Origin of the sequence: Gilliamella sp. B3023 (assembly GCF_026536845.1) — a bacterium.
GTDB classification, from domain to species: domain Bacteria; phylum Pseudomonadota; class Gammaproteobacteria; order Enterobacterales; family Orbaceae; genus Gilliamella; species Gilliamella apicola_E.
Window position 1 is genome coordinate 1 of sequence record NZ_JAFNNH010000013.1, and the last position, 57,671, is coordinate 57,671.

Below are 57,671 nucleotides of genomic sequence, written 5' to 3' on the forward strand. Positions count from 1 at the left end.
CAGTTTATAGCCGAAGGTAATTTTTTAAAGCTTTATAATCAATCATTATATGTGGTTGAGCAATTATTGGGTTTTAACTTAAAGGCAACGGCAAAGTATATAAAAAAAATTGATGAAATTATTATTTGCGGTGGATTTCCTACCCGTTCTATTACTAAACGCTATCCTAATGCCAGCCCTAATTTAACGGGGTATGAGTTATTGGGTGATTATGATTTAAGTGGCTATGATTTATGGTACCAAAAGCATTGCCAAATACCGAAGCAAAAAACACCACAATCCCTTCTCACAACATCCCAAGAGGTAAAAGAACAGTTAAACGAATTTCGCGATATGAACAAACCGTTAACGGTTCAGCATCTATTATTTTTACAATCATGGCAGGCAAATAAATACCCAGCGATGGTAGATAGTGCGTTTATTCAGGAGTTGAAGAATTATTTTAGTGAATTGCATTAATAGCAGAGCACACTGTGCCTGATGGCGCTATCGGATAGGATTTATCAAATCCGCTGATAGAAAAAAGGCTATAAATAAGGTCAGCATTTTTCACGCAGAGCTTAATGTTAAAGGTAAATCATCCACCTCAACTAGGGTGGTTTTTTAGTTTTTATCGAAAAAAATTGAGGAGCGGGGTTTTTGGGGTTCTAAATTCTGCTTAAAAGCTATTAAATTAACAAAATCACTAATTTTAAGCATAAAGATAAAACTTTCAGGATCATTAATCATATTTTTAACGATGTGTAATGACAATATATTTAATTAAAACAGTAGTTAATCAATTACAATTTAGATCCTTTTTAGATCCTATTTACGAAAGTTAACGAAATTGAGCGAAAAAAAGTGTTGCATCGTGTTTTTCCAATCACTATACTTTTTACACGGTTTTAGCTACGAGGCTAAAATTTAATAGAAAAGTATAAAATTACAAATAAATCATAAAATTACTTGACAGGATTGTCGCAAATGTTTTATAATTTCCAACAGGCAACAGGCAACAGGCAACTTGGCCAACCTATAATTTAAATTCGTCTAAGTTCAACTCCCAGTTTAAATTTTTCACTGAAGCTTATTTTTCTACTCAATCAAGTGAAATTCTGCGAAATTTCTCGCGATCGCTTCCGCGATCCTCTTCTCGATCTTTTTTCCGGTCGTTTTTCGGATCCTCTTTCAGATCCTGTTTTCGATCCTTTTCCCAATTATCCCGGCAGATTGTTTTTTCCGTGGTTCTTTTTCTTCCTTTTTCGGGTCACGCATTGACATCACAGACAACTAGGAATGCGATACAGGGTACTGCACCTTATTTGACTTTCGACGGTGGTCGTACTCGTGTTGTTGATACTAACGGTCTGCTTGGGATTACACTATCTGATGGTACACAATTTATGCCTTCGACCAATCCTTCATCTTCTTCAGCACCAATCGTCTTGCCGGTTGCGGGGCAAAGTTTTGCTGATATTGGTATGTTGGTTCCTACTTATACTAATTCAGTCGCTTTAAGTTCGCTTATCGGTCCACCTTATAATTATTGGGGAGATGATGATGGCGATACTGACGTTACAGCTACTGGTAGTTTAAGTTTATCTATCGTTGATAAAAATAATCAACCCGTCACGCGTCATACTGTTCCAGATATTTGTAAGGCGCCTTATCAGGTTAAATTAGCTAGCACTGACGGCACATTGAGTACTCGTTATGGCGTTCCAAGTAGTCGTATTTTCAGCGCAAGTAATATCACTTATTATATCAATCCACAAGCAAGGGCTGTGGTTTGTTTTGCTAGGCCTAATTTAAGGTATTTAATGATTGAGAATGAATATCATTATTTTAATCACGTATCTGGTCCTGCTTCTATTTGGAACCCTGCTAAGGGCTTTTTACTTCAATCAATTACGCCGTCATCCTATGGTTTAAATTTTCCGACTACTGGTGCTCACAATTTGTATTTTGACTTAGACATTGCTGGTAGTAATCAGGCTTTATTTTGGGCTCCTGTTTCGCATGATGGCATCACTGCTACTATGACTAGTTCTACAGCGACAGGCGTACGCGTCACTTTAACTGGGCCGGTTTTAACTAAATTCGGACCGAATTCTAGCAATTTTGCTGTTGTGGGTCCTAATAAGCCGCCTACTTTGCCACAAACATTCGAGTTAGTCGGTCGCGATAATAGTGGTAAAGCTATCATTAAATATGGTTTTGTATTAAAGCAGTGGTTTTATCTTTCTAAACAAGCTACTACTTATGATAAAGCATCATCTATCTGTAGTGACCAGCGTTTACGTTTAGCTGCGGTTAAAGATTTAACTAATGCTTCTTGTAATGGGATAAATTCTCATAGTAAGTGTCAAGGTGCAGTTGGCGCAATACCCTCATCACCTAATAATTACTTTCAGCGTGTAATTGGCGCAGGATTCTTTAGTGAGTGGGGCTCAATGCACCAATATGACACCGGTTTTTACCTTAGTGACTACTGGACTAGTGATGGAACAATGCCTTCTTTAATAGGCCGTAAATCATCAATAACTCCTACTCATAACCGTAAATTTGTCGTTAATCCGAGAAATGGTTCGATAAATCTTTTTCCCATTGAGTATTCTAATCCCACGCTCTGTGTCTCGCCTTAGCCTTTTTTATTTCTTGAAAGAGGAAATAGGGGGGAGGAACTCTAGCGTTAAAAGTGTAGTTTATTTGTAGAGATAATGATGAAATGCGATTTTGTCGAGATGCTTGAACTACCTGATATGAGGATTAATTTCTAGACGTATTAAAGAAAAAAGTTGAGGAGCGGGGTTTTTATTGATCTGGCTATAATTAATCCAATCTTTTTATCAATAATAAAATAGCATGGTTAATAATTAGTTAATCGTTAATCTATAATGTGTTGAGACAAAATCCGCCCCTGATTGGGGCGGTTGAATTATTTACCGGTTAAGAATAGTTTAAGTGAAGGATTTTCTGTTTCGTTATGGAATCCGTAATCCAATTCAGTTAAATGTTTGGTAAAGGTGCTATGGCTGGCGTTGTCGATTTCAAAGGCGGCTAGCACGCGACCATAATCGGTGCCGTGGCTACGGTAATGGAACATTGAGATATTCCAATTGGTACCCAAGGTTTGTAGGAATTTGAGTAGTGCGCCTTGTGATTCAGGGAATTCAAAGCTGTAGACTTGTTCATTAATCGGTTGGCACGGTTTGCCACCAATCATGTAACGGACATGCAGTTTTGCCATTTCGTCATCAGTTAGATCAACAACTTGATAACCGGCTGCGGTCAGTTCTTGCATGATTTCGTCTTTTTCGTTGCTTTTGGCAATTTTAACGCCAACAAACACGCAAGCTGATTTGTCGTCATGATAGCGGTAGTTGAATTCGGTCACAGCACGACCACCGAGCAGCTGGCAGAATTTCAGGAAGCTGCCTTTTTGTTCTGGAATCGTGACCGCTAACAGGACTTCGCGTTTTTCGCCTAGCTCGCAACGTTCTGATACATAACGTAGATTGTGGAAGTTTAAGTTAGCGCCGGATAGAATATGGGCTAAGTTTTCGCCACAGATGTTGTTTTGTTCAACATATTTTTTCATTCCCGCTAACGCCACCGCGCCAGACGGTTCGGCAATGGCACGCACATCGTCAAATAGATCTTTAACTGCTGCACAAATTTCGTCACTATCGACAGTGATTATGTCGTCGATATATTGCTGGCAAAGTCTAAATGTTTCGTCGCCAATTCGTTTTACCGCGACGCCTTCAGCAAATAAGCCCACGCGATCAAGGTCAACCGGATGACCGGCAATGAGTGCTGCTTTTAGGCAGGCATCGTCTTCAGGTTCAACCGCAATGACTTTAATTGATGGCATGATTTGTTTGATTAATACGGCAATACCGGCTGCAAGCCCTCCGCCACCAACGGGGACAAAAATGCGGTCAAGTTTGGCATTTTGTTGCAGTAGTTCCATGGCGATACTGCCTTGCCCTGCTATGACAAGGGGATGGTCGAAAGGGGGAATAAATATACGGTTTTGTTCTTTGGCTAATTCCATTGCTTTGGCTTTGGCTTCATCAAAGTTGGCTCCATAAAGTAGCACTTCTCCACCAAATCCTTTTACCGCTTCGACTTTGATATCTGCTGTTGTTAATGGCATGACAATGAGGGAATTGATGCCTAATTTTGTAGCTGAAAACGCGACACCTTGCGCATGGTTGCCGGCTGATGCAGCAATTACGCCACATTTACGTTCTTCCGGCGTTAGGCTGGCAATCATGGCTTGGGCGCCCCGTATTTTGAAGCTGTGAACGAGTTGGCGATCTTCTCGCTTAACAAACACTTGGTTTTTTAGGCGAGAGGAGAGTTTTTCCATATGTTCTAGTGGTGTCACTTGAGCGACATCGTATACCGCACTACATAGCGTGGCTTTTAGATAATCAGCGCCAGTTAGTTTGTTATTATTCACGTTAACCACCTAATTTACTTTTATCACGCACCGCACCTTTGTCAGCACTGGTTGCTAAGCTTGCATAAGCTTTTAGTGCGTATGAGACATAACGGTTACGATTATGAGGTGTAAAGGCTTTATCACCGCGAGTAAGTTCAGCTACGCGACGACGTTCTAATTCATCTTCAGGTACGAGGATGTTTAATTTTCGATTTGGGATATCAATATCAACAATATCACCATCTCGAACTAAACCAATCACGCCACCGTTGGCGGCTTCTGGCGATATGTGACCAATGGATAAGCCTGATGAACCACCAGAGAATCGACCATCGGTAATTAATGCACAAGCTTTGCCAAGACCCATTGATTTTAGGTAGCTGGTTGGGTAGAGCATCTCTTGCATCCCTGGTCCACCTTTTGGTCCTTCATAGATGATGACGACTACATCACCTTCAACGACTCGTCCACCTAAGATTGCATCAACCGCATCTTCTTGGCTTTCATAGACTTTTGCTGGGCCACGGAAGACTAAGTTTTCAGCAGCAACACTTGCCGTTTTTACGATTGCGCCATCTTCGGCTACGTTACCGTATAGGGTTGCTAGTCCGCCATCTTGGCTGTAGGCATGTGCTTTGTCGCGGATACAGCCGTTTTGGCGATCGTCATCAAGCGTATCCCAGTAACAATCCTGTGAAAAAGCTTTGGTAGTGCGAATACCTGCTGGGCCACTGCGATACATTTTTTTGACTTCTTCGTCAGTGGTTTGGGTGATGTCGTATTTTGCAAACGTTTCTTGTAAGTTTAGACCAAGCACGTTGTGGACATTGCGGTTAAGTAATCCGGCTTTGTCCAGCTCTGATAATATGGAGACAACCCCACCAGCGCGATGCACATCTTCCATATGATAGATAGCTGTACTTGGCGCTACTTTACATAGGTGAGGGACTTTGCGTGATAGTCGGTCAATGTCTGACATGGTGAAGTCGATTTCACCTTCTTGTGCAGTGGCAAGTAAGTGCAATACGGTATTGGTTGAACCCCCCATGGCAATATCGAGCGACATGGCATTTTCGTAGGCCGCTTTGGTGGCTATTGATCGCGGTAAGTACGAATCATCATCCTGTTCGTAATAACTTTTGGTGATTTCAACAATGCGTTTAGCGGCATTTAAGAAGAGTTTTTCACGTTGTTTGTGTGTCGCAACCAGTGAACCATTACCCGGCAATGATAAACCTAATGCTTCGGTTAAGCAGTTCATTGAGTTAGCAGTAAACATGCCTGAGCATGATCCGCAAGTTGGACAAGCCGATTGTTCAATTGCTTCACTATCAGCATCACTAACATTTGGATTGGCACTTTGGATCATGGCATCAACTAAGTCGAGTTTGATGATTTTGTCAGATAGTTTGGTTTTACCCGCTTCCATCGGTCCGCCTGATACAAATATAGTTGGGATGTTTAGACGTAGTGACGCCATTAACATGCCGGGGGTGATTTTGTCACAGTTTGATATGCAGATCATGGCATCGGCGCAATGGGCGTTAACCATGTATTCAACGGAATCGGCAATCAGTTCTCGTGAGGGTAGTGAGTAAAGCATACCGCCATGCCCCATGGCGATACCGTCATCGACAGCAATTGTGTTAAATTCTTTGGCAATGCCACCACACGCTTCAATTTCTTTTGCTACCAGTTGACCAATATCTTTTAAGTGAACATGACCCGGTACAAATTGTGTGAATGAGTTAACCACCGCGATAATGGGTTTACCAAAGTCTTCATTTTTTACGCCTGTTGCACGCCATAAAGCGCGGGCGCCCGCCATGTTGCGACCTTCAACCGAGGTTGCTGAACGATATCTAGGCATTTGTTGCTCCCAATTTTTTTTATGCAAGCGACCGATTTCTTTCGGTACGTATTTCTATGATTAATAAATCGTTAAATAATGACGACACCGCAGTTTTTGCTGCGGTGTATTTATTTTATTTAATTGGATCTAACCAACCGTATTTGTCTTCAGTTTTGCCATTGAATAATCCGAAGAAGGTTTGTTGGATTTTCTTCGTGATTGGGCCACAACGACCAATACCAACTTGGATTCGGTCAACACTACGTACTGGTGTGATTTCGGCAGCGGTACCGGTCATAAATACTTCATCAGCTAGATAGAGTGATTCACGTGATAGAGTTTGTTCACGTACTTCAATGCCTAGATCATGTGCAAGTTTGATGATTGCATCACGGGTGATACCTGGTAGTGCTGATGATGATAGTAATGGGGTAAATAATATGCCATCTTTGACGATAAATAAGTTTTCGCCAGAACCTTCAGAAAGCTGACCGTTTACGTCTAATGCGATGCCTTCTTGGAAGCCATTAGCTCGCGCTTCTGATCCGATAAGAAGTGATGATAAGTAGTTACCACCCGCTTTAGCTGCTGCTGGGATAGTGTTTGGTGCAAAACGGTTCCATGATGATACCATTGCGTCAATACCTTGTTCTAACGCATCTTCACCAAGGTAGGCTCCCCATGGGAATGCTGCAATCATAACATCAGTTTTGTAACCAGCAGGAGGAATGACGCCCATACCCACATCACCAATAAAGACTAATGGGCGAATGTATGCACTTTTTAGGTTATTTTTTTTGATGACTTGGCGAGTTGCTTCCATGATCTCTTCAAGAGAATAAGGGACAGGAAAACGATAAATTTTGGCTGAGTTGAGTAAGCGTTGTGCGTGTTCTTTATGGCGAAAAATTGCTGGGCCGTTGTGAGTTTCATAACAACGAACACCTTCAAATACTGAAGTTCCATAGTGTAGGGCGTGTGACATTACGTGTATTTTTGCATCAGCCCATGGAACCATTTCGCCATTTAGCCAAATATAATCAGATTTTGCTGTAGTACCCATTTTTTGTTTTCCTCTTAAATTTACTTTTATTAAGCATGTATTTTGCTTTTATTAATTTGTGCATTATACATAACTTTGTTTAACTGCTATAGTTTATTAATTTAATTTGTCTTTTTTACAAAAGAATCTATTTGTTCTTTACTACGCTACCGTTATCACATCCTCCAATTTGGTAATTTGGTTTTGCAGTGACGATAGCGTTCGTTCGGTTGTTAATGTCAGTGTCAAGGTGAATAATTGATTGTCAATTGATTGCATTTGCATCTGTTCGATATGGCCTCCACGGTGGCGAACAACGCGTAAAATGCGTTCAAGTGAACCCAATTTATCATTGGCAGTTATGGTAAATTGATGTGTCGCTTTTTGATTCATCACTTACTCCTTGTTACTTTTATCTAACATGTTTTCGTTTGCCGCGCCCGGTGGTACCAGTGGCCATACGTTTTCTAGCTCATCGATACATACGTGCAGTAGATAAGCACCTTTCGAATTGAATAAGTTATCGAGTGCGCCTTCGATTTCCGATTTTTTGCTGATGGTTTGCCCTGGTATATCAAAGGCTTTGGCTAGCATTAAAAAGTCGGGGTTATCTGATAAGTTGGTTTCGCTATATCTTTCATTAAAAAATAGCTCTTGCCATTGCCTTACCATGCCTAGGCGTTGGTTATCAATAAGAACGATTTTAACGGGTAATTTTTTGCGTTTGATCGTTGTTAATTCTTGTACATTCATCATGAATGAGCCGTCACCCGATACGCAAATTACCATGTCGTTTGGTCTAGACATTTGTGCGCCAACTGCCGCTGGTAATCCAAAGCCCATAGTGCCAAGCCCACTTGAGGTAATAAAGTTTTGTGGGTGGGTAAAGGACATGTGTTGCGCTGTCCACATTTGGTGCTGACCTACGTCGGTGGTGATGACGGTGTTAGCTGGTTTGCGCTCAGAAATGCGTTTGAGCAGTGCTGGCGCATAAATGGCGTCACCCGGATGATCATAACGTGTTGGATGCTGGGCTTTCAGTTGTTTTATTTTGTTATGCCAGTCATCAATTGAGACCGTTTGGTTAAGCATCGGTAATACGTGTTTAATATCACCTTGTAAACCTAAATGGGTTTGGCGTAGTTTGTTGATTTCGGACTGATCAATATCGACATGGATCACTTTTGCATGTTTAGCAAATTCGTTAAGTTTGCCAGTAACGCGGTCGTCAAATCTAACCCCTAAAGCGATCAGTAAGTCACACTCTTGTACGGCTAAGTTAGCCGCTTTAGCGCCGTGCATCCCGATAAGTCCTAAGTAATAAGGATTGTTAAGGTCAGCAACGCCAAGCCCTTTTAAGGTCGATACGCTAGGGATTTGGGTTAGCGTCATAAATTCGCGTAGTTCATTGATAGCACCAGAAAGCCCAACACCGCCACCAATATAGAGCATCGGTTTTTTGGCTTGGCAGATCATTTGTTTGGCTTGTTTTATCTCGTCAGGTGAGATTGGATAGAGTTGAGCATTATCAGAAGGCGTTTTTATGGATGTTGGCGTTAAATAGGTTTGGTAATCATGGTCGGCAAGCTGGATATCTTTCGGGATGTCAATTAATATTGGTCCCGGCCTGCCCGAATTGGCTAAGTTGAAGGCCTCTTGTAAGGTATTTGGCAATTGGGTGGCATCATCTATTAAATAACTATGTTTGGTGCATGCTAAAGATAATCCTAAAACGTCAACTTCTTGGAAGGCATCAGTGCCTATAAGTGTCGTTGGAACTTGGCCGGTTAGTGCGATAATTGGTACAGAATCAATTAATGCATCCGCAAGGCCGGTAATTATATTGGTTGCACCGGGGCCTGATGTGGCAATGCAAACGCCAATTTTGCCAGTGGCACGGGCATAACCAATGGCTGCCATGGCTGCGCCTTGTTCGTGACGGCAAAGTACGTGTTCAATTCCGCCATCATAAAGCGCATCGTATAGAGGCATAATTTGACCACCAGGATATCCAAAAACGGTAGTAATGCCTTTTTCTTTTAAGGTTTTTACAATCCACTGTGTTCCTAACATTCATTCCTCACTTTTTGCTTAGCCATTTGTTCAAAAAAAAACCCCCGCTTTTTTGTGGCGGGGGTTTTGAAATATGATGACCATATATTTAACTCAAAAGACGCCCCCGCGTTGGAATAATGACCACGCTAATGTTAATGAGGACGACGACGATGAGTGAAAAGTTCATTTGTAATTATTTCGTTAATTTTTTAAAAATATTTATCCAAAATACTCGTTTTAAAAAAAAGTGCAACAATTTTTTTGTTGTTTTTTTTAAAAGCATCATCAATTCATTTATATGTTCGTTAAAAAAAGTTGAGGAGCGGGGTTTTTGATGATTTAAATAGGATTGTTTTGGCTTTTTAATGAAGGTTGGTGTATAACTATTCTTCATCTTCCCTAAATTGCTTTGAGCATTTTTTAACTCTTTATTCATAATTACTATTTATTACGTTATGTGAGATATCATTATGAAAATATTTAAATTGCTAGCGTTTTTTGTAGTGAGTTTTTTGCTGTTAAGTTGTGATAATGCTAAAAAAAATACCCCAGTTGAAAATGATTCCCTTGCAGCAATACAAAATTCGATGATTGAGCCTATGAAAAAAGCCTTACCCATTGAGGTTGATGAGTTAACGACTTTGGTTGGCGTTGAGAAGGATAAGGATCGTAATATCATCAATTATCAATATGATGTTAAAAATACGCCAGAGCATACGATGTTGTTACCCAGTACGCTTGATACGATTCGCCAAGCACTTTTTACTGCTTATTGTGAAAATACGGAGGATATGCAACAATTGAAAACAGCGTTCCCGGATGGGGCATACTATCATTATTTTATTGATAATAAAGAGATTGTTGTGGTTGAATTAACGCCAGCCGATTGTCAGACAAAAGGTAGTCGGCAATAGCTTCTATTGGTTATGGATGAGTAAAGAATGATAAAAATTATTTTTTTATTGCTGCAATTATGTTTTGAGTATTCACAGTATAGCAATGATGGGATTGTTAAGCTTGTGGACACTATTGGTACTGAAAAAACCCAAAGATTAATACAACTCATCGATGAATATCCTGATAAAAAGGACCTAGATTTCGATAATAAGATTGATGAGTCCGATTATTATAGAGAGGCAGCCATCAGCGTAGTTAAAAAAATCTTACCCATTACTTTAGATGAATACACAACTTTATCCGATGTTAACGCTGAAGGTAATGTTGTCGTTTATCAATATGAAATTAATGGGATCACTCCAGACGAATTTCTTTTACCCGATAATAGGGAATTGGTTAAAAAGGCAATTGTTGAATCTTATTGTTCCGATTCACCTCAAATACGTAAAATGAAGAAATATTTTAATGAGGGGGCTAAATATACGTATTACATTGATGGTAAAAGAATTCTTATTGTGGATGTTACGACTGATTGTTCTTTCAAAAAATAGCTATCATTAATTCTGCATTACTAGCTTAATGTATATTTATTTGTTACACTGTGTTTGGTGTTTAATTTTTCACCCATAATGGTTTTAGCATTTGTTGTTTTTGTCCTCGCTAAACCATCCAAGTAAGTTATTTTTCTCGTTATCAATGATTTTTATTTTTCACAGTATAATTAATTGAATTAATTAAGTATTTTAAAGATATAAAATATACTCGACAATAGGATTTTGTGATTATTAATTGATTCTATTATGTTAAATTTGAATTTAAATGCATGTTTAACTTAGGAGAATATTATATGAGTAAGCATAATCCAAAATATTTTCATGATAAATTTCCTAAACAAAAACAAAATCCTCCTGGTTTGCAATATGAGATGAAACCAGTTCCTGATTGTGGTGAGGAAAGTTATCAAGGTCATCAACGTTTAGAAGGTCTAAAAATGTTGGTGACCGGTGGTGATTCAGGTATTGGACGCGCAGCAGCTATTGCGTATGCAAGAGAAGGAGCTGATGTTGCAATTAATTATTTACCAGCAGAACAAAAAGATGCCGAAGATGTGGCTAAAATCATTGAGTCTGCGGGTCGAAAGGCTGTGCTTATCCCTGGTGATTTAAGCGATGAGTCATTTTGTAAAAAATTAGTTGAAGAAGCGCATAAAAAATTAGGTGGACTTGATAATTTAACCTTGGTAGCTGGTAAGCAAACTGCGGTAGAAGATATTATGCATTTGTCTACTGAGCAAATCAAAAAAACGTTTGAAATTAATGTGTTTTCACTATTTTGGGTAACTAAAGCGGCATTAGGTTATTTAAAATCTGGCTCGACAATTATTACCACTTCTTCTGTACAAGCTTATCAACCAAGTGGCAATTTGTTGGATTATGCTTCAACCAAGACAGCGATTATTGCATTTACTCGTGGCTTATCTGCTCAATTAGGTAGTAAAGGTATTCGGGTAAATAGTGTGGCGCCAGGTCCGGTTTGGACACCGTTACAAATTTGTGGTGGCCAGCCAAGCGAGGCGATTCCTGAATTTGGTAAACAGACTCCATTACAACGTGCAGGACAACCGGTTGAACTTGCGGGTGTTTATGTGCATTTGGCATCGGAAGAGTCAAGCTATACCACTGGTGAAGTTTATGGTGTTACTGGCGGTATGCATATCAATTAATTTGAGGTAAACATGATTTAGAAAGGGCTTTTTAAGCCCTTTTTTTATATATCGCTATTCTAATGCTTTGCCTTTGGTTTCTGGTATTAAGAATATAAAGGCGGCAGCGGATAATAAGTAAGCGCCTGATAGTAGTGCTAATGCATAACTGATTGAGTAGATGGTTGCTAAGTAAGCAATCAGTACTTGCGATACGCCAGCAATCCCACGACCGACGTTAAAAATAATGTTTTCAGCACTTGAGCGCGCATCAGTCGTGTAGTGTTCAGCTAGTAATGCACCATATCCACCCATCATGCCGTTCACAAAAAAGCCAATCACTGAGCCAAATAGAATTAAAATGGCAACCTCTTTTTGTTGGAAGTAGAACCAGATTGATACGGCGGAAATCAATAAAAATACGATATATGAAGGTCGGCGTCCAAATTTGTCACATAACCAACCAAAAATTAAGATCCCTAATGACATGCCGATAGTTGTTGAGATAGTCCAAAACATGGTGTTTTTGAAAGGTAAGTGATATTCAGAAGCGATCATGTTTGGCATCCAAACCATTATGCCATAAAAGCCAAAATTTTGTACTGCACAGGCAATGGTTAATCCGATAGTTGTTGCGGTGATTCTCGGATTTTTAAATAGTTTGCCTATGGCAATTTTGTTTTTATTTTGGTCTTTTAGATTTTGCCAGATTTCAGGCTCTTTAAGTCCTTTACGCGTCCAAGCAACAAATAGCGCTGGTAATACTCCCATCGCAAATGCCCAGCGCCATCCGTGTGCTTCACCAATAAAATTGACAGTTAGTGTTGCAAGGATGATACCGGCTTGGAAGCCTAGTGCGACAATTGAGGTTGCCCTTGAGCGCTTGTGCTTTGGCCAGCTTTCCGAAACTAGCGTCATGCCGATACCAAATTCACCACCTAGACCCAGTCCACTTAGAAAACGAAAAATGAGGAAACATTCATAATTAGGTGAGATAGCACAAAGACCGGTGAATAATGAGAAGATTAGGATTGTCCATGAAAATACTCTGACTCGTCCATATTTATCAGCAAGAATTCCAAAAAAGATTCCGCCTAATACGGCCCCTAGTAATGTGCCTGACGTCAAGGTGCCAAGGTCAGCTTTAGTTAGGTTGAAGGTGACGGCAATTAGGCTAAAACAGACACCTAAAATCATCATATCTAAGCCATCTAATGCATAACCTACTGTTGATGCAAATAGGGTTCGTTTTTGATAGGGGGTAGTTTGTTCACTTTCAGCGTGCTCGGCCTGGTTTACGTTAGTGTTCATGTTTACCTCAAGTTATTTATAATGGATAAGCATTTATTATTAAATGAAGGCGGGAATTTAAAACGGGGGCAAGTATATACTTAAAAATGATAAAAATCCAAATGAAAAGCCGAAATTCGTGGGTTTTATTCTGTTTATTTCTATTTTGGCGAAATTATTCGACTAATTCTGATAAATATCTAATTTTTGAGACAAATTAGCCGATAATTTCACCATTTTGTGGTTTTTTCGATGACTTTTTTAGTCAATAGTTTTTGAGCGAAATTTATTCTTCGTCAAAATACCAGTAACCAAGATTAACAAATTTCAACATGACATTTAGGGTTTGTTCATCTTGTAATTGTTCGTAGTAAAGTACATCGGTTTCACATAATAGGTCGATGGTTTCCATGGGTAGTGGTATTTTTTTACCGTTGATATAAGCCGTATCCTCTATTTTTACAATACGTATACTTGGTACACGATAGAGTTCAGCGCCAGATTTTAGGATTTCTTCAAATTCATCTAGCTCATATGAGGGATCAACTGGGATGATGTTGAGATCATGCATAGGAATAGTGATGTGTTTACCAAACCAGTCATTGAATAAGTCTGGGTTTTTGATAAGGTCGATCATTTGTCCTTGTAGTTTTTTTAATTCATATGGTTGGATTCGATAAGGATCATTTGGTAATTTTAAGTCTGGGTCTTGATAGAAGATGCCATTGGGTAAGTTATCAATCACATAATCAGCAAAACCACTGAGTAGTTCTTGTGATGTTTGAGTTCTAAATCCTACGGAGTAGCTGAGCGATTCTCCAATTGATACCCCATTATGTGGAAAGCCAATTGGAATATATAAAATATCACCCGCAGTGATTTCTTCATCAATAATTGGCTCATAATCTTCTACATGCAGTAGCGCTTTGTGAGCACTGAACTGTTTGTAATTAGGATTACGATCACCAACCTGCCAACGACGGCAACCTTTGCCTTGGATAATAAAGACATCATAATTATCAATATGAGGTCCAACGCCTGCACCTTGTGTGGCATAGGAGATCATTAGGTCTTCAAATTGCCATTGAGGAATACATTTGAATGGTTCAACTAATGTGGCTGCTTGTTCATGCCAATGGTCAACTGCTTGTACAAGGAGGCTCCAATGGTCTTGACCTAGGTGACTATAATCGATAAATGGACCGTAGGCGGCGTCCCATATGCCATTTTTGTTGGTAACGATTCGGCTTTCAATTTCTTCTTCCATGGCAAGGCCAGCTAGTTCTTCTGGGGTGATTGGATCGATAAAGTTGCTAAAAGCATCACGCAAGATGACCGGCTTTTTTTGCCAATAATTGGTTAAAAAATCATCCCAATCGATAGTTAATTTGTTACTCATTGAATGCCCCTTGTAAATTAAATAATTGACAAAAGTTAGTGGTTGTTTGTTTTGCAATTTTTTCTAGAGATACGCCTTTTAATGCCGCCAAGTAATTAGCCACTTCCCGAACATAAGCGGGTTGGTTTTCTTTCCCGCGATAAGGAACGGGGGCTAAATAAGGCGAATCAGTTTCAATCAATATGCGATCTAATGGAACATATCTTGCTACATCTCGTAACGGTTCGGCATTTTTAAAGGTAATGATGCCAGAAAATGAGATATAAAAGCCAATATCTAATAAGGCTTTGGCCGTATCAATATCTTCAGTAAAGCAATGTAGTACACCGGAATAAGCTTGCTCTTCTTTTAGGAGTTTTAGTGTGTCTTGCTTGGCATTCCGAGTGTGAACAATGATCGGTTTTTTTAGTTGCTTGCCTAATTTTATATGTTCAATAAAGTTGGCTTGTTGCAATTCAATATTATCTTGTTGGTAGTAATAATCCAAACCTGTTTCACCTAAAGCGATAACATTGTCTTCTTGAGCAAGGCGAGCAAAACGTTCGGCATCGTAGGGCTCATCATCCAAATTGAGTGGGTGAATTCCACATGAAAATGAGCACTGTTTTTGGTATGGCATGAGCATTGTTTTCATCGATTCATAGCCTGAAAGTGTGGTTGCCACGCTTAGGCAATGTTTCACCTCGTTGTTTTGTGCTTCTTGCAATACGCTATCAATCGATTTGTTTGTATAGTCCAAACTGTCTAGATGACAGTGCGAATCAATTAGAAACATATTTTACTCTTTTTAATTATCTGAATGATGTTCGAAATCTCGAACTGGTTTTATGGTTGACCATGAGCGACAGCTCGGACATAGCCAATAGAGGGTGTTAACCGTAAATCCACATTTTTGGCAACGGTAATTGGGAACTGATTTTATTTGTTCACCAACCATGTTGCGAAGTAGTAATAAGCTCTCTTTAGCTTTTCCTTGTTCAGCATCGGCAACATGGTAATCCATTAAGCGATAGAATCCTTTTAGATTTGGGTGTTTTAATAATTCACGATAAAGGTAATATTGCGCTGCATCGAGTCCATTGTCTTTTTCAACAATGTCGGCTAGCATCAATTCGGCAACATTGCCAGTATCTTGTTTGACACAAATTTCGAGGAATTGTTTAAATAGCTGAGGTTGATTAAGTTTTGCGTAACATGCTTTTAATAATGGTAACGCTTCACCGATTAATGCTTTATCTTGATTTAATATTTGTTGGAAAGACTCGATTGCTTGTTCAGCTTTATCTTGCGCCATAAATACTCGCCCAAGCATTAATGATGTTCGTGCACAATTAGCGTCCGCAGCCGCTGATTTTTTTAGTAAAGTGTAAGCTTGATCCAAATCATTATTAGCAATAGCGATGGCAGCAAGCTCACAATAAAATTGGGCTATTTCGATTTTGTATTTTACATTGCCAAGTTTGACCAGTCTGGTGGCAGCGTTAATTGCGTTATTCCATTCGCTAGTTGATTGATATATGATTAGCAGTTGTTGTAGGGCATGTTGTTGAAAGTCTTCTTCGTCGATTAGCTGTAAAAACATCTCTTCTGCGCGATCGTAAAAACCTGCCACCATGTAATCTCGACCAAGCTGTTGAATAGCTAATAGTCTTTGTTCAAAGGTTAATGAGGCGCTTTCCATTAATGCTTGGTGAATACGTATTGCGCGGTCTACTTCGCCTCGTGAACGGAATAAGTTACCTAAGGTAAGATGGGCTTCAAGTGTGCCTTCATCTTCTTTTAACATGTCAAGGAAGAGGTCAACAGCCTTATCTTTTTGGTTTGACAAAAGAAAGTTTAGGCCATCTACATATTCTCGAGATAGTCGGTTAGATTCATTTAAATATTTTTGTTTGGCATTTCTATCTCCCATGTACCAGCCGTATCCGGCTGCTATGGGGAGTAATAGAAATAACAATTCAAACATAATTACCTATTTTTCTAATTTGGTTAAATTTTGATGCGTATTTTCATCATATTTTTTCTGTAATTTATTTAGTTTACGTTTTGTTGATGAGTGTTGGAATTTTGATTTTAGGAAGTAAATTCCAGTTAATATCCAACCAACTAAAAAGCCTGAACCAAATAAAATAGCAAGTAATACCGATAACCTAACTTCTGTTTTAGCAATTAAATAGTTGAAGGTGACTAATTGATTATTAGCTGAACCTATTGTTATCGATATGGCGAAAATAAGAATTATCAATAAAATTGATATCACTAATTTCATAATTTTAACCTTTTTATTTTATTAAAAATCTCTAAATAACTAAAATTTTTTTGTAAAATTTGTTGTTTATAAAATCATCTGACTACTATATTCCATTTTCTAGCATAAAAACAGCTTATTAATGCAATTAACCAAGCAAGAACAACGCCTAATATAAGGTCATAAGCCGAATGCATACCCAATAATAGCCGACTTGTTTCAATCAGTGTTGACCAGACTACGATGGCGGTCACAATTATAAAATGTCGTCTAAAACTAAGTAATGTTATTGCTAAAAAAGCCCATGTTGCTGCAAATAATGTATGTCCAGATGGAAAAGCATAGCCTGTTTCTTGTTGCCAATGTTTTGACAACCAAGATGGTATTGTAGTTGTATTAGTCAGTAGCTGTTCTATGTTGGCTTTTCGTTCAGCTCTTGTTTGGGAATAAAATTGTTTGTCGCTAAAATGATACTCTTTAGCTAACCATAGAACATATGGTCTTGATTCAGCTGTTTGTTGTTTGATTAAACTTTTAATGATTTGTCCACCTAACATTGCGCTGACTAAAATTAACAATATTACTAAGATATTTTTTTTATTGGCCAATAGTAGACAGAACAGTAGAAAAAATAGTCCTGATGTGATTATTGCCCAGGGATAACTTGCTGTTTCGGTTATCCAAAAAAAATATTCAGATGAATTATTAAGTGCTGACGGTTGCCAATGCCAATTTACGACTATTACAGATAACGGTATAATTAGAAATAAGACTAATGCCGCTATTGTTTTTTTTATTACTAACCCCATTTAAAAACTCAATTAAGCATAAAATTTGATTTATTTTAACATGGAAGAACGATTTGTTTTTAAAAAATCTTATCTATGTGTTTACTAAATTTGGAGATAATAATGCAATTAAAACATGTTGCACAAGCCAAACTGCCAACGCCATGGGGATGTTTTACCATTGTTGGTTTTGAAGAGATTGCAACAGGTAAGGATCATGTGGCATTAGTGTTTGGTGATATCAATGATGAAACGTCAATTTTGACGCGTGTTCATTCAGAGTGTTTAACCGGTGATGCGTTATTTAGTTTGCGTTGTGATTGTGGTTTTCAGTTAGAAGCCGCGTTAAAACAAATCGCTAAAGAAGGTAAAGGGATTTTAATTTATCATCGCCAAGAAGGGCGTAATATTGGGTTATTAAATAAGATCAGAGCCTATGCCCTTCAAGATCAAGGTTTAGACACGGTTGAAGCAAATGAGCAATTAGGGTTTGCGGCAGATGAGCGTGATTTTACTTTATGTGCCGATATGTTGACGCTGTTAGGGGTGTCAAAAATTCGTCTGTTAACGAATAACCCTGAAAAGATTAAAGTGCTTGAACAAGCAGGAATTCAGGTTACCGAGCGCGTTCCTTTAGAAGTAGGGGAGAACCCGAATAATGAGCATTATTTAGCAACCAAAGCCAATAAGTTAGGGCATTTGTTGCATTTACATCGTCATTAGTTTTTAATATTTTAAATTGTTTAACCTCAATATTTAATATTGAGGTTGATTTTTTGGGGCGATTAATCGTTTAATTAATCTTTATCGCAACGAAGCACTCCACCGTTGGCAATTTGGTCTTTAGAGATTTCGTGCATGATAATTTGTACTGCTTCAGGTTTGCAGTTGAGTGTTTCGACAATTGCATTTGTTACTCGTTTAGCCATTTCACGTTTTTGTTCGATGGTGCGTCCTTCTAAGAAGTCGATAACGACATTCGGCATAAATATCTCCTAATGATTAATTGTGGCAAGTTGTGCATCAGTTAATGCGATGTCTTGATTATGGCAAATACCAATACCGGATTGTATGATTTTTTCAGCAATCGCTTTTGCTTCCTCTAATGAGTGCATTGTGTAGGTTCCACATTGATATTCGTTTAATTCTGGAATTTCTGATTGTGATTTTACATTTAGCACATCATGCATGGATTTTAACCAAGCATCAACTACCAACGATTCGTTAGGTTTACCAATTAAGCTCATATAAAAACCAGTACGGCATCCCATTGGGGATATATCTATAATTTCGACATTATCACTGTTTAAATGGTCGCGCATAAAGCCAGCAAATAGGTGTTCTAATGTATGAATCCCTTTTTCAGGTAATAGTGCTTTATTAGGAATGGTAAAGCGAAGATCAAATACAGTTATGTCATCACCTTTAGGGGTTGCCATGGTTTTAGCTATTCGCACAAAAGGTGCTTTCATTTTAGTATGATCGACTTTAAAACTGTCTAATAAAGGCATAATGTTCTCCTTAGTTTATAATCAAGCTATTTTGATTAATTAGCTCGATTTATTCCACCTTTTTTATTCATTGATTTAATAAATCTAACATTTCTTGTTCATCAATGACTTTTATTCCTAGCTCTTCTGCTTTAGTAAGCTTTGAACCTGCTGATTCACCCGCAATCACTAAGTCGGTTTTTTTAGAAACACTACCAGTAACTTTAGCACCGAGTTTTTTTAGTTTGTCTTTTGCTTCGTCACGGGTTAATTGTGATAATGTTCCGGTTAATACAATGGTTTTGCCCGAGAATGGTGAGTCAATTGTTAATGGTTCTACTTCGACATCAGGCCAATGTATACCGATTTCCGGACTGGTTAGTTGGTCAATGACATCACGATTATGGGGTTCTTGAAAAAAGTCGATAATACTTTCAGCGATTACTTCACCAACATCACTTACAGTTTGTAGTTGCTCTAATGAAGCGTTTTCGATCGCCGTTAAGTTACCAAATTGGTTAACTAAATTTTCAGCTGTGACTTCACCAACATTTGGTATGCCGAGGGCGAATATAAATCGATTTAAGGTCGTGTCTTTAGATTGATTTAATGCGTTAATTAGGTTGTTGGCTAATTTTTGCCCGACTTTGTCTAATGAACATAAAATTGGTAAGGTTAGCTTGTAAAGATCAGCCGGTGTTTTGACATAATCTTTGTCTACTAATTGTTCGATTATTCTATCCCCGAGTCCATCAACGTTCATTGCCCGGCGAGATACGAAGTGTTTTAGGGCTTCTTTGCGCTGTGCTGGGCAAATCAATCCACCTGCACAACGAGAGATTGCTTCACCTTCATCGCGAACAATAAGGGAGCCACAAATAGGGCAGTGGGTTGGGAAGATGATTTCTTTGGTGCCAGCTGGTCGCCGATCTTGGATGACTGAAACAATTTGTGGAATCACATCACCTGCACGGCGTACAGTGACATAATCACCTTCTCGAATACCTAAACGTTCAATTTCATCACTGTTGTGGAGTGTTGCATTACTGACGATAACCCCTGCTACCGATACCGGCTCTAGTCTTGCTACTGGTGTTATGGCACCGGTACGACCAACTTGGAAGTCGACTTTTTTAAGTTGTGTTACTTCTTCTTGCGCTGGAAATTTGAATGCTGTGGCCCAACGAGGTGCACGAGCAACAAAACCAAGCTCTTGTTGTTGTGCAATACTGTTGACTTTGATAACTACACCGTCAATATCAAAATCAAGTGACATTCTTTCCTCACCAATTTCATGAAAGTAGGCAAGTGCTTCTTGGACACCTTGGCGAATCTGGACTTTGTCGCTCACTGGTAAACCCCAAGCTTTAAATTGCATTAGACGGTCATAGTGGTTATCAGGTAGAGTTGCGCCCTCATTAATGCCAACACCATAACAGAAAAAAGAGAGCGGTCTTTTGGCGGTGATTTTAGGATCTAATTGCCTTAATGAACCTGCGGCGGCATTCCGAGGATTTGCAAATGTTCTTTCCTTGCGTTTTTCCGCATCTGCATTTAATTTGGCAAAACCTTTGTGTGTCATAAAGACTTCGCCACGTACCTCTAATCGAGTAGGTATGTTTTCACCTTTTAATACCAGTGGAATAGTTCTTATGGTTTTTACATTTGAAGTTATATCTTCACCAGTAGTGCCATCGCCACGCGTTGCTGCTCGAACGAATCGTCCATTTTCGTATAATAAACTTACCGCTAACCCGTCAAGTTTTAACTCACAGCAGTATTCAACTGATTGGCTACTAGTGAGATGTAAGCGATCTTTTACCCTTTTATTAAAGGCGTTAAAACTTAATTCATCAAATACATTATCAAGTGATAGCATCGGTAGTTCATGTTTTACCGAGTCAAATTGTGACAGAGGTGTGCCTCCTACACGTTGTGTTGGTGAGTCGGATGTGATGAGTTCAGGGTGATTGTGTTCTAGATTTTGGAGTTGTTTTATTAATTTATCATATTCTACGTCGGGAATTTCTGGTGCATCAAGCACATAATAACAATATTCATGATGTCTTATCAGATTGCGTAAAGCAGTTATCTGTTCTGTTACCTCGTGTAGAGATTCAGAATCATTTACTGAATTTTCAGTTATATTTGGCATGATTTTTAACTCTTAAATTAAAATAAAAGTTTGAGAATTAGCAATAAAATAGTACGTAACTAAATTTAGTACAATAGGTGTTGATAAATATAGTTTGTAAACCAACATAAACTAACTATTCCACCAATTTTCATTAGTGGAATAGTTTTAAAAAAAGAGTTCTTATGATTAAATTTCGTTACAAGCTTTTTTAATGCGTTCTTTATAACTATCAATCTTTTGTGGTGTCATCATGTGATGTTCATCATCAAGTACTACACCATTGACGTCGTCAGCGATACGTTGCGCAGTTTGTAACATAAGTTTGAAGTTTTGTTGATTGTTACCATGAGTTGGCGCAACCATAAATATTGATACACCCGGTGTGGTAAATTCGTGCATGGTTTCAGGATCTAAATAACCTGGGCTAATCATGTTAGCTAAACTAAATAAAATTGGGCCATTGCCGGCAGGGTCAACATGGCGATGGAAAATTTGCATATCACCAAATTGGAATCCTGATTGCATTATGCTAGCTAACAGTACATCACCTTGTAATGATTTGCCATTTATACCGGTTACGTTTAAGACAATAATTTCAGTTTGGTTGTCTTCACCCACATCTAGTTTTTGATTGCTTTGTTCTTCAGATACTGATTGAGCCGTTTTTTGGACTTCTTTAACCTTTGGTGTTTCAGGTTCTTCAGCAAAAATTTCTTGTTGAAAGTTGATTGTAGGCTCGTTATCAGCCTTATCGTCAATTTCTTCGTCATTATTATTTGAAAATAGATCTTCTTGAAGAGGTAAATGTTCTTCCTCTTCTTTCACGTTTTCTTTAACGTTCTCTTCTTCAACTACTACTGACTCAACTGGGTTATTACTTTCATCCTGTTTATTTTTAGGCGTGAGTAATATTACATCGTCTTCTTCGCCGTAGATGTCTTCAAATTGTTGAGTATTTGGTGTGAATTTATCTTTTTTGCCTGACTTAAATAAAGAAGAACGTTCTTTTTTATTGATCCAGAGCCCATGAATCAATAATGCAATAATGACTAAGGACGCAATAACAATTAGAACAGTACGTAAATTATCCATAATACCCATCTCAGAATTAAATTAAATATAGATTTAAATTATTCAATAATATAATTGAAAAAAAAGGATTAAAAAATACCACAATTAAATTTTTTTACTTTTTATTCGTAAGCTAAATCCATACTCACTTATTACAGCACTAAAAATCAATTCGCATATATTACTTTATTTCTCCAAATAATCATAATATCAATCCTAATTTTTTTATTATTATTGTTTCGTTATGGTTAAATTTAGTAAATTTTTAGAACTCTGTGCTATTAAGGTGTTAAGATACTTACAATCAATGCATATTTTTTGTAAAATCACCGATCACTTTTGAATGATTTCATTGTTTTTTATTAAAAAATAATTATTAAGTTACCGAGGTCTTTTTTATATGAGATTTAATAAGCTATTACTTACGCTGGCATTATCTGGTCTATTGTTATTAACTGGTTGTGATAATAATCAATCCCAATCAGCTAATGGCCAATTACCCAAGGTAACTGTTTTTAAAGTCCAACCTTTAGATTATACCCTTAAAATTAGTTTACCTGGACGAGTTGTTGCATCGCAAATAGCTGAAATTCGCCCACAAGTTAGTGGAATTGTGTTAAATCGTGAATTTGAAGAAAGTTCGAATGTTAAAGCTGGGCAATCACTTTATCAAATCGATCCCGCTATTTATCAAGCTAATTATGATAGTGCGGTGGCAAGTGTAGAAAGTGCAAAAGCTAATGCTAATATTGCGCAACTTACTTTAAAACGTTATGCAGGGCTATTAAATACTAAATCCATCAGCCAACAAGAATATGATAAAGCTGCTGCTGATGCTAAACAAGCTGAAGCAAGTGTTTTAGTTGCTCAAGCAGCAGAACACGCTGCTAAAGTTAATTTAGATTATACTAAAGTTTATTCGCCAATTGATGGTTATATTGGTAAATCAAGTGTGACTGAAGGTGCGCTAGTTTCTGCTGGACAAGCTGCTCCACTTGCACTAGTTCAACAACTTGATCCAATTTATGTTGATATGACTGAAGCGGCGACTCGCTATAATAAATATCTTCAAGATGAAAATATTGTTTATGAACCCGCTAAAGGCAATAACGTTGATCTGTTCTTTAATGATGGTTCTAAATACGCATTATCAGGTAGCATTAAATTTTCAGATATGACAGTTAATGAGACTACAGGTACTGTTACGTTGCGTTCACAATTTTCAAATAGTGAAGGTAAAATTTTACCAGGTATGTTTGTTAAACCACAAATGACATTAGGTACAATTAAAAATGCAGTGTTAGTGCCTCAACAAGGTATTACTAGTAACCAAAAAGGCCAATATACAGCTAAGATTTTAAAATCAGATGGTGCAGTTGAATATCGCCAAGATATTAAAATTTATACCGGTATAGGTGGTTATTGGGTGGTAACTAGTGGAATTAACATCGGTGAAGAAGTTATTACAACAGGCCTACTTAATTTAACTGGGGTTGAAACAGGAACAGCTATGAAAGCGGTTGCAGTTGGTAAGCCTGCTGAACTGACTCAAGAGCAGTTAGATAGTCTCATCAAAAACAGTGTGAAATAAGGTAGATTTAATTATGGCTAAGTTTTTTATTGATAGACCTGTTTTTGCATGGGTAATTGCTATCATGATGATGCTGGGCGGTGCTTTGTGTATTAAGTTACTTGCTGTTGAACAGTATCCTGATATTGCACCACCTGCTGTTACGGTTTCAGCGGTTTATCCAGGTGCTGATGCACAAACAATTGAAAATACAGTTACGCAGTTAATTGAGCAAAACTTAACTGGTTTGGATAATTTGATTTATATGAAATCAACCAGTAGTGCTCAAGGTGTGGTACAAACTACGTTAACTTTTGCACCAGGTACTAGCCCTGATTTTGCGCAGGTACAGGTATTAAATAAAGTAGAAAGTATTAAATCTCGTTTACCAGAAAGTGTTCAAAAAAATGGGGTTTCGGTTGCTAAAAATAACACCAACTTCTTAAAAGTTATCGGCTTCTACTCAACCAATCCTCAAAAAACACAAGCAGATATAGCTGACTTTATTTATTCAACTGTACAAGATCAGATTCGTCGTGTACAAGGGGTAGGTGATACACAGTTATTTGGTTCTGAATATGCAATGCGTATTTGGTTAGATCCAAATAAACTTAATTATTTTAATCTGTCGATTGAAGAAATTATTAGTGCTATCCAAGCGCAAAATGCTCAGGTTACTGCAGGGCAATTAGGTGCTTTACCAGCCACTGAAGGGCAAGAACTTAATGCCACCATTACTGCTCAATCACGTTTAAAAACACCAGAGCAATTTCAAAATATTTTACTTCGTGTTAATACAGATGGCTCAAATGTTTTATTAAAAGATGTAGCAAAAGTTGAAATTGGTGCAGCTGATTATAATTTCCTTTCTCGTTATGATGGTAAACCATCAGCCGGTTTAGGTATTTATTTAGCAACAGGTGCTAACCAACTTGATACATCTGAGAAAGTTGACAAAAAAATTGAAGAGTTGTCTCATATTTTCCCTGAGGATATTAAATTTGCGTATCCTTATGATACAACACCATTTGTTAAATTATCGATCAACAACGTAGTACATACCTTAATCGAAGCAATCATTTTGGTTGTTATCGTTATGTATGTGTTTTTACAAAATCTGCGTTCTACACTTATTCCAACCATCACTGTACCGGTAGTATTGTTAGGTACGTTTGCGGTTCTATATATCTGTGGATTTACCATTAATACGTTATCCATGTTTGCTATGGTACTGGCCATCGGTCTTCTGGTCGATGATGCCATTGTGGTTATTGAGAACGTTGAACGTATTATGCATGATGAAGGGCTTTCGCCTTATGATGCAACCGTTAAATCGATGGAACAAATTACTTCTGCTTTAGTTGGTATTGCTGTGGTACTTTCAGCAGTATTCGTACCAATGGCATTTTATGGTGGTGCAGCAGGGGGGATTTATCGTCAATTTTCAATCACTATTGTAACGTCAATGTCATTATCAGTGGTGATGGCAATTGTGTTAACACCAGCACTTTGTGCTCAAATTTTAAAAGCGCCGTCAAAAAGCAAAATTAAGAAAGCTACGATTGGTGAAAAATTAGGAAGTATGCCTCCATTTAGCTGGTTTTCAATTGGTACTAAATGGTTCTTCAATAAATTTAATAATGTATATAACAAAAGTTTACATGCCTATGAAAAAGGTGTAATTAAATTTATTCGATATCCTCTCGTTTCATTTATTTGCTATGCGTTAATTGTTGTTGCTTTAATATTTGGCTTTAATCGCTTACCAACTGGCTTTTTACCAAATGAAGATCAGGGTGTATTAATTGTCATGGTCGAATTACCACCCGGTTCTACATTAGAACAAACCATGGGTGTGTTGAATAAAACCTCTAATTTCTATATGGAGAAAAAGGCTGACTCAGTGAAGGAAATCTTTACTGTTGCTGGTTTTAGTATGGTTGGTCGTGGTCAAAATATGGGGCTTGGCTTTATTCGATTAAAAGATTGGGATGAGCGTACTCGTCCAGACCAAAAAGTTGATGCTTTAGTTGGTAGTGGTTGGGGATTTGCTTCAACAATAACTGAAGGTCGTGTCATTATTACCAATGTACCAGCAGTGCCGTCACTTGGTATGGCTAATGGTTTCTCATATATGTTAAAAGATACCTCTGGCCTTGGACATGATGCATTGATGGGCGCATTTTTCCAATTATTGAGACAAGCTTCTCAAAATCCTAAGTTACAACAAGTTCGTCCTGGTAGTATGTTAGATGTTCCACAATATAAAATTAATGTGGATTTCGAAACGGCTCAAGCGCTTGGTGTTGCGGTAAGTAGTGTTAATACCGTGCTTTCAACTGCATTAGGTTCAGCTTATATTGATGACTTTGTTTATAATAACCGTGTTAAAAAGGTTTATTTACAATCTGATGCGGCTTATCGAATGCTTCCTGATGATTTTAGTTTCTGGCATGTGAAAAATCAAAAAGGTGAAATGGTACCTTATGATGCTTTTGCAACCACAACAAAAAGTTATGGTTCACCATCACTTGTTCGTTATGATGGTGTAGCGGCAATGGGTATTAGTGGTTCGGCAGCCCCTGGGTTGAGTTCTGGTCAGGCTATGGCGACTATGGAAGAATTATCTAAAAACTTACCTAAGGGCTTCTCGTTTGACTGGACAGATATTTCTTATCAAGAACGTCAAACAGGCTCTCAAACTACAACACTTTATTATATTTCAATCATTGTGGTGTTCTTGTCGTTAGCCGCTCTATATGAAAGCTGGACAGTACCTATTTCGATCCTATTTGTGATCCCATTAGGTATTATCGGTACCGTATATGCGACGATGTTTAGAGGTCTTGATAACGATATTTACTTTATTGTTGGACTTTTGACTACGATGGGCTTATCGGCTAAGAATGCTATTTTGATTGTGGAATTTGCTAAAGATGCACTCGAAAAAGAAGGTAAATCATTAATCGATGCAACGTTAGAAGCTTGTCGTCTACGTTTACGTCCAATCTTAATGACTTCGTTTGCTTTCATTCTTGGTGTGTATCCATTAGCAACAAGTAGTGGTGCTGGTTCTGTAAGCCAGAATGCGGTAGGTACAGGGGTAATCGGTGGTATGTTGACAGCAACATTCTTGGCGATATTCTATGTTCCGCTATTCTTCTTATTTGTAACTAAAGTATTTACTAAACATAAGAATAAAGTCGTATTGCCAACTAACTTTACAGGCAACACTGAAAATAAATAACCAATAGGTTAGATTTAAAAAGCACCAATAATCTTGGTGCTTTTTTTATGTGCTTTTGGGAATTAATCTTTTAAACGATAATTGAGTTTGTATTCAGTTAAATTTTGCGTTGAGGAACGGGGTTTTTGAGTGATATAAACCAGATATTGAGGTGATTTTTTTAAATATTAGACTTTATCGATGTGATTTAACTAAGTGTTGGGTCATATGCGCGTGGGTAATCGCGATTGCGAGCGCATCAGCGGCATCTGCTTGAGGGCTTGCAGGTAGTTTAAGTAATAACTTAACCATGTGCTGTACTTGCTTTTTATCCGCTGCTCCTGTTCCAACTACGCTTTGCTTAACTAATCGTGCAGCATATTCAAAAACGGGTAAATCATTATTAACCGCTGCAACAATGGCAGAACCTCGTGCTTGACCTAATTTTAGTGCGGAATCGGCATTATGAGCCATAAACACTTGTTCAATAGCAAACATGTCTGGTTGAAATTGGAGGATGATTTCGCTTACTCCGGCGTAGACACGTTTTAAACGCGTTGGTAAGTCATCAACTGCAGTACGGATACAACCACTGCCAAGATAGGTTAGTTGTCGTCCCGTTTGGCGAATTACACCGTAACCCGTCAAACGAGAACCTGGGTCAATCCCCAGAATGATAGTCATTAGAGCGCTGCTGCAACTTCGTCTGACACTTCTCCGTTATGATAAACTTCTTGAACATCATCACAATCTTCAAGCATGTCAATAAGACGTAGTAGTTTTGGAGCAGACTCTATATCCAAATCAACTTTAGTGGCTGGAATCATTGAAACTTCAGCTGATTCAGCGACTAAGCCTGCTGCATCTAGTGCATCTTTAACTTCACCGAATGATTCAGGTGTTGTAAATACATCAATAGCACCATCGTCATATGTCACAACATCATCAGCACCAGCTTCAAGCGCAGCATCCATGACTTGATCTTCGTCAGTTCCAGTTGGATATGAGATAACGCCTTTTTTGGTGAATAAGTAAGATACAGAACCATCAGTACCTAGGTTTCCACCCGTTTTAGTAAAAGCATGACGAACTTCTGATACCGTGCGGTTACGATTATCACTTAAGCATTCTACCATTACTGCCGTACCTGCTGGTCCATAACCTTCATAGATGATAGTTTCCATATTAGTATCATCTTCACCACCAACACCACGAGCAATTGCTCTGTTCATAGTGTCTCGAGTCATGTTGTTAGATAATGCTTTGTCCATAGCAGCTCGTAGACGAGGGTTAGACGCTGGATCGCCACCACCAAGTTTTGCTGCTGTTACAAGTTCGCGAATAATTTTGGTAAAGATTTTACCGCGCTTAGCATCTTGAGCTGCTTTGCGATGTTTGGTATTGGCCCATTTACTATGACCTGCCATAAAATTCTCCAGATTAAATAATTTAAAAATCGAGCTATTTTAACAAACTTTTAGCTAAAGTTCATTATCAATCTCTTTATTCCTTTTCTGCTGTTAATAATAAAGTTTTTATTAGAGTCATTTCAATCAAAGTTGAGTATGTGGGTATACAACATTGGTCTTATTTATTGCTGAAAGTTTGAAAAGAATAGTACTTATAGGTATATAACGTTAAATTGTATTAATAATTAAAAAATCGCTCTATAAGCTTTGTGCAACACTTGTTTAGTGCTCTTAGGCTTGAATAAATTTTTAGTTAGTAAAAAATAAAAAAAGCGCCCTATCAAGCAGCGCTTTTAATTTGTTAAATATAATATGGTTTAAAATTTTTACTAACTCATTCCATATTGTTTTAATTTTTTGCGTAAAGTACCACGGTTGATACCAAGCATATTTGCTGCTCGAGTTTGATTGCCACGAGTATATTGCATAACCATATCAAGGAATGGGTGTTCAACTTCAGCTAACACTAATTCGTATAGATCAGTAGGATCTTCACCATTTAATTGTGATAAATAGTTTTTTAAAGCTTGTTTTACCGAATCTCGTAAAGGCTTTTGTGTTATTTGGTCTTGAGAGTTTACAGTTGTAAATTTAAGTGCTGCAGCTGTAACGCGTTGTTCTGACATAGTATTTTTAACTCTTTTATTTGTTTCTAATTTGACTAAAAAATGCTTTTAGTGTTTTTACTTGCTCACTTGTATTGCTAAGTACACTAAATAAGCGCCTGAATTGATCACTATCAGCATAACTCTTGGTATACCAATTTACATGCTTTCTGGCAATCCTTAATCCTTTGTATTCTCCATAAAATTGATAAAGATCTTCAAGGTGTGTTAACACAATTTGTTCGACTTCATCAATTGTTTTATTTTTTTTTAACTGTCCGTGTGCTAAATAGAATGCAATTTCTTCAAATATCCAAGGTCGCCCCTGTGCCGCTCGGCCGATCATTATACCATCAGCTTGCGTATATTTGAAAACATCTTTTGCTTGTTCTGGTGTACAAATATCACCATTTGCAATTACCGGAATCGTTACCTTTTCTTTCACTGCTTTTATGGAGTCATATTCGACTTCTCCATTGAATAAGCATGCACGACTTCGCCCATGAATAGTAATAGCCTTTATGCCACAATCCTGCGCAATTTGTGCGATTTCAATGCAATTTCTATTATTTTTATCCCATCCAGTCCGAGTTTTTAGTGTTACTGGCACATCAACTGAGCCAACAACTTTTTGCAAAATATTTTTTATTAAATCTGGATGCTGCATTAATGCAGAACCAGCTAATTTTTTATTTACTTTTTTAGCAGGGCATCCCATATTAATATCAATTAATTGAGCACCATGTTTGACATTAAATTCAGCAGCTCTAGCCATTTCATCTGGATCTGAGCCAACAATTTGGACTGCACGTATACCAACATCATCAGTTGAAATCATTCTTAATGCTGATTTGTCAGTATGCCATACATCTGAATTAGCTAAAAACATTTCAGAAATAGTCATTCCTGCACCAAAGCGATGACATAAATTTCTAAATGGTTTATCGCTTATTCCTGCCATAGGGGCCGCAATTAAATTGTTTTTTAATGTGACCTTGCCAATGCTAAGCAAATTAAGGTCGGCTATATTACGCATTTTTCCTCTAAGTTAAAAGGGGGTAATGTCACATTTTTACTTTTTTTTACCAGTAATTCGGCACCACTCTTCTTGTTCAATAATAGGATCAAGTTCAAAATGAGTCTGATATGCTTCATATACACTTTGAGATTGAGTGGCTAAAATACCTGATAATCCTAGTTTTCCATTAGTTTTTACAAGGTTATTGATCTGTGGTTCAAGTTCTTTTAAAGGGCCAGCTAATATGTTTGCGACAACAACATCTGCTTGTAAATTATTTGGAAGATCTTTTGCTAAATATAGTTCAATTTTTTCACTAACATTATTTCGCTCAGCATTGTCACGACTTGCTTGGATCGCTTGAGGATCAATATCTACTCCAATGACTCGCTTAGCGCCTAATTTTAATGCAGCAATTGCTAAAATGCCTGAACCGCAACCATAATCAATCACAATCTTGTTGTTTAGATCTAGACTATCTAACCAAGTTAAACATAATGCTGTTGTCGGGTGGGTCCCCGTTCCAAATGCTAGACCAGGATCTAACATTACGTTGACTGCATTAGGATCAGGAATGTCTCGCCAGCTAGGGCATATCCATAATCTTTTACCAAACTGCATTGGATGAAAGTTATCCATCCACTCTCTTTCCCAATCTTTATCTTCTAGCTGTTCTATTTTATAGGAATATTGGTCTAGATTTAGTATCGCTTTTAATTCATCAATATCTATTTGAGCATCATAAAGTCCAACTACGTCGGTGTTTCCCCAAAGTTTCGTTTCACCAGGTAACGGTTCAAAAACAGGGTTATCATAAGTGTCTTGAAAAGTGACTGATACAGCACCTGATTCTTCTAGTTGCTCGCTGATTTGTTCAGCTAATTCATTAGTAGTGTTAATTCTGAGTTGAATCCAAGGCATAGTTTTTTCCTGTTTGGCCAAATAGGTTGGCGATAATAAATACAACTAATCCGATCAGTAACGATGGTATGATTGGATGGAAAGCATAAATCTTAATGTTATAAACAGCGAGAAGAGTATAGCTTATTGCACCAGCTAACATTGAGCAAAGTGCCCCTGTTGCATTCGCTTTTTTCCAGTATAATCCGAGTACTAATGGCCATAAAAATACTGCTTCAAGCCCACCAAATGCTAGTAAATTAAGCCAGATGATCATTTCGGGTGGTTTCCATGCGGCTAATATCAATAATCCACCAAAGAAATAGGTAATGGTAACTGATAATCGAGTTAGCATTTTATCACTAAATTTGGTATTTGGTCTTATCGTTAGGAATAGATCTTTAATAATAACCGATGATACTTGTAGTAGTTGGGCATTAATTGTGGACATTATAGCTGAAAGTGGTGCAGCCAAAAAGATTCCTGCAGCCAAAGGAGGCATAACTTTTATAATTAATGTGGGTACAATTTGATCCGGAATCGTTAAATCACTCACTATCGCACGACCGAGTGCTCCAGATAAATGCATAGTTAACATGATGATTGTTACAACTATAGTACCAATAATAATACCTTGGTGTACCGCTTTACTATCTTTATAGGCCATGCAACGAACAGCAGTATGTGGTAAACCAACAACACCAAAGCAGACTAAAACCCAAAAAGAAGCCATAAAAGGGAAGTCCATAAAATTATTTGGTCCTTGTGGTGTTAATAAAGCCGGATCGATTGTATATAAACGGTCAATAATATTTGTAATCCCACCACCAGCGTAAATAATTGCGACTAAAAGTAAAATGGCACCGATTATCATAACTAAGCCTTGGAAAGCATCATTTAAAATGCTGGCTCTAAAACCACCAAAAGCCGTATATATTACTGTGCCGAATCCAAAAATAATTAATCCATTGTCATAAGGAATACCGACAGATGATTCTAATAAACGGGCTCCTCCTACAAATTGTACTGTCATCGCACCAACAAAAGCAGTAATTAAAGCGATACTTGCAAACCATACAATCATTTTACTTTTATAATGAGAATAGAGCATATCACTAAGCGTTATTGCATTGTATTTACGGGCTAAAATAGCAAACTTTTTACCTAAAATGCCCAGTGAAAGTAATACAGTAGGGACTTGGATCATTGATAAAAGCACCCAGCCAAGTCCATATTTATAAGCAGCCCCTGGCCCACCGATGAATGAACTAGCACTAATATAAGTTGCAGCCAAGGTCATCGCCAGTAAAAAACCGCCCATGGTGCGATTACCAATAAAATAGTCAGTAAATTGGTTTACTTTCTTTCTTTTTATATAAGCGTAAATTGATAACGCAAATACAAATATAAGGTAAATAATAAGAGGAAGAATAATATCTAATTGCACGCTTAATGGCCTATTCTAATGGAATATTTTTGAATTGTTTTTTTACCACAATATAACATAACAAGATAAAACCGAATGGTACCATTATACATGACAGCTCAAACCATAATGGTAAACCTATGAAACCTTTTTGATCTTTTAAACTATAAGCGCTAATTACCCATGCAGCGAAATAGATAAGAGTAAGTAACAATGAAAGCTTTGCTTCTTTATTAGCCTGCTTGTAACGAGTATCCATATTAAATAAATGGTTAATTAATTTGGGGGGACTTAGAGTAAAAGAAAGTGTTTAACTTGGCAAGTTTATTGCAATTTATGCAATATAATGTTCTAAATATATCAATTTTCGCAATTATGATTTTACGCTATAGTGCTCTGATTAAAAATAATTCAACTCATGGAGAGAATAATGTCTAACTATTTTAATACATTAAATTTACGCGAAAAATTAGAACAACTAGGTCAGTGCCGTTTTATGGCTCGTGATGAATTTGTATCAGAAGCTAATTTTTTAAAAGGCAAAAAGATTGTGATCGTTGGTTGTGGTGCTCAAGGTCTTAACCAAGGGCTAAATATGCGCGATTCTGGTTTAGATATTTCTTACGCTTTACGTAAAGAAGCTATTGCAGAAAAAAGAGCATCATGGAAAAAAGCAACAGAAAATGGCTTTAAAGTTGGAACTTATGAGGAATTAATTCCTACCGCTGATTTAGTTATCAACTTAACTCCAGATAAGCAACATTCAGCTGTAGTACAAGCTGTTCAACCATTGATGAAAAAGGGTGCAGCATTAGGTTATTCACACGGTTTTAACATCGTTGAAGTTGGCGAAAAAATTCGTCCAGATATCACAGTAGTGATGGTTGCGCCAAAATGTCCAGGAACAGAAGTTCGTGAAGAGTATAAACGTGGATTTGGTGTACCAACTCTGATCGCTGTCCATCCTGAAAATGATCCTAAAGGCGAAGGTTTAGCAATTGCTAAAGCATGGGCTGCTGCAACAGGTGGTCATAGAGCGGGTGTTTTACAGTCTTCTTTTGTTGCTGAAGTTAAATCTGATCTTATGGGTGAACAAACGATCTTATGTGGTATGTTGCAAACTGGATCATTACTTTGCTTTGACAAACTTGTCGCAGATGGCGTTGATCCTGCATATGCTTGTAAATTATTACAATTTGGTTGGGAAACGATCACTGAAGCATTAAAACAAGGTGGTATTACGTTAATGATGGATCGTTTATCTAATCCTGCTAAATTACGTGCGAATGCATTAGCTAAAGAATTAAAAGTGATCATGACTGATCTTTACCGTAAACATATGGATGATATTATTTCAGGCGAATTCTCATCAACGATGATGAAAGATTGGGCTAACGATGATGTTAACTTATTGAAATGGCGTAAAGAAACGGGTGAAACTGCATTCGAAAAAGCTGCCGAATATCAAGGTAAGATTGACGAACAAGCTTATTTTGATCAAGGTGTTGTTATGGTAGCAATGGTTAAAGCAGGGGTTGAACTTGCATTTGAAACTATGCTTGAATCTGGTATTTTACCTGAATCAGCTTATTATGAATCACTACATGAGTTACCACTTATTGCAAATACAATTGCTCGTAAACGTTTGTATGAAATGAATGTCGTTATTTCTGATACCGCTGAATATGGTAACTATCTATTTGCTAATGCAGCTGTTCCATTATTAAAAGAGAAATTCATGCCAATGTTACAAGCAGGTGACTTAGGTAAAGCTATACCTGAAGGCAGTGTTGATAATGCACAATTACGTGATGTTAATGAAGCTATTCGTCACCATCCAATTGAGATCGTTGGGCGTAAACTTCGTAGCTATATGACAGATATGAAAAGGATCAATGTAGCAAGTTAATTGATCTTAATCAGTTATGAAAAAGGTGCTAATAAGCACCTTTTTTTATGTCTAAAGTATCTTAACATCAAGCTTTAACTGCATTTAATATTTTGTAAAATTACGATTTGATCACAAAGGATCAAGGATCAAAAAAAGGATCCAACTTAGATCATTCGGATCCTTCTAAAATTTTCATAAAACTTTTAAAAATTAAATAATTAAAAATTTTTTATTTTAACTTTTTATTTATTTTTTATATTAGTTATGGTATATTTTGTTCAAATTTAGTTCAATTTGTAAGGATAAAATATCAATGAAAATGGCTTTTCGACCAACTGATAGCTGGCGTTGGTATTTTGATAATGAATACGACAGCTTAATGCTTGAAATTTCATCAGAAATGTTATTTCGTTGTAATTATGCAAGTAAAACACTAATACCTGATGTATTTAGTGAGTTTTCGTTTTCTGTCGATGACGCAACAGCTTATTATCTATTTTATGATAGTTGTCAATCTTTGATTTTGAGTGACGCTCAAAAAATTGAATTATCAATTAATGCAATTGTTGCTTCAAATTTTTTGAAACCACAAATGCCTAAGAGCTGGTATTTTTCTCAGCAACCTATGCTTTATAATCCCAAAGTTGCTGATATTGTGGAAGTAAACCTACAAGAATCCGGTCAAAGGGTATGTTTATTGGTCGTTGAAGCTGGTGAAAACGCATCGCTTTGCATTGTTGCTCAACCGACGTTTGTGGCTATGAACAAAACCTTCTGTTTTTCAGAAGCGATTAAAGTGATGAATGATAGACTAGCATTAGCTAATCAGTTTGTAAAAACAGAAAGCTCTATGACGTTGGTTAATGAGCAGTTGGAATTAAAAGCTATTTCCTAATTATCTTAATTAAAAATGAGTAGTATGATACTACTCATTGATTCTTTTAAAACTTATCAACCCGGCATGTAATATATTATAAAGTAATCCATTTTAGTACGATTACCATGATCCAATAACTTCTCTTTTGCGAATTCATGCCCTTGTTCAGCTGCTTTTTTTATATAATCCAGTCCAGCTTCCCACAATGGTTCTTCATCAAAAAACATTAAACCTACTTTGTATTGAGCATCCATATCATTATTTTTTAACGCAAGTTGTAATTCAGGATCTTTACGTAATTCATATAAAGGTCTACAACCTGGAGTACTATAGCCACCTTGAAAGCAATATTTTTTGAACCAGTAAATTGCTTTAGGAAAATCTTGAGGAACATAGTAACCTTCCATATATAGCTTAGATAAAGAACTGTTAGCTTTCCAATCCCCTGCCTTAGCTGCTTCTTTTAACCAATAAATTTTTTTATCTATCTCTGTAATAAAACTGAACCTCGAAGCAATGTATCCTAAAATGTGAGGATTTTTAACATAATTGGAATATTTAATATAATTTTCCATAATTTTTTTATCTTGGTCATCTCCATGAAGACTAGTTTTAGAATATAAGTCAATTATGTGAAGAAACAACTTAGGATCATTATCCGCAGCATAAGAGTAAAAATAAATAGCGGGTAAATATTTGTAATTTTTTTCACACCATTTAGCTATTTTTATGGCGATTTTAGGATCAGGTTTATCCTTGTCGAATTTTTCCAATAACGGATAGAGTTCTTTATGGTATGAATATTTGAGATTATTCTTATACATTTCACATGCTGGAGAAGAAGACAATGCGCAAGCCTTTTTAAAATACATTAAAGCTTTGTTCATTTTAACTTCATTTAAATAGTAGCCACTCAAATAAAGTAAGGAAGGAATATCCCCTCGAAATGCGTTATCTTGCATACCATCCAAGATACTTTTATCAACCTCTGTGTTTTCATCTTTATAAATTTTTTCATCAAACAGATATTTAGAATTCAATAAAGTATCAATTTGAGCTTCAATTTTAGCAAGAGCAATAAAGTAGGGTAAAGATGGTTCACCAATATCTCTAGCTTCAGAAAATCTCCAAAGTGCTCTACCAGGAGCTCTATCAATAGATTTACCAGTAAGATATGCTTGACCAATTAAAAAAGATACATAACCATTTACTTTTTGATTATTTTCTTTTTTCATATATTGAATAAAATCATGAAAATAATAGTAATTAGGATTTTTTCTACTATCTTCTAAAGTCATTACTAATTTAATGGTGTTTAAATCACCATTCATTATTGCAATTCGAATTAATGATAATCCTTTATCTATTAATTTAGGTTTTATGAAAACGTTTATTATGTCAATTTCTAGGTTTTTACATCTATAAGACAAGTAATTATTACGATCATCCTCTTCACCATACACACCATAATAGATATCATTAGTCAAAATAAATTGGTTTTTCCAAGTTGATACTAAATCATGAATGTTATGAATTTTATTGCAACTTTTGTTGTGAAGTGTATTAGCCAATTCAATATAACTCATCCCTAGCTGAGTAAGATAAGTTAGATTTGTTGTATTGCCTTCTTCTAATTCTTTAAGGACTTTCTCTTCTTTTTTTTCCTTTATATTGTCGAAAACCATTTTATAATGATCTAAAGAAAATACAGATGTAGAAAGGGAACCGAGAAGCGTAAATAAAAATAATTTTTTTAACATCCACTGTAGCCTAATATTTATTCCATTATTTTAATAAATTAAATTCTTTGTCTTATAATAAAAATTATTATTTTTCTATTCTATAGTGATATCACCTTTTGGAACACAACTACAGGCTAGAATATGTTTATTTTGTTTAATCGCTGATTGAGTTAAAGGTTTTACATCCCCTTTTGTTAATAATACTGAGCAACGACCACATACACCAGCCCGACAAGAGTTAGGAATTGAAATATGATGTTGTTCAAGTTGTTCTAAAATTGTTTGCTGATTATTACCTTTAATTTTTTTATCTTGGAAAGTAATTGTACAAGGTTGATAGTCTTTTATTGATTCTGTAGGAAAGTTTTTAATATAGCTTTTAGCTGGTTGGCGTTCAAGTACCTCAATTTTATCACCAATCGATACAGTACCATGATTTCGAGCAATCATATTCATACCAAAATCAATTTTACCATCCAAATTAGTTCTAAAATAACTTAAAGTTTTTAAAGGTTCATTATTAGGTAAAGCTTTGGCTGAATTGACATTGAACGTGGTTAATACACAACGAGTACAAGGTTTGATGATATCAAATATTAACTCACCAATTTTAATGGTTTTCCATCCATCCTCTGCAAAAGGGAGTGCGCCATCAATAATAATATTGCCACGAAATTGGCGAATATCTAATTTTTCAGGGCACTGTTGTTCAAGATAGTTAAATGATGCAAGATTTAACAACAAATAAGGATAACCATCAGCAAAACTAACTGGCACATCTGGATAACGTTTAGTTCTTCGACTCAATTTTTTGCCGATCCAACGCAATTGCACATCTTTTTGAAGAAATTGGCTAAAAAATTGATTAACTTTAATTGGCGCAATATGTGATGTAAAGTGATTTCCCCAAACTTCGGTTGCTTCATTACTAAGTGAAAACTCATCGAAATTAATCACGATTGATTCGTTAGTTGGTAATGACACCTGCACTTGGTTGTCAATTATTACCGTTTTAAGTTTTAACAGCTCTGGATATTGTCTGGCAGTTATAAATGTTCCATCTGGTTCACTTATCATTAAGATACGGTCATATTCAAAGCCACCATCAATACTCTTGGCACGCGTCAATGCAATACCTTGCATTGATTTAATCGGATAGATAAAGAGTTGTTTAACGGCAATCATATCGGCAAATATTTAATTAGTTTGATCAAATTATATATTTAATTATTAGGGATTTATATATTTAAGTGCCATAAATTCATTCCTAAGCTATCTTACAATCGTCGTTCAATGATATTTTGTATAGGATGATATTCTGCTTTTATAAAAGAAGTATTATGTTCGCATGGGGTATCATCTTCAAGATATGTGACTTCCTCAAGTTTTAGTAGGGCGGTATTTTTAGCTATATTTAATGAATTCTCAATTTTTTCATCATCGACATTTACAGCCATAATGTTTTGAATTCGTTTTTTTACTTTTTTTCCTGTGATCTCTTCAATATAACCAAATTTTGATATCTCTAATTGACTAAATTCGAACTGATGAAATAAATTTGCAGGTATTAACGTAAACTCTATTGATACAGGAATATTATCAAAAAACATTAATCTAACAATTTTATAAACAAAATCATTTCGCTTTAATTTAAGTAAATTGGCCAATTCTTCACTTGGAACAGGAATTATACTTGCAGAAAGAACTTTTCTAGCTCCCCTATAACCTTGTTTTTTAGCCTGATAATCGAAATGAGAGATTACATTAAATTTACCAGTTAGATTAATATTTCGCTCAAATGAACCTACATGTAATCCTGACTTTCTGACACGGTAAATTAGTCCTTCTTCTAATAAATGTCTGGTGGCTTCTCTAACAGTGGTACGAGTTACATCCAAAATCTTTGCAATATTAACTTCAGTATCAATTTTCTCACCAGTAGATAAGTTTTTTTCTTCTATTAGATTAGTAATGTAATTGATAACTTTTAATTGTTTTGTTGTTATGTTACCACTCATTTTGATTCCTCAATTTTTCTATTAGTTATCATTTTCATTCAAATAACCTCAGATAGCAATATTTTGACTATATATTAAATAGGTTCAACGCCATTCAACCTTATTCCTTCTTAAGTTTATTCATACTCAATTTTATTTATATCAGCCTTAAATAAACCTAAATCATAGTAAACAAATTAAAATATGTATATTCATAATAACTTAAAAATTAAAATGTGATTAACTTAACATTTTGAATAAAATTATATATACATTATTTTTCTATAAAATATTATTTGCTTGCTATTTATAATGACTAGTCATATTAAATATGCGTATGTATTTTAAATTTTAAGGAATTTTACTATGGATAAAAAAATATCAATTAGAGCTAAAATTCAAAGTTTTGGTGGATTCCTCACAGCAATGGTCATACCAAATATTGGTGCTTTTATGGCTTGGGGATTTATTACCGCTCTTTTTATTCCAGCAGGATGGTTGCCGAATGAACAACTAGGCAGCCTAGTTAGCCCTATGATTACTTATATGTTACCAATGCTTGTTGGATATACCGGCGGTGACATGATTGGAGGTAAACGAGGAGCAATAATTGGCACAGTCGGTACAATGGGGATTGTAGTTGGTTCAGACATACCTATGTTATTAGGTGCAATGGCTATGGGTCCATTGGGTGGTTATTGTAGTAAACAGCTTGATAAATTATTAGAAAATCGTTTACCTAATGGTTTTGAAAATATTATTCAAAATTTTGCATTAGGTTTCTTAGGAATGGGATTAGCAATTTTAGGCTATTATTTTATTGGCCCATTTATGCTATCCATCACTAATATTATCGCTGCAGCAATAGATGGATTATTACAAACGGGTTATCTAGCTTCTCTCGCCTTATTAATTGAGCCTACTAGGGTACTTTTCCTCAATAATGCTATTGATCAGGCAATATTTTATCAGTTAGGAATGAAAGATGCTTTAGTTAATGGATCATCGGTTTACTTCATGGTATTTGCCAGTCCTGGTCCAGGATTAGGTCTACTATTAGCATTCTGTTTCTTCGGTAAAGGTATGAGTAAAAAATCTGCACCGGCAGCAACTATTATTCATTTCTTTGGCGGTATTCATGAAATGTATTTTCCATATGTTTATATGCGACCACTAATGATTTTTCCTCTCATGTTAGGCTCGGCAGCTGGGATTATTGTCTTTTCACTAATGAATGCAGGATTGGTTGCAGGTGCTACTCCAGGATCAATTTTTGCCTTTTTAGCTCTTACACCTCCTGGAAAACATCTTGCAACAATATGTGGTATAGGCGCCGCTGCGATAGTTTCATTTATTGGTTGTAGTTTTTTACTTAAAATCAGTCCAATTACTGAAAAAGATGAAGATTTCTCTAATTCAAAACAAGAAGTGCTTGATACAAAATTAGAAGGAAGCAATAAAGCTTATTTGAAAGCCAAAGCTGACATTCAGTTATCAAATCAATATCAACAAGATTATCAAGAAATTGATCTAAAAAATATTCAATTCATTGCTTTTGCTTGTGACGCTGGAGCTGGTTCAAGTGCACTAGGTGCATCAAGATTCAAAAAACAACTAAAGGAAAACGGTGTTGATAAAGACATTATTGTAAAACATTTTTCCATCGAAAATGTACCGCAAGAAGCTGATCTTGTTGTTATTCAAGAACGATTAGTTGAAAGAGCTAGCCATAAGGTAAAACAGCCAATAGTAAGTATTAAAAACTATATTGGTGATCCTAAATTAGATGAATTAATTAACAAGATAAAAGAAGCCTTATCTTAATATTGTACGGTCTTATTGAAGTAAGAATTTTTATAATTTTTTTAACAGAGACAAAATATGAAAGCAGTGAAAATAACTGATATAAAAAAAACAGACATTGTTGAACTTCCTGAACCGTTACTCAAGGAAGGAAATGCTGTTGTTAAAATTGAATATGGTGGTATCTGTGGTTCAGATACCCATTTTTACCTGGGAATGCACCCTTCATTGAAGCCGCCAACAAACTTTATTCAAGGCCATGAAGCGGTTGGGGTGATCACTAAAGTAAACTCTAATAATAAAGGATTTTCAATCGGTGATCATGTTGCAATAAATCCACTTGTTGGGTGTGGAGAATGTGTTAATTGTATTAATGGCTATCCCAATATCTGTCGAGTAAATCGTCGTGTAATGGGATTTAGATTAGATGGAACTTTAGCTCAATACATAACTGTAGATCTCGATCATTTGGTTAAGTTAGATAACAACATTGATCTTAAAATAGCTGCCACATTTGAGCCTTTAGCGGTTGGTTATCATGCTGTTAAACTTCTAGAGAATATAAATATAAATAATTATCCGATCATTATTACTGGTGGTGGCACTATAGGCGTTGTGACCGGATTGGTTTTAAAGCATCTTTATAACTTAAAGCCAATTATTATTGAAACAAATCAAACTAGAGTTAAATTACTTAATGAACTTGGATTTACAGTAAATAATAGTATCTGTGAAGTTCATATTTTAGATTCAAAAATCAGACCGATTATTTTTGAATGTTCAGGAGTGCGAAATGTACTTGATGAAATTATTGACTCACAAAGAAAGCCAGAATATTTAGTGCTTATTGCGCAATATGCTAAAGGAAATAGCGTTAATCTTCATGAATTACAATCATCGGAAATAACTGTTATTTCTAGCCATATGTATACACCAGAAGATCTTATTAATACGGCAAAATTGTTAAGTCGAAAGGAAGTTCAAACTGACTTATCAAAAATAATCTATGAAAAAGTCTTTCCATTAGAAGATGCAGATAAAGCCTTTCAACAAGCTATATCAGGAAACCTCGATGGCAAACTCAAAGTGCTTATTAAATGTTGAGTTTAATAAAGGATTAGAATAAGTGAGGAAATAATGAATATTGAACAGTTAAAAAAATCAGCTAAACAAGCAAGACGTGATATTGTCTCAATGATATATCGTTCTGGAGCTGGTCACCCAGGTGGGGCATTATCAATAGCTGATATCATGACCTATATTTATCAAAACGAAATTAATTTTAATCAAAGCCCTAGAGCTCGTCTTGTCATGAGTAAAGGGCATGCGGTTGCAATTCAGTACGCACTACTTAACCAATTAGGTTTTATTAAAGATGAAGAAATGATTACTTTTCGTAATTTAAATTCTCGTTTACAGGGACATCCTAATATTAAAACAGTTCCACAACTTGATGCTAATACAGGGTTATTAGGACAAGGTTTATCAATTGCATTAGGAATGGCCGCAGCCAAAAAACTCAATAATGATCCAAATAAAGTCTATGCAATTATTGGTGATGGTGAAATGCATGAAGGACAAATTTGGGAAGCACTTCAGCAAGCCGCTCATATGAAAATGGATAATTTAGTTGCGGTTATAGATTATAACAAATTGTCTTCTCATGATGAGGTTAATTCAGTATGTAGATTAGAACCATTGGCTGACAAATTACGAGTTTTTGGATGGAACGTAATTGAATTAACCGATGGTAATGATATGGAACAAATAGTGGATGGCTTTGCATTAGCTCGCCATTATAAAGGTAAACCAATTGCTATCTTAGCTCATACCATCAAAGGAAAAGGGGTTAGTTTTATGGAAAATAATGGTGATTGGCATTCTAAAACACCAACTGATGCCGAGTACAAACAAGCTATGGAGGATTTACAATGATAGAAATGAAAGCACCTCGGGATGCAATTGGTAAAGCATTAATTCAATTAGCAGAAAATAACTTCCCGATCACTGTTATTGATTGTGATTTAGCTAGTTCAACTCGTGCTGATCAGTTCGCACAAGCTTACCCACAACGTTTTTTTGAGATGGGCATAGCTGAAGCATCAGCATTAAGCTTTGCAGCTGGACAATCATTTGAAGGATTAATTCCATTTTTTATCGATTTTGCTATTTTTGCAACAGGAACGGTATGGACGCAGCTCAGACAATCTTGTTATGCAAATGCAAACATTAAAATAGTTGGTACTCATCCAGGTGTGGATGGTGGATTTGATGGTGCCTCTCATCATGCGTTAGAAGATATTGCATTAACGAGAGTCTTGCCAAATTTAACCGTTTTATCACCAGCTGATGCAGATGAAGTTTACGAAGCATTTGAACAAGCAGCCAAAATTAAAGGCCCTGTTTATATTAGAGTGGCTCGTGAGCCAATGCCAATCCGTGATAAAACCAAGGTTCCTCGAGTTAATGACATTGATGCTGTGATCAATGAAGGAAATGATTTTGCTATTATTTTCGAAGGAGCAAGTTATGAACAAGCTAATGACGGTTATCAAAAATTAACCTCACTTGGTCATAAAGGAAAGCTTATACATTTAGCTTGTATCAAACCATTCAATCAAGAAAAATTTAAATCTTTATGCCAACATGTCAATGTTCTTATAACCGTTGAAAATCACAGTATCAATGGTGGTATTGGTGGATTAATTGCTGAACAAAGTATGCAAAATGGTATTTTAAAACCACTGATAAGGATAGGTGTATCTGATACATTTACTGAATCAGGAAAAAGTGGTCAACTAAAAAATAAATACGGAATTAGTGGTCAAAATATTTGTGACCAATTTTTGAAAGTTGTATCTTAAAATAGATGATGGTTGCAAGTGGTAGCTTGTAACCATATTAATCATCGATGTAAAAAATTAATAATGAGTAATAAAAGAGTAATAAATATGTCCATACATCCTATTTTTGAAAGATATTGGCAGTTTAATGAAGAAAATTTGGATTGGAAAAGTGCGATTCAATTAGTTGGAAATTCATTAATCGAAAATAATATTATCGAACAAAGATATATAACATCTATAATTGATAATGTTAATCAAATTGGTGCGTACTTTATTATAGCAGATGGTTTTGCCTTACCGCATTCTCGCTCAGAAAATGGTGTAATATGTGAAGAAACAAAATTTTCTTTACTGAAATGCACTCATCCTGTTATTTTTCCTGACGGTGAAAAAATATCTTTGCTTATTATGTTAGCTGCGTCAGACAATAATAAGCATATTGATGCGATGTCAGAACTCATAGAATGGTTAGAAGAAGACAATCGGCTCGATAATTTAATCAATGTTGATAATAAAATTGAATTTGAGAACCTATTATTTAGGTAATTATTAAAATAATATCTAAACAAATTCTTGGTAACTGATATCAATAATATAATAAAACGTTTTACCGTTTGGTGTGATGACTGCTATTTCATCATCAATTTTATGACCAATTAAAGCTCTGGCAACAGGGCTATTAATCGATATCCAATTTCTTTTGGGATCGAATTCATCACTGCCAACAATACGGTAGATATGTAATTTTCCTGAATCATCTTCCAATTTGACCCAAGCCCCAAAAAATACTTTTCCTTCTTGTCTTGGGTCAGGATCGACAATCGTTAATATTTCTAAACGTTTGGTTAAAAAGCGAACACGTCTATCAATCTCTCGAAGACGTCTTTTTCCATAAATATATTCCGCATTTTCACTACGGTCGCCAAGGGCTGCAGCATCAGAAACAGCTTGAGTAACACGAGGCCTTTCTTCTTTCCATAAATATTTCAATTCACGATCGAGTGCCAAGTAGCCCTCTCTTGTTATATAATTAGCTTTTTGCATAATGAATATAAATTCCGTTAATCGACGAGATATACAGAGATATCATGATAAATAATCAAATTAGCCATATTATAGCGGGTGAATTAACCGTAAAACCAGAACAAGTTTTAGCTGCCATTCAGTTATTAGATGATGGTAGTACCGTTCCCTTTATTGCTCGATATCGTAAAGAGGTGACCGGAGGTCTGGATGATACCCAATTACGTACCTTAGATAGCCGTTTAAGTTATTTGCGAGAACTAGAAGACCGTAAACAAACAATTTTAAAATCAATTGAGGAACAGGGTAAATTAACCCCAGAATTAAGCCAAAAAATTACTGATACGCTTAGTAAAACGGAATTAGAAGATCTTTATCTTCCTTATAAACCAAAACGTCGTACCCGCGGTCAAATAGCAATCGAGGCAGGGCTTGAATCTCTCGCTGACGATTTATGGCAAAATCCCGATCTCAATCCAGAAACTGAAGCTGAAAAATATATCAATGCAGATAAAGGCATTGCTGATACTAAATCTGCCTTAGATGGTGCCCGTTATATTTTAATGGAGCGTTTTGCTGAAGATGCCGCTTTACTTGCTAAAGTTCGTCATTATCTTTGGAATAACGCGCATCTTGTATCTCAAGTTATTACTGGTAAAGAGGAAGAAGGTGCTAAATTTAGAGACTACTTTGCACAAAGTGAACTTATTTCAAAAGTGCCTTCTCATCGTGCTTTAGCGATGTTTAGAGGGCGAAATGAAGGATTTTTACAACTTTCACTCAATGCCGATCCACAATTTGAAGAAACGCCAAAAGAGAGCTATTGCGAGCAAATTATTACAGAGCATTTAGGGATTCATTTTAATGATCAACCTGCAGATAAATGGCGTAAAGCAGTTATTAATTGGACATGGCGAATTAAGATTTTAATGCACATGGAAACCGAGCTTATGACCACTTTGCGTGAACGTGCTGAAGAGGAAGCAATTAACGTATTTGCAGCAAATTTACACGATATGTTGATGGCTGCACCTGCAGGTATGAAAGTCACCATGGGAATGGATCCAGGCTTACGAACAGGTGTAAAAATTGCTGTTGTGGATTCTACAGGTAAACTTATTGCGACCGAAACGATTTATCCTCATACAGGACAAGCTGATAAAGCAGCAATGATTGTTGCTGCACTTTGTATCAAACATCAAGTGGAATTAGTTGCAATTGGTAATGGCACGGCATCTCGTGAAACTGAACGTTTTTATCTTGATGTTCAGAAAAAGTATCCGGAAGTAAAAGGGCAAAAAGTTATTGTCAGCGAAGCTGGGGCTTCTGTTTATTCTGCATCAGAGCTTGCTGCTCAAGAGTTCCCTGATCTGGATGTATCAATTCGTGGTGCGGTATCCATTGCTCGTCGTTTACAAGATCCTTTAGCTGAGCTAGTAAAAATCGATCCAAAATCCATTGGGGTGGGGCAATATCAGCATGATGTTAGTCAGACCCAATTAGCTAAAAAACTTGATGCGGTGGTTGAAGATGGAGTAAATGCGGTAGGGGTAAATTTAAACACTGCATCAATGATGTTACTTGCCCGTATTGCTGGATTGAATAAAGTTATTGCCCAAAATATTGTAGATTGGCGTAATGAAAATGGTCAATTTACCGATCGCAAACAGTTGTTAAAAGTTAGTCGTTTAGGCCCTAAAGCGTTTGAACAATGTGCTGGTTTTTTACGCATAATGGAGGGTAAAAATCCACTTGATGCATCGGCTGTTCACCCTGAAGCCTATCCGGTTGTCGAACGAATTTTAGAGAAAAATCATAAATCTTTAAAAGAAATTTTAGGTGATACTCATTATCTGAAATCATTAAAAGCGGTTGATTACGTTGATGACCATTTTGGTGTTCCAACTGTCACTGATATTATTAAAGAACTTGATAAACCCGGACGAGATCCAAGGCCCGAATTTAAAACGGCCCAGTTTGCTGATAACATCGAAACAATGGAAGATTTAAAAATAGGCATGATTATGGAAGGTGCGGTAACCAATGTTACCAATTTTGGTGCTTTTGTTGATATTGGTGTACATCAAGATGGTTTAGTTCATATATCAGCATTATCTGATAAATTTGTTGAAGATCCACGAACGGTAGTTAAAGCTGGTGATATTGTTAAAGTTAAAGTGATTGAAGTGGATATTGCCCGCAAACGTATTGCTTTATCGATGCGACTTGATGATCCAACAACGCCAAAAGTAGAAGGGGCCAAAGCTCGAACGAATAAATCAACCGGTACTTCTAAAAGTGGACAGTCAGCGCCTATTACAAATAGTGCAATGGGTAATGCTTTTGCTGCAGCTTTTAAAAAAGGAAAATAAATTCAGTTATATTTTATTTGTAAAGGGAGGTTAATGCCTCCTTTTTTATTTAACGCTAATTTCAAAATATTTTAATAAAATTATTGATGATAAATCCAGTGATTAAAAATCAAATCAGGAGCTCAATCACTTTATTTAGAATTATTATTTTAATAAATATTCATTTGAGAACCATTAAATATCAATAAATTGATATTTAGCTATTCCATATTGTATATATTATTATATACTATGCACAATTGTGTAGATTATTTTTAACATATACAATTAATTATCTTATTTAATCAGCCTGTTAGTAAAGTTAAACTACTTTGCGCTGATCTTTTTAATAGCATTTCTTATTTTGATATTCTTAAATTAGTTTATTAACAACATTTGAATATTACACTTTTTCGATAGCGACATAGTCGTTTTTGCTCTAGATATTAAATAAAAATATACCGTTACATGGATGCAATTTAATAACTTTCTAATGGTTTCTATTGCTTATACGCGTTTTTAAAATTTGAAATAGGTAACAATTTTTATCAATCATTTGATAATTCTGTAGTTTATTAAAACTTTAAATCAATAACTTTATTCTAATTTGCAGGAAAGTTTATGAGTAGAGGAATTAGCATGAATAGTAAAATGTTTGTTTCCCCAAAATTTCATTTGATGCAATTAATATTTAATATTACAGCTATTTCTTTTTTTAGCCTTTTTTGCCATACATCTCTAGCCGCATTATCATTTGCTGCAACCACTACGCAATATATTCACGGTAATCCGCCTGAAATTCTAGAATCTGCTGATACAAAAATCTTAAATGGAATTCAATTTAAATTAAATATTGATGGTATTGATCCTGTGATTGTTTTGCCTGGTACTGATAATAAGATTTCTGTTGCTTACAACACTTCACCAAGTATTTATTCATTTGGGGTAGATACTTCAAGTTTGAATGATAGTGATATAAATGATGTAGATGGTGACAAAGTGGCTACTACCGGCAGTTTTATCATTCAGTCTATTAATACTGAATGGCGGGACTCAAACAATAACATAATTCCTTCTGATTCTACTTCCCAACTTGGTAGTGATGTGTGTAATTCATCGACGGCTAATGCAAAATCATCAGTAAAAGTAACGATTCAATTTGTTGCTAAAACCCAGTACGGTGCTCCTGATCAGTCAGAACCAAGAGAAGTCTCTAAAACATTTCAAGTCAGTGCTGATGATGGTATCTGTTATATTAGGCCTGGTGTATTGGCTCTGATTATGCACAATGGATGGGATGAAGGGGATAACTATGCTCCTTATGGTGCTGATACGATAGATCTTGATGTTCCTTATAACGTAGACCAATTTACTATGCATAAAGGTTTTAAGGCCTCTGTTAAAGATCAAAACGGCAATTACTTCCCAACATATGGTTTCCCGGATGCACGTTTTAGAATTGTGCCGGTAAATCCAATTTCAGATTATAGTTATACCTTGGTTAAAAATCCGAATAATTCACTAATTAGTGCTTCTCGTGATTCAAGCGCTGATTCTAAAAGTGAATTTAAATTTACCGAAAATGTACCAGCTAAAGATGATAAATTTGTAATATTAGTTACCAATAATCGAACGTTAGCACAGTTTTATTACACTTTCTCTATAAAACATTGGTTATATTTTACAAATAACTTGGCTGGCAATTGGCAAAGCGCAAATACATATTGTCAAAATAATAATGATAGATTACCAATACGAGCTGAGTTATCCAATTCTCCTTTTGCTACCGTTTCAACAAATAATGATTTCTATTATGTAAAAAATAATGGATATAGAAGAGCAATCGGTGAAGGATTATTGCCAGAATGGGGTAAAGTCTACTTTTATTCGCCACTTGATTATATTGGGCGAGATATGATGTCTGGTGCGCCAAATTTAAGAAGTTTAATCAATTATGATTTCTATTTTACCAGTGAACCATCATCGGTAAAAGATGGATTAGGTAATTATCGATATTACAGTGTAGGGATGGTAGAAGGTAATATTATTGTTGAACCAGATATAGCATATACCTTATGTGTTAAATATTAACGTTGATATACAATTAGCTATTTTTTAAAAAATCTTAACAGATATTAATGATTTATATTAATCTTTGATTTTGCTGTTAATCAAATGAGCAGGTTTTCAACCTGCTCATTTTTATTTCAATAATCTCATGGGGTAAAAAATTTAAGCCATTATTTTGGAATTTTTATAATAAGCCTGTTAATGGCTAATTAGGCACACACTTATTAAAAAAACGCTATTATGATAAATAAACAGTTGGTAAAACAATATTTTTCAGACCAAATTGTTTTAATTCCATAGCAAAATTTTCGATATGTTGTTTTGAGGCGCTCTGCCATGTTTTGGCTTCACCTCTCACACCATGATTATGAAATGCATTGATTCTAATTTTTATATTTGCATCAAATTGCTTTAAAAAATTAGCTAACTGTTCAGCGTTTTGTTGTAAATCGGTATGCTTAGGAATAATTAGAAATCTGACTTCATATAATTTATTCATTTTTGCAAGATATTCAATTGACTTTTTAACTCTTAAATTTCCCTTGCTGGTTAATGCTTCATGTACTTGATTATCCCATGCTTTAAGATCAATCATTGCCCCATCCATTACGTTGACTATTTTTTGCCAACCCAATTGAGGTAAATATCCATTACTGTCAACAAAACAGCTTAGGTGTTTTAAATCCTGAGCTTGTTTAATCGCACTAAAAAGCTGTTCAATAAACGCCAGTTGCAGTGTTGCCTCTCCACCGCTTAGGGTTATTCCATTTAAAAAAGGGAGATACTTTCGGATAAGTTTTAAAATATCTTCGATACTGTATCGATAAGTCATCGGTGTTGACTGATAGTTACAAGTGTTTATACAAGTATCGCACTGCTGGCAAGTTGAACTTTGCCAAATGACTTTGTTGTTGATAAATGATAATGATTGATGGGGGCAGGTAGCAACACATTCGCCACACTCCTTACACCGTGAAATAGTATAAGGATTGTGGCAATTTAAACATTTAAAATTGCAGCCTTGTAAAAAGATGACTAACCGGTTTCCCGGTCCATCAACACAAGAAAAGGGTAAAATTTTATTAACGATTGCCCATGACTTGTTCATGGCTTATTACCCTAGGGGTCCTGCATAAGTAACTATTGTTCACTGTATCTTCGGCTGCTTCACTACCTAAAAATGTGGTATTAATCCGCGAACCTTCTTCTTTATATTTTTTGATATCTGATAATCTCACCATATAACCAGTTACACGTACCAGATCATTACCACTGATATTAGCCGTAAATTCACGGAAACCAAATTTAAATGCTGCTTTACAAATTTGTACTAAGGCTAATGGATTATTTTTAATCGTTTCATCAATAGTTAAAATATCACTAATGCCAGATGTATAATATTTATGGTGTTTAAATAATGCCATTATATGGGTAACAGGATCTGGTTCATGTCCATAAGGGATACGTAAACCAGGTGTTGCACCGCGGTCTGTACTGATACCTGACTGCGCATGTAACATCGCTTTACCTTGCCATGCATGTTTAATTTTATGATTATCAATAAAGTCGGCTAATTGCTTAGAAATTGTGGTAGCTAGTTCATTAGCATCTTCATCAACACCATAGCGACCAGATAAGTTAGATTTTTCTTGTAGAATATTAACCGCTTCAGCCATAGCATAAATACCAAACATTGGTGCAAATCGAGTTGCGTCAATTAGCCCTTCTTTGACTAAAAAACTATTTTGAAAGAAATTCGATTTTTCATAAAGAAATTCCGATCTCGCTTTGATTAAGTTCAATTGCAATTGGCAATAATAAGGCAGGGTATTTTGTAAAAAGTCGGTAATACTGTTACTTTTTAATGCGACTTCTTTTAAATTGATTCTTGATAAAGTGCTACCACCACCCGCAACAGGGAGAGAGTTATAACAACTTACAACACCATAGCCTTTATCATCAAAATCTTTTTTGATCATCATATTATTAGCGATATGTGGTTTTGCTGTTTGGCAGATATTCTCAATTGCTGTATTTAGTAAAGATTCTGGGGTGATATCTTCATCATAAATAAACGTTAAATTAGGCGCAACTTGTTTGAGTTCACGATCAACACGTAAAATTACTCGACAGATCACATTGTCAGTTGGACCAATATTGGCGTGCATAAATGCATCAGGAAGATTGCGATCAAGCATAATCCAAAAACGTTTTAATCGCTGATAAAGCTCTTCTTCTGTTAAATTGCCAACATAAGGTAGTAACACTTTATCCAAACAACCTAAATAAACGGGCATACCAGTGACCGAAGGAACATGATGATAAGCAATTGTCAGCATATTTATGGCATCATCAAAATTTTTTGCAGGCTCAAGCTCTAAATACTCAGATCCTTGTTTAAGGAATTTTGCATAATCAGGTAACACATAACGAGGTTTATACGGTGCATGACCTTCGTACATGTCACAAATTACACGCTCATCTAAGGCTTGTTTAGTTTCATTATCCAAATCAACATAAGGTAAATTATTTTCCGCTGCTAAAGCGAGAAGGTTCGCTTTTTGTTTAGGTGACAGGTTGGGATCGGTCACAATATCGTAACAATTTTTTTGAAATTCTGTCATGTTCATAAATACCTCTATATTACCTATATGTTGAAAGCAAAAAATTAAATTTAATGGCTAATTTATAATACCAATTTTACCCGTGCCATTTATATTCTATATTTCTTTTTTAAAGCCGTTATTTTTCCAAAATGAAATTAACCGGCTCATAATCTGCCGCATTAATTGGTGAGTGCGCTTCAATATATTCTCTTATCACATCCGCGTCTCGGTAACCTGTATCGACATAAGTTGGTGAAGTGTTGGTAACAGGATAACCATCTCCACCAGCCGCTAAATAATCTAACGTGGTAATACGATAAGATTTTTGCAAATCAATTGGCTCATTATTAATTTTAATATCGCTAATCGTATTGCCCGCTAGCGTGATATTTTTTAAGTGAGTATAACCACCAGAACCTTGTTTTTTACTTAATGCAACTTTAAGATATTCCACCAATTCACGGCCGGTTAACTCAAAGTAAACAACTGTATTACCAAAAGGCTCAACTTTCAAAATATCACGATAAGTAATATTTCCTTCAATAAGTGAATCACGAATCATACCGCCAGCCATAATGCCAACATCAGCATTCGTTTTTTCAATAAAGGCACTGAGTAACAGCTGTCCCATATTGCTTTGTTGATATCTTACTACACTACGATCACCTTCTAAACGACCGATTAATTCACCTGTTTTAGTGAGTAATTGCTGTTTACCTTGATCTTGATAAGGTTTAAGTGTTTCTAACAATTTTTTATCTTGTTCAATTTCACTAGTGTAGTATTCAAGACGTTTAGTATCGTTGCCATTGTCGACTTCTTTTTTCAAGTTGATAGGAATTAACTGATAATTTTCCAGTGTTATTTTACCGTTTAAAAAGACAAAGTCGGCACGACCAACATATTTACCCCATTCATGAGCTTGAACAATCCAAGTTCCATTTTGTTGATCGGGTGCACATGGTGTGCCAGGAACATACTCAGTAATACGTTTGTTAGGGCTAGCCATACATACAGGGTTTTGAGAGTGACCACCTACAATCATATTTAAATCACCTGGTTTCAATCCCCGTGCTAACTCAACATCACCCGGTGCCATTGAACCATGTTCACCATTTTCATAATGTCCCATATGAGTAACCGCAATAATCATATCTGGGCGCTCATTATTTTTAATTTGACTTATCACCTTCTCTGCTTCAGGCAAGGTTTTGCGAAACTCGACACCGTCAGTATTTTTAGGTGAAGCAAGGAAAATTGTATCATCAGTAGTTAAACCAAATACCGCAACTCTAATGCCATTTAAATCAAACATTTTATAAGCATCGAAAACGCGATTATCAGTATTTTTGAAGTAAGTATTTGCTGATAAAAATGGAAAGTGAGCCCATTTTTGTTGTTCACGAATAACTGCTAAAGGGTGATCAAACTCATGGTTACCAACAGCCATTGCATCATAACCAATACTGTTCATACCCATAAAATCGGGTTTAGCTTGTAAAACATCGGATTCAGGAACGCCTGTATTAATGTCACCGCCAGATAGCAGAAGTAATTTCCCACCTTTTTCGGATACTTCTTTTCTAATTTGGTCAACTACAGTTTTTTGAGCAGCTAAACCATATTCACCAATGTCATTTTGCCAAAAATGGCCATGATGGTCATTAGTATGCAAAATAGTAAAAGAATAGGGCTTATCTTTTTCCCAAGTAGGTGCAGTAGATTGCTTGGTTGCAACTGCTGCGAATGAATTAACTGAGAACAGACCTAAAACAATAACTAGTGACAGTTTAAATTTAAAACAATACATGGCATCTCCCAAATCCTTATTAGAGCTATTCCGTAATTACTTTGAAAATCAATTGTGGTTGTTTAGCACTATCACTGATAGTAATATTGTCATACAATTTTTGTTTAATTGCATCAATCTTATCGCTACTTGAATGAATAGTTAATAATGGTTCACCCACTTCAACTTTATCACCCACTTTTTTATGTAAAACAATACCAATTGCTGGATCAATAACGTCTTCTTTAGTTGCTCGTCCAGCACCTAATTGCATTGCCGCAATACCAATTTGGTCGGCAATAATGCGTGATACATAACCTGATTTTTGTGCAGGTAGATCGATTTGGTAAGGGGCATTGGCTAATTTTTCAGGATGATCAACAACAGAGCTATCTCCACCTTGAGCTTCAATTAACGTTTTAAATTTCTCTATCGCTTTACCATTTTTAATGACTTCTTGAAGTTTTTCTCTTGCTTCCTCTAATGTCTTAGCTTTATTGGCTAATACAACCATTTGACTACCAAGCGTTAAAACTAACTCAGTTAAATCAGCAGGACCGTGACCATTTAATGTATCAATGGCCTCTTTAACTTCTAAGGCATTACCAATAGCATAACCTAAAGGTTGAGACATATCTGAGATAATCGCCATGGTTCTACGGCCAATTTGATTACCAATATTAACCATTTCATGTGCTAATTTCTCAGAGTCTTCCATCGTTTTCATTAAAGCACCGTCACCGGTTTTGACATCCAACACAATAGCATCAGCACCCGCAGCCAGTTTTTTACTCATGATTGAACTGGCAATCAGCGGAATAGAGTTAACCGTACCGGTTACATCACGTAATGAATAAAGTTTTTTATCAGCTGGGGTTAAGTTACCTGATTGACCAATAACCGCAACACCTTTTTGGTTAACCTGATCGATAAACTCTTGCTTACCTAATTCGATTTTAAAGCCGGGAATAGTTTCAAATTTATCGGTTGTTCCACCAGTATGGCCTAATCCTCGACCTGACATCTTGGCAACAGGAATATCTAAAGCAGCAACTAATGGTGCTAATACTAAAGTGGTTGTATCACCCACACCTCCGGTTGAATGTTTATCTACTTTAATACCTTTAATTGATGATAGATCAACAGTATCACCGGAATACATCATAGCACTAGTTAAATCAGCACATTCTTTCGAAGTCATACCTTGATAATAAATAGCCATAAGTAAAGCACTTACTTGGTAGTCAGGAATCGTACCATTAGTATAATTGGTAATAAAAAATTGAATTTCTTCGGTAGTTAAGGCATGTCCATCACGTTTTTTTTCAATAATATCTACAAATCTCATTACACTTCTCTCTTAATATCAATAAATCAAATTAGGATTATATTTTTTCATCCATTATATGGATTGATGATAATTCTGATCTTAGCTTCATCACTCTCTTTTATTATTTTCTATCAATTTTTTGATAGTTAAAATTTTCTTATTCAGAAATAATACTAATCTAAATCACTAGGTGAAAAAGACCAAGGCAACAATTCACCGACAGTGGTTTCTTGGATTTTACCATGCATATTTGTCAAAATAACTGGCATATCTTTGGCGCAAAATTCACTAATGACTTGGCGACAAGCTCCACAAGGTGAAATTGGTCCATCAGTATCGCCAATCACAACTAATTTTTTAAATTTTGTTTTACCTTCTGATACCGCCTTAAAAATCGCAGTTCGTTCAGCACAGTTGGCTAGGCCATATGAGGCATTTTCAATATTGCATCCTAAAATAGCTTCATCATCTTCGGTAATTAATACTGCACCTACTTGAAATTTAGAATAGGGTACATAAGCTTTTGAGCGTGCTGTTTTAGCTAGTTCAATTAGTTTTTCAATCTTCATATTCATAATCCTTGTTATCATCAATAGATTTTTAGTTTTGCGATTTTGTTGGTGCTTGTAAATTAAGTTGATATACACCAAAGCCTAAATTATCTTTTTCAATAAACTTAATTGGGTACAATGAATGTTTTTCAATATAGGCTTTGGCTTCTTCAGTAGGGGAAGATTCAAAGCGAATATCCAAATTAATTTTGCTGGTAATTGGTGCAATTCGCCAGTTATTATCAACCTTCACATTCACTTCACCTTGTTTTTTAGTGTGATTAGTAATATAGGCTGAAAGAATGACCCTTAAATCATCCGGAGAATTAAATTTAACATTTTTACCACCAGTACCAGGGAATGTCCCGGTATAAGCACGATAGTTATTGGTGGCAATTAAAAATTCTTGATTGGAAGCAATAGGTTTTTGTTGATAAGTTAAGTTTACGATACGTTCTGAATCAGGATTAATTAACTGACAATTTCCATCATAACGTGCAGGTTTAGTGATATCAATTTGATAACTCACACCATCAATGGTATCAAAATTATAAGTTCTAAATTTATCCCAATTAATCAAATATTGTGGTTGTGGCGAATTGATATCAATTTGATTATAAACACCTGCTGAGCATTCCAACCACTCTTTAACATCTTTACCCGTTATTTTTACTGCAGATAAAATATTAGGATAAAGGTAGATATCAGCTGCATTTCTAAAAGTTAAATCCCCTTTTTTGACATCAACATAAGCTGAAGGATCGTTTTTACGACCACCAGCTTTAAACGGTGCAATTGCCGATAAAATGGGTAATCCATCCAGATCAGGATCACCTTGAACAAACTGTTTCACATAATCAATTTGCGCATCACTAATAATTTGCAAAGCAGAAGTATCTTCGACTAATGCTAAATAACTATTGATGTCGGTTGAAACCTTGCCAATTGGTTTACCAACAAATTCACGGGTACCTTCGTGGTCGTCTCTTAACGCATCCGTAATATTTTTATCTGATTCAACTAATGCTTTTTTATTTTTAATATCAAAGATCGGGCGAGCTTCTGATTTACCAGAAATGACTTTCCAATTAGCTTTATCACCTTCAATAACTAAATCAACTACACCTAAATGACTTCCCCATTGTCCAGGCATTACTGCGGGCACATGATTGATATTTCCGGTACTAATATCAGTATTAGGCAATGATTTAAAATCCTCGCTAGGAAAGACCCCATGAGAATGACCAAACATAATAGCATTAATACCTTCAACTTGGCTTAAATAATAGACTGAATTTTCAGCTAAAGCCTTATATGGTTCGGCAGAAACACCTGAATGCGGAATTGCAACAATGATATTTGCACCTTGCTTTTTCATTTCAGGCACTAATTGTTTCGCGGTTTCAGTGATATCTTTAACAATTACCTTACCTTCCAAATTAAGTTTATCCCACTGCATAATTTGTGGTGGCACAAAACCAATATAACCGATTTTAATAGTGTGTTGTTTACCTTCTCTATCAACGACCGGTTTATCTAAAATAATATATTGCCTAAAGTAAGGTTTATTTGTTTTCGCATCAAAAACATTAGCATTAACATAAGGAAAATTAGCACCAGCTAGACTTTTTTGTAAAAAATCTAAACCAAAATTAAACTCATGATTACCGATGTTACCAACTACATAATCTAGCGTATTAAGTGCTTTATAAACAGGATGAGTCTCACCTTTGTTTAGACCTTTATTCAAAGCATAATCAGCCATTGGACTGCCTTGAATCAAATCGCCGTTATCAACTAAAACACTGTTTTTTACCTCTTTTCGTGCTTGATGAATTAAATTGGCTGTTTTAGCTAAACCAAAAGTATCAATGTACTGATCTTTGAAATAGTCATAATTCATCATATTACCGTGCAAATCGGTAGTTTCGATAATTCTTAAATCTACTGTTGCTGCTTGAAGTGAACCAGATATTAATAGGGTTAGTAGGCTTAATCGGGTTTTATTCATATCAATCTCCTATTTCTCTGATGTTGTTAATCATTAACATATAATAAAACGAGATAATTCTTAAATCGTTCAATAATAGCAGGGTGATACTGCTGATCGTTGATTGCCTGTTGTAGACATTGCTTATCATTAATCGTAAAAAAGGCTAAAACGTCATTAAACAA

At 35.9% G+C, this 57,671-nt stretch carries 50 protein-coding genes and 1 pseudogene (1 of these 51 running past the window's edge); 17 read left to right on the top strand and 34 right to left on the bottom strand.

Annotation, left to right across the window (positions count from 1 at the left end; translation table 11 throughout):
- Positions 1–459 (top strand): hypothetical protein (locus J3U16_RS08460; protein WP_267342869.1); only part of this gene is annotated, 459 nt, incomplete at its 5' end.
- Between the two features lie 797 nt (positions 460–1,256).
- Complete coding sequence (locus J3U16_RS08465) at positions 1,257–2,627, top strand: hypothetical protein (protein ID WP_267342870.1); 1,371 nt, start codon at positions 1,257–1,259, stop codon at positions 2,625–2,627.
- A 293-nt stretch (positions 2,628–2,920) separates the two neighbouring features.
- Here J3U16_RS08465 and ilvA read toward each other — a convergent pair whose 3' ends face one another.
- From ilvA to J3U16_RS08495, 6 genes are all read right to left on the bottom strand, one after another.
- Positions 2,921–4,462: a threonine ammonia-lyase, biosynthetic gene (gene ilvA, locus J3U16_RS08470; protein ID WP_267337456.1), complete on the bottom strand. Its 1,542-nt coding sequence runs from the start codon at positions 4,460–4,462 to the stop codon at positions 2,921–2,923.
- The gene (gene ilvD, locus J3U16_RS08475; RefSeq protein WP_065733774.1) at positions 4,455–6,305 is read right to left on the bottom strand and encodes a dihydroxy-acid dehydratase; all 1,851 of its coding nucleotides are present in this window, start codon (positions 6,303–6,305) and stop codon (positions 4,455–4,457) included. The genes ilvA and ilvD overlap by 8 nt, the downstream gene beginning before the upstream one ends.
- 115 nt (positions 6,306–6,420) lie before the next feature.
- Complete coding sequence (locus tag J3U16_RS08480) at positions 6,421–7,350, bottom strand: branched-chain amino acid transaminase (RefSeq protein WP_065733775.1); 930 nt, start codon at positions 7,348–7,350, stop codon at positions 6,421–6,423.
- Between the two features lie 141 nt (positions 7,351–7,491).
- Entirely contained in the window at positions 7,492–7,722 is a 231-nt protein-coding gene (ilvM, locus tag J3U16_RS08485) for an acetolactate synthase 2 small subunit (RefSeq protein ID WP_065563395.1), read from the bottom strand.
- A gap of 3 nt (positions 7,723–7,725) precedes the next feature.
- Complete coding sequence (gene ilvG, locus J3U16_RS08490; protein WP_220225781.1) at positions 7,726–9,402, bottom strand: acetolactate synthase 2 catalytic subunit; 1,677 nt, start codon at positions 9,400–9,402, stop codon at positions 7,726–7,728.
- 175 nt (positions 9,403–9,577) lie between these two features.
- Complete coding sequence (locus tag J3U16_RS08495) at positions 9,578–9,820, bottom strand: hypothetical protein (protein ID WP_267342872.1); 243 nt, start codon at positions 9,818–9,820, stop codon at positions 9,578–9,580.
- A 34-nt stretch (positions 9,821–9,854) separates the two neighbouring features.
- Here J3U16_RS08495 and J3U16_RS08500 point away from each other — a divergent pair, with 34 nt between their 5' ends.
- From J3U16_RS08500 to J3U16_RS08510, 3 genes are all read left to right on the top strand, one after another.
- On the top strand, positions 9,855–10,298 hold the full coding sequence (locus tag J3U16_RS08500) for a hypothetical protein (RefSeq protein ID WP_065733778.1): 444 nt from the start codon (positions 9,855–9,857) through the stop codon (positions 10,296–10,298).
- A 27-nt stretch (positions 10,299–10,325) separates the two neighbouring features.
- Entirely contained in the window at positions 10,326–10,832 is a 507-nt protein-coding gene (locus J3U16_RS08505) for a hypothetical protein (protein ID WP_267342873.1), read from the top strand.
- A gap of 296 nt (positions 10,833–11,128) precedes the next feature.
- Positions 11,129–12,004 carry an SDR family oxidoreductase gene (locus tag J3U16_RS08510; RefSeq protein WP_220225784.1) on the top strand — a complete coding sequence of 292 codons (876 nt, stop codon included), beginning with the start codon at positions 11,129–11,131 and terminating at the stop codon, positions 12,002–12,004.
- Positions 12,005–12,058: 54 nt separating this feature from the next.
- Here the strand turns inward: J3U16_RS08510 and J3U16_RS08515 are convergent, their stop codons facing one another.
- The 6 genes from J3U16_RS08515 to J3U16_RS08540 form a co-directional block, all read right to left on the bottom strand.
- The gene (locus J3U16_RS08515) at positions 12,059–13,294 is read right to left on the bottom strand and encodes an MFS transporter (protein WP_267330670.1); all 1,236 of its coding nucleotides are present in this window, start codon (positions 13,292–13,294) and stop codon (positions 12,059–12,061) included.
- 265 nt (positions 13,295–13,559) lie between these two features.
- Positions 13,560–14,672, bottom strand: coding sequence for a cupin domain-containing protein (locus J3U16_RS08520; protein ID WP_267342875.1), 1,113 nt, complete (start codon positions 14,670–14,672; stop codon positions 13,560–13,562).
- A complete protein-coding gene (locus J3U16_RS08525) occupies positions 14,665–15,447 on the bottom strand; it encodes a YchF/TatD family DNA exonuclease (RefSeq protein ID WP_267342876.1) in 783 nt (260 codons plus the stop codon). Before J3U16_RS08525 ends, J3U16_RS08520 begins: the two co-directional genes overlap by 8 nt.
- A 12-nt stretch (positions 15,448–15,459) precedes the next feature.
- A complete protein-coding gene (gene lapB / locus J3U16_RS08530; RefSeq protein ID WP_065563403.1) occupies positions 15,460–16,638 on the bottom strand; it encodes a lipopolysaccharide assembly protein LapB in 1,179 nt (392 codons plus the stop codon).
- A 6-nt stretch (positions 16,639–16,644) separates the two neighbouring features.
- Positions 16,645–16,941, bottom strand: a complete 297-nt coding sequence (locus J3U16_RS08535) for a LapA family protein (protein WP_065563404.1) — start codon at positions 16,939–16,941, stop codon at positions 16,645–16,647.
- A 74-nt stretch (positions 16,942–17,015) separates the two neighbouring features.
- Positions 17,016–17,729: a phosphatase PAP2 family protein gene (locus tag J3U16_RS08540; protein WP_065563405.1), complete on the bottom strand. Its 714-nt coding sequence runs from the start codon at positions 17,727–17,729 to the stop codon at positions 17,016–17,018.
- A gap of 102 nt (positions 17,730–17,831) precedes the next feature.
- Here J3U16_RS08540 and ribA point away from each other — a divergent pair, with 102 nt between their 5' ends.
- Positions 17,832–18,431, top strand: coding sequence for a GTP cyclohydrolase II (gene ribA / locus J3U16_RS08545; RefSeq protein WP_220225787.1), 600 nt, complete (start codon positions 17,832–17,834; stop codon positions 18,429–18,431).
- A gap of 74 nt (positions 18,432–18,505) precedes the next feature.
- Here ribA and J3U16_RS08550 read toward each other — a convergent pair whose 3' ends face one another.
- The 4 genes from J3U16_RS08550 to zipA all read right to left on the bottom strand — a co-directional run bounded on the left by J3U16_RS08550 (position 18,506) and on the right by zipA (position 22,430).
- Entirely contained in the window at positions 18,506–18,694 is a 189-nt protein-coding gene (locus J3U16_RS08550; protein WP_091347325.1) for a 2-hydroxymuconate tautomerase, read from the bottom strand.
- Positions 18,695–18,703: 9 nt separating this feature from the next.
- Positions 18,704–19,219, bottom strand: a complete 516-nt coding sequence (gene luxS / locus J3U16_RS08555; protein ID WP_065563407.1) for an S-ribosylhomocysteine lyase — start codon at positions 19,217–19,219, stop codon at positions 18,704–18,706.
- 67 nt (positions 19,220–19,286) lie between these two features.
- Positions 19,287–21,353 carry an NAD-dependent DNA ligase LigA gene (gene ligA, locus J3U16_RS08560; protein WP_267330667.1) on the bottom strand — a complete coding sequence of 689 codons (2,067 nt, stop codon included), beginning with the start codon at positions 21,351–21,353 and terminating at the stop codon, positions 19,287–19,289.
- Positions 21,354–21,521: 168 nt separating this feature from the next.
- Complete coding sequence (gene zipA, locus J3U16_RS08565; protein ID WP_416380753.1) at positions 21,522–22,430, bottom strand: cell division protein ZipA; 909 nt, start codon at positions 22,428–22,430, stop codon at positions 21,522–21,524.
- Positions 22,431–22,806: 376 nt separating this feature from the next.
- Here zipA and J3U16_RS08570 point away from each other — a divergent pair, with 376 nt between their 5' ends.
- Positions 22,807–23,997 (top strand): efflux RND transporter periplasmic adaptor subunit, encoded by a 1,191-nt coding sequence (locus tag J3U16_RS08570; protein ID WP_220225790.1) that lies wholly within the window; start codon positions 22,807–22,809, stop codon positions 23,995–23,997.
- A 13-nt stretch (positions 23,998–24,010) separates the two neighbouring features.
- Positions 24,011–27,223, top strand: coding sequence for an efflux RND transporter permease subunit (locus J3U16_RS08575; RefSeq protein WP_267330666.1), 3,213 nt, complete (start codon positions 24,011–24,013; stop codon positions 27,221–27,223).
- Positions 27,224–27,397: 174 nt separating this feature from the next.
- Here the strand turns inward: J3U16_RS08575 and ruvC are convergent, their stop codons facing one another.
- From ruvC to J3U16_RS08610, 7 genes are all read right to left on the bottom strand, one after another.
- Entirely contained in the window at positions 27,398–27,886 is a 489-nt protein-coding gene (gene ruvC / locus J3U16_RS08580; RefSeq protein WP_065563411.1) for a crossover junction endodeoxyribonuclease RuvC, read from the bottom strand.
- Complete coding sequence (locus J3U16_RS08585; protein ID WP_065563412.1) at positions 27,886–28,629, bottom strand: YebC/PmpR family DNA-binding transcriptional regulator; 744 nt, start codon at positions 28,627–28,629, stop codon at positions 27,886–27,888. The genes ruvC and J3U16_RS08585 overlap by 1 nt, the downstream gene beginning before the upstream one ends.
- Before the next feature lie 371 nt (positions 28,630–29,000).
- Entirely contained in the window at positions 29,001–29,297 is a 297-nt protein-coding gene (gene fis / locus J3U16_RS08590) for a DNA-binding transcriptional regulator Fis (RefSeq protein ID WP_034883623.1), read from the bottom strand.
- A 16-nt stretch (positions 29,298–29,313) separates the two neighbouring features.
- The gene (gene dusB / locus J3U16_RS08595) at positions 29,314–30,312 is read right to left on the bottom strand and encodes a tRNA dihydrouridine synthase DusB (RefSeq protein ID WP_065563413.1); all 999 of its coding nucleotides are present in this window, start codon (positions 30,310–30,312) and stop codon (positions 29,314–29,316) included.
- 36 nt (positions 30,313–30,348) lie between these two features.
- Entirely contained in the window at positions 30,349–31,215 is an 867-nt protein-coding gene (prmA, locus tag J3U16_RS08600) for a 50S ribosomal protein L11 methyltransferase (RefSeq protein ID WP_267330665.1), read from the bottom strand.
- On the bottom strand, positions 31,190–32,641 hold the full coding sequence (gene panF, locus J3U16_RS08605; RefSeq protein ID WP_065563415.1) for a sodium/pantothenate symporter: 1,452 nt from the start codon (positions 32,639–32,641) through the stop codon (positions 31,190–31,192). The genes prmA and panF overlap by 26 nt, the downstream gene beginning before the upstream one ends.
- Positions 32,642–32,651: 10 nt before the next feature.
- Positions 32,652–32,879, bottom strand: coding sequence for a YhdT family protein (locus J3U16_RS08610; RefSeq protein WP_065563416.1), 228 nt, complete (start codon positions 32,877–32,879; stop codon positions 32,652–32,654).
- 171 nt (positions 32,880–33,050) lie between these two features.
- Between J3U16_RS08610 and ilvC the strand changes: the two genes are divergently transcribed.
- Positions 33,051–34,529 (top strand): ketol-acid reductoisomerase, encoded by a 1,479-nt coding sequence (gene ilvC, locus J3U16_RS08615; RefSeq protein WP_267342880.1) that lies wholly within the window; start codon positions 33,051–33,053, stop codon positions 34,527–34,529.
- Between the two features lie 295 nt (positions 34,530–34,824).
- Positions 34,825–35,406, top strand: a complete 582-nt coding sequence (locus J3U16_RS08620) for a cell division protein ZapC (protein WP_141677448.1) — start codon at positions 34,825–34,827, stop codon at positions 35,404–35,406.
- Positions 35,407–35,462: 56 nt separating this feature from the next.
- On the opposite strand, the gene J3U16_RS08625 is transcribed toward J3U16_RS08620, so the two are convergent.
- The 3 genes from J3U16_RS08625 to J3U16_RS08635 form a co-directional block, all read right to left on the bottom strand.
- Complete coding sequence (locus J3U16_RS08625; RefSeq protein ID WP_267342881.1) at positions 35,463–37,148, bottom strand: tetratricopeptide repeat protein; 1,686 nt, start codon at positions 37,146–37,148, stop codon at positions 35,463–35,465.
- Between the two features lie 75 nt (positions 37,149–37,223).
- Positions 37,224–38,315 (bottom strand): YcbX family protein, encoded by a 1,092-nt coding sequence (locus tag J3U16_RS08630; protein ID WP_267330662.1) that lies wholly within the window; start codon positions 38,313–38,315, stop codon positions 37,224–37,226.
- A 92-nt stretch (positions 38,316–38,407) separates the two neighbouring features.
- Positions 38,408–39,148 (bottom strand): GntR family transcriptional regulator, encoded by a 741-nt coding sequence (locus tag J3U16_RS08635; RefSeq protein ID WP_065733796.1) that lies wholly within the window; start codon positions 39,146–39,148, stop codon positions 38,408–38,410.
- Between the two features lie 345 nt (positions 39,149–39,493).
- Between J3U16_RS08635 and J3U16_RS08640 the strand changes: the two genes are divergently transcribed.
- The 5 genes from J3U16_RS08640 (at position 39,494) to J3U16_RS08660 (ending at position 44,322) form a co-directional block, all read left to right on the top strand.
- Positions 39,494–40,951, top strand: a complete 1,458-nt coding sequence (locus J3U16_RS08640) for a PTS mannitol transporter subunit IICB (RefSeq protein ID WP_267342882.1) — start codon at positions 39,494–39,496, stop codon at positions 40,949–40,951.
- Between the two features lie 57 nt (positions 40,952–41,008).
- Complete coding sequence (locus J3U16_RS08645; protein WP_267330660.1) at positions 41,009–42,034, top strand: zinc-dependent alcohol dehydrogenase; 1,026 nt, start codon at positions 41,009–41,011, stop codon at positions 42,032–42,034.
- A 33-nt stretch (positions 42,035–42,067) separates the two neighbouring features.
- Positions 42,068–42,865, top strand: a complete 798-nt coding sequence (locus tag J3U16_RS08650) for a transketolase (RefSeq protein WP_065733799.1) — start codon at positions 42,068–42,070, stop codon at positions 42,863–42,865.
- A 5-nt stretch (positions 42,866–42,870) separates the two neighbouring features.
- Positions 42,871–43,794, top strand: coding sequence for a transketolase family protein (locus J3U16_RS08655; RefSeq protein ID WP_416380754.1), 924 nt, complete (start codon positions 42,871–42,873; stop codon positions 43,792–43,794).
- A gap of 87 nt (positions 43,795–43,881) precedes the next feature.
- Positions 43,882–44,322 carry a PTS sugar transporter subunit IIA gene (locus J3U16_RS08660; RefSeq protein ID WP_065733800.1) on the top strand — a complete coding sequence of 147 codons (441 nt, stop codon included), beginning with the start codon at positions 43,882–43,884 and terminating at the stop codon, positions 44,320–44,322.
- Between the two features lie 15 nt (positions 44,323–44,337).
- Here the strand turns inward: J3U16_RS08660 and greB are convergent, their stop codons facing one another.
- Positions 44,338–44,820, bottom strand: a complete 483-nt coding sequence (gene greB / locus J3U16_RS08665) for a transcription elongation factor GreB (RefSeq protein ID WP_065733801.1) — start codon at positions 44,818–44,820, stop codon at positions 44,338–44,340.
- Between the two features lie 44 nt (positions 44,821–44,864).
- On the opposite strand from greB, the pseudogene J3U16_RS08670 reads away from it, so the two are divergent.
- Positions 44,865–47,033: pseudogene (locus tag J3U16_RS08670) on the top strand (Tex family protein); the annotation flags it as partial.
- 756 nt (positions 47,034–47,789) lie between these two features.
- Complete coding sequence (locus J3U16_RS08675; protein WP_267342885.1) at positions 47,790–49,241, top strand: hypothetical protein; 1,452 nt, start codon at positions 47,790–47,792, stop codon at positions 49,239–49,241.
- 217 nt (positions 49,242–49,458) lie between these two features.
- Here the strand turns inward: J3U16_RS08675 and J3U16_RS08680 are convergent, their stop codons facing one another.
- The 7 genes from J3U16_RS08680 to add all read right to left on the bottom strand — a co-directional run.
- Positions 49,459–50,328 (bottom strand): YjjW family glycine radical enzyme activase, encoded by an 870-nt coding sequence (locus J3U16_RS08680; RefSeq protein ID WP_267337444.1) that lies wholly within the window; start codon positions 50,326–50,328, stop codon positions 49,459–49,461.
- The gene (locus J3U16_RS08685; protein WP_416380752.1) at positions 50,303–51,850 is read right to left on the bottom strand and encodes a YjjI family glycine radical enzyme; all 1,548 of its coding nucleotides are present in this window, start codon (positions 51,848–51,850) and stop codon (positions 50,303–50,305) included. The genes J3U16_RS08680 and J3U16_RS08685 overlap by 26 nt, the downstream gene beginning before the upstream one ends.
- Before the next feature lie 112 nt (positions 51,851–51,962).
- Positions 51,963–53,636, bottom strand: a complete 1,674-nt coding sequence (ushA, locus tag J3U16_RS08690; RefSeq protein ID WP_267337442.1) for a bifunctional UDP-sugar hydrolase/5'-nucleotidase UshA — start codon at positions 53,634–53,636, stop codon at positions 51,963–51,965.
- A 25-nt stretch (positions 53,637–53,661) separates the two neighbouring features.
- A complete protein-coding gene (locus tag J3U16_RS08695) occupies positions 53,662–54,963 on the bottom strand; it encodes a pyrimidine-nucleoside phosphorylase (RefSeq protein WP_267342887.1) in 1,302 nt (433 codons plus the stop codon).
- Positions 54,964–55,118: 155 nt separating this feature from the next.
- Positions 55,119–55,520, bottom strand: coding sequence for a cytidine deaminase (locus tag J3U16_RS08700; RefSeq protein ID WP_176713943.1), 402 nt, complete (start codon positions 55,518–55,520; stop codon positions 55,119–55,121).
- Between the two features lie 25 nt (positions 55,521–55,545).
- Positions 55,546–57,507 carry a bifunctional 2',3'-cyclic-nucleotide 2'-phosphodiesterase/3'-nucleotidase gene (locus J3U16_RS08705; RefSeq protein ID WP_267342888.1) on the bottom strand — a complete coding sequence of 654 codons (1,962 nt, stop codon included), beginning with the start codon at positions 57,505–57,507 and terminating at the stop codon, positions 55,546–55,548.
- Between the two features lie 26 nt (positions 57,508–57,533).
- On the bottom strand, positions 57,534–57,671 hold the 3' end of the coding sequence (add, locus tag J3U16_RS08710; protein WP_267330652.1) for an adenosine deaminase. It continues 1,026 nt past the right edge of the window; the window shows 138 of its 1,164 coding nt (coding positions 1,027–1,164); the start codon falls outside the window, past its right edge; it ends in the stop codon at positions 57,534–57,536.

Excerpts from the sequence above, each read along its gene's own strand:
- ilvD (WP_065733774.1), bottom strand. The coding sequence starts at position 6,305 with ATGCCTAGATATCGTTCAGCAACCTCGGTTGAAGGTCGCAACATGGCG.
- J3U16_RS08480 (WP_065733775.1), bottom strand. The coding sequence starts at position 7,350 with ATGGGTACTACAGCAAAATCTGATTATATTTGGCTAAATGGCGAAATG.
- ilvM (WP_065563395.1), bottom strand. The coding sequence starts at position 7,722 with ATGAATCAAAAAGCGACACATCAATTTACCATAACTGCCAATGATAAA.
- ilvG (WP_220225781.1), bottom strand. The coding sequence starts at position 9,402 with ATGTTAGGAACACAGTGGATTGTAAAAACCTTAAAAGAAAAAGGCATT.
- J3U16_RS08495 (WP_267342872.1), bottom strand. The coding sequence starts at position 9,820 with ATGAATAAAGAGTTAAAAAATGCTCAAAGCAATTTAGGGAAGATGAAG.
- J3U16_RS08500 (WP_065733778.1), top strand. The coding sequence starts at position 9,855 with ATGAAAATATTTAAATTGCTAGCGTTTTTTGTAGTGAGTTTTTTGCTG.
- J3U16_RS08505 (WP_267342873.1), top strand. The coding sequence starts at position 10,326 with ATGATAAAAATTATTTTTTTATTGCTGCAATTATGTTTTGAGTATTCA.
- J3U16_RS08510 (WP_220225784.1), top strand. The coding sequence starts at position 11,129 with ATGAGTAAGCATAATCCAAAATATTTTCATGATAAATTTCCTAAACAA.
- J3U16_RS08515 (WP_267330670.1), bottom strand. The coding sequence starts at position 13,294 with ATGAACACTAACGTAAACCAGGCCGAGCACGCTGAAAGTGAACAAACT.
- J3U16_RS08520 (WP_267342875.1), bottom strand. The coding sequence starts at position 14,672 with ATGAGTAACAAATTAACTATCGATTGGGATGATTTTTTAACCAATTAT.
- J3U16_RS08525 (WP_267342876.1), bottom strand. The coding sequence starts at position 15,447 with ATGTTTCTAATTGATTCGCACTGTCATCTAGACAGTTTGGACTATACA.
- lapB (WP_065563403.1), bottom strand. The coding sequence starts at position 16,638 with ATGTTTGAATTGTTATTTCTATTACTCCCCATAGCAGCCGGATACGGC.
- J3U16_RS08535 (WP_065563404.1), bottom strand. The coding sequence starts at position 16,941 with ATGAAATTAGTGATATCAATTTTATTGATAATTCTTATTTTCGCCATA.
- J3U16_RS08540 (WP_065563405.1), bottom strand. The coding sequence starts at position 17,729 with ATGGGGTTAGTAATAAAAAAAACAATAGCGGCATTAGTCTTATTTCTA.
- ribA (WP_220225787.1), top strand. The coding sequence starts at position 17,832 with ATGCAATTAAAACATGTTGCACAAGCCAAACTGCCAACGCCATGGGGA.
- J3U16_RS08550 (WP_091347325.1), bottom strand. The coding sequence starts at position 18,694 with ATGCCGAATGTCGTTATCGACTTCTTAGAAGGACGCACCATCGAACAA.
- luxS (WP_065563407.1), bottom strand. The coding sequence starts at position 19,219 with ATGCCTTTATTAGACAGTTTTAAAGTCGATCATACTAAAATGAAAGCA.
- ligA (WP_267330667.1), bottom strand. The coding sequence starts at position 21,353 with ATGCCAAATATAACTGAAAATTCAGTAAATGATTCTGAATCTCTACAC.
- J3U16_RS08570 (WP_220225790.1), top strand. The coding sequence starts at position 22,807 with ATGAGATTTAATAAGCTATTACTTACGCTGGCATTATCTGGTCTATTG.
- J3U16_RS08575 (WP_267330666.1), top strand. The coding sequence starts at position 24,011 with ATGGCTAAGTTTTTTATTGATAGACCTGTTTTTGCATGGGTAATTGCT.
- ruvC (WP_065563411.1), bottom strand. The coding sequence starts at position 27,886 with ATGACTATCATTCTGGGGATTGACCCAGGTTCTCGTTTGACGGGTTAC.
- J3U16_RS08585 (WP_065563412.1), bottom strand. The coding sequence starts at position 28,629 with ATGGCAGGTCATAGTAAATGGGCCAATACCAAACATCGCAAAGCAGCT.
- fis (WP_034883623.1), bottom strand. The coding sequence starts at position 29,297 with ATGTCAGAACAACGCGTTACAGCTGCAGCACTTAAATTTACAACTGTA.
- dusB (WP_065563413.1), bottom strand. The coding sequence starts at position 30,312 with ATGCGTAATATAGCCGACCTTAATTTGCTTAGCATTGGCAAGGTCACA.
- prmA (WP_267330665.1), bottom strand. The coding sequence starts at position 31,215 with ATGCCTTGGATTCAACTCAGAATTAACACTACTAATGAATTAGCTGAA.
- J3U16_RS08610 (WP_065563416.1), bottom strand. The coding sequence starts at position 32,879 with ATGGATACTCGTTACAAGCAGGCTAATAAAGAAGCAAAGCTTTCATTG.
- ilvC (WP_267342880.1), top strand. The coding sequence starts at position 33,051 with ATGTCTAACTATTTTAATACATTAAATTTACGCGAAAAATTAGAACAA.
- J3U16_RS08620 (WP_141677448.1), top strand. The coding sequence starts at position 34,825 with ATGAAAATGGCTTTTCGACCAACTGATAGCTGGCGTTGGTATTTTGAT.
- J3U16_RS08625 (WP_267342881.1), bottom strand. The coding sequence starts at position 37,148 with ATGTTAAAAAAATTATTTTTATTTACGCTTCTCGGTTCCCTTTCTACA.
- J3U16_RS08630 (WP_267330662.1), bottom strand. The coding sequence starts at position 38,315 with ATGATTGCCGTTAAACAACTCTTTATCTATCCGATTAAATCAATGCAA.
- J3U16_RS08635 (WP_065733796.1), bottom strand. The coding sequence starts at position 39,148 with ATGAGTGGTAACATAACAACAAAACAATTAAAAGTTATCAATTACATT.
- J3U16_RS08640 (WP_267342882.1), top strand. The coding sequence starts at position 39,494 with ATGGATAAAAAAATATCAATTAGAGCTAAAATTCAAAGTTTTGGTGGA.
- J3U16_RS08645 (WP_267330660.1), top strand. The coding sequence starts at position 41,009 with ATGAAAGCAGTGAAAATAACTGATATAAAAAAAACAGACATTGTTGAA.
- J3U16_RS08650 (WP_065733799.1), top strand. The coding sequence starts at position 42,068 with ATGAATATTGAACAGTTAAAAAAATCAGCTAAACAAGCAAGACGTGAT.
- J3U16_RS08655 (WP_416380754.1), top strand. The coding sequence starts at position 42,871 with ATGAAAGCACCTCGGGATGCAATTGGTAAAGCATTAATTCAATTAGCA.
- J3U16_RS08660 (WP_065733800.1), top strand. The coding sequence starts at position 43,882 with ATGTCCATACATCCTATTTTTGAAAGATATTGGCAGTTTAATGAAGAA.
- greB (WP_065733801.1), bottom strand. The coding sequence starts at position 44,820 with ATGCAAAAAGCTAATTATATAACAAGAGAGGGCTACTTGGCACTCGAT.
- J3U16_RS08675 (WP_267342885.1), top strand. The coding sequence starts at position 47,790 with ATGAATAGTAAAATGTTTGTTTCCCCAAAATTTCATTTGATGCAATTA.
- J3U16_RS08680 (WP_267337444.1), bottom strand. The coding sequence starts at position 50,328 with ATGAACAAGTCATGGGCAATCGTTAATAAAATTTTACCCTTTTCTTGT.
- J3U16_RS08685 (WP_416380752.1), bottom strand. The coding sequence starts at position 51,850 with ATGAACATGACAGAATTTCAAAAAAATTGTTACGATATTGTGACCGAT.
- ushA (WP_267337442.1), bottom strand. The coding sequence starts at position 53,636 with ATGTATTGTTTTAAATTTAAACTGTCACTAGTTATTGTTTTAGGTCTG.
- J3U16_RS08695 (WP_267342887.1), bottom strand. The coding sequence starts at position 54,963 with ATGAGATTTGTAGATATTATTGAAAAAAAACGTGATGGACATGCCTTA.
- J3U16_RS08700 (WP_176713943.1), bottom strand. The coding sequence starts at position 55,520 with ATGAATATGAAGATTGAAAAACTAATTGAACTAGCTAAAACAGCACGC.
- J3U16_RS08705 (WP_267342888.1), bottom strand. The coding sequence starts at position 57,507 with ATGAATAAAACCCGATTAAGCCTACTAACCCTATTAATATCTGGTTCA.